Source organism: Gemmatimonadota bacterium (assembly GCA_022560615.1).
In the GTDB taxonomy this organism is placed as follows: Bacteria; Gemmatimonadota; Gemmatimonadetes; order Longimicrobiales; family Gaopeijiaceae; genus UBA1138.
The window spans coordinates 1-45,850 of record JADFSR010000034.1 but is presented as its reverse complement, the minus strand read 5'-3'; the positions used below and the strand labels follow the sequence as shown (position 1 = coordinate 45,850).

General features: G+C 64.6%; 34 protein-coding genes and 1 pseudogene. 15 read left to right on the top strand and 20 right to left on the bottom strand.

What is annotated here, in order from left to right:
• A partial coding sequence (locus tag IIB36_16005; protein MCH7533240.1) for a DUF1549 domain-containing protein occupies positions 1 to 1,394 on the bottom strand: 1,394 nt, incomplete at its 3' end.
• Positions 1,395 to 1,493: 99 nt separating this feature from the next.
• On the opposite strand from IIB36_16005, the gene IIB36_16000 reads away from it, so the two are divergent.
• Positions 1,494 to 3,203, top strand: a complete 1,710-nt coding sequence (locus IIB36_16000; protein ID MCH7533239.1) for a carboxypeptidase regulatory-like domain-containing protein — start codon at positions 1,494 to 1,496, stop codon at positions 3,201 to 3,203.
• A 41-nt stretch (positions 3,204 to 3,244) separates the two neighbouring features.
• On the opposite strand, the gene IIB36_15995 is transcribed toward IIB36_16000, so the two are convergent.
• Complete coding sequence (locus tag IIB36_15995) at positions 3,245 to 5,365, bottom strand: PQQ-binding-like beta-propeller repeat protein (GenBank protein ID MCH7533238.1); 2,121 nt, start codon at positions 5,363 to 5,365, stop codon at positions 3,245 to 3,247.
• A 168-nt stretch (positions 5,366 to 5,533) separates the two neighbouring features.
• Here IIB36_15995 and IIB36_15990 point away from each other — a divergent pair, with 168 nt between their 5' ends.
• Positions 5,534 to 6,409, top strand: a complete 876-nt coding sequence (locus tag IIB36_15990; protein ID MCH7533237.1) for an MBL fold metallo-hydrolase — start codon at positions 5,534 to 5,536, stop codon at positions 6,407 to 6,409.
• A 15-nt stretch (positions 6,410 to 6,424) separates the two neighbouring features.
• Here IIB36_15990 and IIB36_15985 read toward each other — a convergent pair whose 3' ends face one another.
• A complete protein-coding gene (locus IIB36_15985; GenBank protein MCH7533236.1) occupies positions 6,425 to 6,562 on the bottom strand; it encodes a hypothetical protein in 138 nt (45 codons plus the stop codon).
• On the opposite strand from IIB36_15985, the gene IIB36_15980 reads away from it, so the two are divergent.
• Both IIB36_15980 and IIB36_15975 read left to right on the top strand, forming a co-directional pair.
• On the top strand, positions 6,561 to 8,927 hold the full coding sequence (locus IIB36_15980) for a PQQ-dependent sugar dehydrogenase (GenBank protein ID MCH7533235.1): 2,367 nt from the start codon (positions 6,561 to 6,563) through the stop codon (positions 8,925 to 8,927). The genes IIB36_15985 and IIB36_15980 overlap by 2 nt on opposite strands.
• Positions 8,928 to 9,191: 264 nt before the next feature.
• Positions 9,192 to 9,401, top strand: a complete 210-nt coding sequence (locus IIB36_15975; protein ID MCH7533234.1) for a hypothetical protein — start codon at positions 9,192 to 9,194, stop codon at positions 9,399 to 9,401.
• Between the two features lie 199 nt (positions 9,402 to 9,600).
• Here IIB36_15975 and IIB36_15970 read toward each other — a convergent pair whose 3' ends face one another.
• Positions 9,601 to 10,680, bottom strand: a complete 1,080-nt coding sequence (locus tag IIB36_15970) for a hypothetical protein (protein ID MCH7533233.1) — start codon at positions 10,678 to 10,680, stop codon at positions 9,601 to 9,603.
• 106 nt (positions 10,681 to 10,786) lie between these two features.
• Entirely contained in the window at positions 10,787 to 12,727 is a 1,941-nt protein-coding gene (locus tag IIB36_15965) for a S9 family peptidase (GenBank protein ID MCH7533232.1), read from the bottom strand.
• Positions 12,728 to 12,995: 268 nt separating this feature from the next.
• Between IIB36_15965 and IIB36_15960 the strand changes: the two genes are divergently transcribed.
• The 4 genes from IIB36_15960 to IIB36_15945 all read left to right on the top strand — a co-directional run bounded on the left by IIB36_15960 (position 12,996) and on the right by IIB36_15945 (position 20,426).
• Positions 12,996 to 16,121, top strand: a complete 3,126-nt coding sequence (locus IIB36_15960; protein ID MCH7533231.1) for a glycosyl hydrolase — start codon at positions 12,996 to 12,998, stop codon at positions 16,119 to 16,121.
• 209 nt (positions 16,122 to 16,330) lie between these two features.
• The gene (locus IIB36_15955) at positions 16,331 to 17,632 is read left to right on the top strand and encodes a carboxypeptidase regulatory-like domain-containing protein (GenBank protein MCH7533230.1); all 1,302 of its coding nucleotides are present in this window, start codon (positions 16,331 to 16,333) and stop codon (positions 17,630 to 17,632) included.
• A gap of 89 nt (positions 17,633 to 17,721) precedes the next feature.
• A complete protein-coding gene (locus IIB36_15950) occupies positions 17,722 to 19,506 on the top strand; it encodes a hypothetical protein (GenBank protein ID MCH7533229.1) in 1,785 nt (594 codons plus the stop codon).
• Complete coding sequence (locus IIB36_15945; protein ID MCH7533228.1) at positions 19,503 to 20,426, top strand: hypothetical protein; 924 nt, start codon at positions 19,503 to 19,505, stop codon at positions 20,424 to 20,426. Before IIB36_15950 ends, IIB36_15945 begins: the two co-directional genes overlap by 4 nt.
• A 171-nt stretch (positions 20,427 to 20,597) precedes the next feature.
• Here IIB36_15945 and IIB36_15940 read toward each other — a convergent pair whose 3' ends face one another.
• Complete coding sequence (locus IIB36_15940) at positions 20,598 to 21,137, bottom strand: nuclear transport factor 2 family protein (GenBank protein MCH7533227.1); 540 nt, start codon at positions 21,135 to 21,137, stop codon at positions 20,598 to 20,600.
• 195 nt (positions 21,138 to 21,332) lie between these two features.
• Between IIB36_15940 and IIB36_15935 the strand changes: the two genes are divergently transcribed.
• Entirely contained in the window at positions 21,333 to 23,084 is a 1,752-nt protein-coding gene (locus tag IIB36_15935; GenBank protein MCH7533226.1) for an amidohydrolase, read from the top strand.
• A 6-nt stretch (positions 23,085 to 23,090) separates the two neighbouring features.
• Positions 23,091 to 24,438, top strand: a pseudogene (locus IIB36_15930) (MFS transporter).
• Between the two features lie 32 nt (positions 24,439 to 24,470).
• Here IIB36_15930 and IIB36_15925 read toward each other — a convergent pair.
• From IIB36_15925 to IIB36_15895, 7 genes are all read right to left on the bottom strand, one after another.
• Complete coding sequence (locus IIB36_15925) at positions 24,471 to 25,466, bottom strand: hypothetical protein (GenBank protein ID MCH7533225.1); 996 nt, start codon at positions 25,464 to 25,466, stop codon at positions 24,471 to 24,473.
• A 100-nt stretch (positions 25,467 to 25,566) separates the two neighbouring features.
• A complete protein-coding gene (locus tag IIB36_15920) occupies positions 25,567 to 27,480 on the bottom strand; it encodes an ankyrin repeat domain-containing protein (GenBank protein MCH7533224.1) in 1,914 nt (637 codons plus the stop codon).
• Positions 27,477 to 28,925, bottom strand: coding sequence for a DUF1552 domain-containing protein (locus IIB36_15915; protein ID MCH7533223.1), 1,449 nt, complete (start codon positions 28,923 to 28,925; stop codon positions 27,477 to 27,479). Before IIB36_15915 ends, IIB36_15920 begins: the two co-directional genes overlap by 4 nt.
• 4 nt (positions 28,926 to 28,929) lie before the next feature.
• A complete protein-coding gene (locus IIB36_15910; protein ID MCH7533222.1) occupies positions 28,930 to 31,344 on the bottom strand; it encodes a DUF1592 domain-containing protein in 2,415 nt (804 codons plus the stop codon).
• A 135-nt stretch (positions 31,345 to 31,479) separates the two neighbouring features.
• On the bottom strand, positions 31,480 to 32,616 hold the full coding sequence (locus IIB36_15905) for a hypothetical protein (protein MCH7533221.1): 1,137 nt from the start codon (positions 32,614 to 32,616) through the stop codon (positions 31,480 to 31,482).
• Positions 32,617 to 32,725: 109 nt separating this feature from the next.
• Positions 32,726 to 34,207, bottom strand: a complete 1,482-nt coding sequence (locus tag IIB36_15900; GenBank protein ID MCH7533220.1) for a serine hydrolase — start codon at positions 34,205 to 34,207, stop codon at positions 32,726 to 32,728.
• Positions 34,208 to 34,262: 55 nt separating this feature from the next.
• A complete protein-coding gene (locus IIB36_15895; GenBank protein ID MCH7533219.1) occupies positions 34,263 to 35,357 on the bottom strand; it encodes a hypothetical protein in 1,095 nt (364 codons plus the stop codon).
• Positions 35,358 to 35,735: 378 nt separating this feature from the next.
• On the opposite strand from IIB36_15895, the gene IIB36_15890 reads away from it, so the two are divergent.
• On the top strand, positions 35,736 to 35,951 hold the full coding sequence (locus IIB36_15890; protein MCH7533218.1) for a dodecin domain-containing protein: 216 nt from the start codon (positions 35,736 to 35,738) through the stop codon (positions 35,949 to 35,951).
• A gap of 50 nt (positions 35,952 to 36,001) precedes the next feature.
• Here IIB36_15890 and IIB36_15885 read toward each other — a convergent pair whose 3' ends face one another.
• Positions 36,002 to 36,262: a hypothetical protein gene (locus IIB36_15885; GenBank protein MCH7533217.1), complete on the bottom strand. Its 261-nt coding sequence runs from the start codon at positions 36,260 to 36,262 to the stop codon at positions 36,002 to 36,004.
• Positions 36,263 to 36,513: 251 nt separating this feature from the next.
• On the opposite strand from IIB36_15885, the gene IIB36_15880 reads away from it, so the two are divergent.
• The gene (locus IIB36_15880; GenBank protein ID MCH7533216.1) at positions 36,514 to 37,731 is read left to right on the top strand and encodes a PAS domain-containing protein; all 1,218 of its coding nucleotides are present in this window, start codon (positions 36,514 to 36,516) and stop codon (positions 37,729 to 37,731) included.
• A gap of 16 nt (positions 37,732 to 37,747) precedes the next feature.
• Here IIB36_15880 and IIB36_15875 read toward each other — a convergent pair whose 3' ends face one another.
• The 3 genes from IIB36_15875 to IIB36_15865 all read right to left on the bottom strand — a co-directional run bounded on the left by IIB36_15875 (position 37,748) and on the right by IIB36_15865 (position 40,986).
• Entirely contained in the window at positions 37,748 to 38,296 is a 549-nt protein-coding gene (locus tag IIB36_15875; protein ID MCH7533215.1) for a DinB family protein, read from the bottom strand.
• 19 nt (positions 38,297 to 38,315) lie between these two features.
• A complete protein-coding gene (locus IIB36_15870; GenBank protein ID MCH7533214.1) occupies positions 38,316 to 39,404 on the bottom strand; it encodes a hypothetical protein in 1,089 nt (362 codons plus the stop codon).
• Between the two features lie 793 nt (positions 39,405 to 40,197).
• Positions 40,198 to 40,986 carry a protein-L-isoaspartate(D-aspartate) O-methyltransferase gene (locus IIB36_15865; GenBank protein ID MCH7533213.1) on the bottom strand — a complete coding sequence of 263 codons (789 nt, stop codon included), beginning with the start codon at positions 40,984 to 40,986 and terminating at the stop codon, positions 40,198 to 40,200.
• An 848-nt stretch (positions 40,987 to 41,834) separates the two neighbouring features.
• Here IIB36_15865 and IIB36_15860 point away from each other — a divergent pair.
• Complete coding sequence (locus tag IIB36_15860) at positions 41,835 to 42,107, top strand: hypothetical protein (GenBank protein MCH7533212.1); 273 nt, start codon at positions 41,835 to 41,837, stop codon at positions 42,105 to 42,107.
• A gap of 46 nt (positions 42,108 to 42,153) precedes the next feature.
• Here IIB36_15860 and IIB36_15855 read toward each other — a convergent pair whose 3' ends face one another.
• Positions 42,154 to 43,239 (bottom strand): DUF3500 domain-containing protein, encoded by a 1,086-nt coding sequence (locus tag IIB36_15855; GenBank protein MCH7533211.1) that lies wholly within the window; start codon positions 43,237 to 43,239, stop codon positions 42,154 to 42,156.
• Between the two features lie 433 nt (positions 43,240 to 43,672).
• Here IIB36_15855 and IIB36_15850 point away from each other — a divergent pair, with 433 nt between their 5' ends.
• The gene (locus tag IIB36_15850) at positions 43,673 to 44,056 is read left to right on the top strand and encodes an ACT domain-containing protein (GenBank protein ID MCH7533210.1); all 384 of its coding nucleotides are present in this window, start codon (positions 43,673 to 43,675) and stop codon (positions 44,054 to 44,056) included.
• 53 nt (positions 44,057 to 44,109) lie between these two features.
• On the opposite strand, the gene IIB36_15845 is transcribed toward IIB36_15850, so the two are convergent.
• Complete coding sequence (locus tag IIB36_15845) at positions 44,110 to 44,337, bottom strand: hypothetical protein (protein MCH7533209.1); 228 nt, start codon at positions 44,335 to 44,337, stop codon at positions 44,110 to 44,112.
• 378 nt (positions 44,338 to 44,715) lie between these two features.
• Positions 44,716 to 45,114, bottom strand: coding sequence for a DUF1801 domain-containing protein (locus tag IIB36_15840; protein ID MCH7533208.1), 399 nt, complete (start codon positions 45,112 to 45,114; stop codon positions 44,716 to 44,718).
• A gap of 540 nt (positions 45,115 to 45,654) precedes the next feature.
• On the opposite strand from IIB36_15840, the gene IIB36_15835 reads away from it, so the two are divergent.
• A partial coding sequence (locus IIB36_15835) for a transposase (GenBank protein MCH7533207.1) occupies positions 45,655 to 45,850 on the top strand: 196 nt, incomplete at its 3' end.

The following is a 45,850-nucleotide window of genomic DNA, read 5'->3' as shown; positions in this document are numbered from 1 at the left end:
ACCTGGGCACACCCCAGCGAGAGCACCTGTGCGGCGAGCAGCTGCTCACCGGGCGTTCGCTCGGTCTCCGGCTTCAGCACCGCACGCAAGACGTCGGGCGGGAAGTCGCGTTCCAGGCGTTCGAGCCGCAGTCGCTCGCGGTACGGCGCCTCGATCTCAGCGACTTGATCCCTTAGGGCGCGTTGACGGGCATCGATCTCCGCGATGCGCCTCTGGTACGCCTCCGCTTCCTCAGTGGAGACCAGCGGAACCTCGGTCTCGACGTACCCGTAGATCGACGCCATCAGGCGGTAGTAGTCCGTCTGCGGAATCGGATCGAACTTGTGGAAATGGCAGCGCGCGCAGTGAACCGTAAGGCCCAAGATGCCACGGCCGAGGGTGGCGATCACGTCGTCCAGGTACTCGTACCGGCGCTCCGGATTGTCCTTCTCGCGGAAGTTCACGCGGGGACCAGCACGCAGGAAGCCCGTTGCGATCATGGTCTCGTGGGTGGTCTCGTCCAGCTCGTCGCCCGCGACCTGCTCGATGATGAACTGGTCGAAGGGCTTGTCTTGGTTGAACGCGTCGATGACGTAGTCGCGATAGCGCCACGCGTTGGGCCGGTCGACGTCTTGCTCGAAGCCGTCGGAGTCCGCGTAGCGCGCCACGTCGAGCCAGTGTCGACCCCAACGCTCGCCGTAGTGGGGTGAGGCGAGCAGCCGATCGATCAGGCGTTCCCACGCCCCGGGTTCCATATCGGCTAGAAACGCCGCGGTCTCCTCCGGCGTGGGCGGGAGCCCGATCAGGTCGAGATGGGCGCGCCGAAGCAGCGTGAGCCGACCGGCTCGCGGTGCCGCGGTCACGCCGTTCGCCCGGCGCGTCCGCTCGAGAAAGCGATCGACGGGATGTTCAAACGGCAGAACCACCGGGACCGGGCTTTGCACCGGGAGCTTGAACGCCCAGTAATCCCTCGCCCCGGGCGGAAGCTCCGTCTCATCGAGCGCCTCCACCGGGTTGTCCACGGCGGTCGTCGGCCCATCGTCCCAGTGAGCCCCGTCGTCGATCCACGCTCGTACCGCGGCGATCTCCGCCACGGTCAACGAGGGGCCGTCCCTCGGCATCGAGGGTTCATCGAGCCCTGCGACCTTGCGGTAGAGGAGACTCTCCTCGGCGCGCCCCGGCACGATCGCCGCGCCGTGGCTACCTCCCCTCAGCGCGCCCTCGCGCGTACGTAGGTCGAGACCGGAACGCTGCTGGTCCTCACCGTGACAGTCCCAGCAACTCCGCTCCATGATGGGCCGGATGTCGTTGGTGAAGGCGGCGGGATTCTGGGCTTCGGCGCCGGTTGCCAGCACAGCGGCAGCCGCTAAGACCACGGCCGGCATCAGTCCGACGGACGTTGGGAGTGCGCGCATTGCCACCTCGCCTTGATCCCCTTCCCGCGAAACCGGCGATCAGGGGTTCTTCGAGCAAGAATAGGTGGCGTCCTCGCGTTTGGGAACAGGACCGGCACCATGCGGGTCCGTAAAGGCATGAATCGATCCCGCGTGCTGTACGCACTGGCTGCGGCCTTCTCGCTGCTGCCCGCAACCGTGTCGGCCCAAACCGTCGTGGTCCGTGTGCGCGGACCGGGATCGGACCCCGTATTTGGAGCGCTGACGTACCTCGTCGACCCAAGCGGGGCGACGGTCCAGACCGCGCTGACCGATGAGAGGGGGCGAGCACTCTTCATCGGCATTCCGGCGGCAACGTACAGGGTGCGGGTCGAGATGATCGGGATGGCGACCCGCGAGAGCGATCTCTTCGAAGTGGCCGAGGGCATGTCGGTTCCCCAGGACGTGCGGCTCGAGTCCAGCGCGATCCAGCTCGAAGGCATCGAGGTCGAGCTCGATGGCGGGCGCTGCACGCTCCATCCGGAGGAAGAAGGGCTGGCGATCGCCGTCGTCTGGGACGAGGCCCGCAAGGCGCTCAGCGCGGCGGCCTTCACGGATGAGCAGGGCGCGTACCGATACGAGACGATGATCTACAACCGTAGGCTCGATACGGACCACACGATCCTCAGCGAGGAAGAGACACGGCGCGAAGGGTACATGCAGACGCCCTTCGACAGCCGTCCCGCCGAAGACCTGGTCGCTAACGGCTTCGTCCAGGCCGATGGTCGCGACCAGCTCTACTTCGCACCCAACGCGAGCGTGCTGTTATCCGACGCGTTTCTCGATACGCACTGCTTCCGCTTGGCGCGTGACGGCGGCGCGACCGAAGGCCTGATTGGGCTCAGCTTCGAGCCTACAGGCGATAACAAGAGGGTCGCGGACATTGCCGGCACGATGTGGATCGACACTAAGACCTCCGAGCTCCGTTGGCTCGAGTTTCGTTACGAGTACCTCGATCCGGACATCTCGTCGCGCGGCGTCGGTGGCCGAGTGGACTTCAGGCGGATGCCGAACGGCACGTGGATCGTTCCTGAATGGTGGATCCGCATGCCGGTCGTCGCGCAGCGCACGGATTCCCAGGGCAGGCCGCGTCGCTTCGTGACCGGCTTCCATCAGACCGGGGGGCGCGTGTTGGAGGTTCGGGAAGCCGGAGGGCGCAGTCTCGGATCGCGAGTGCAGACCGGAGGCGTCGAAGGCGTCGTGGTGGACAGCCTCGGCATGGTGCGGCGGGGGGTCCGCGTGGGTGTGGTCGGTTCGAACCAGGAGGTCTATACGAACGCGGAAGGCCGGTACAGCATCACCGGCCTCAGCCCAGGTCGCTACCAGGTCCGCTTTATCGATCCGGAGTTGGAGCAATACGGTTTCGTCCCCAATCCGGTCGCCCGCGACATCATCCGAGGCGAGATGACCACGCTCGACCACCATATGCCGGCTGTGGGTGACGTCCTGTTCGAAGCGTGCAGGGGGCAGCCCCGTCCCGAAAACTCGGCGGTGCTGACCGGGCAAGTCCGTGACGCCCGTGCCCGTCCCGTCGCCGGCGCGACAGTGCGTGTCCTGTGGACGGACTATAGCGCCCCCTCGTTGGCCGAGCTCCTCGCCTTCGGCGGCGACGAGTCCGGCTTCGAAACGACCTCCGACGCCGGAGGCTTCTACATGTTCTGCCAGGTCCCCACCGACATGCCTCTTCAGGTCCAGGGCACGCTCGGTGAAGAGCGGTCGGAACGCTACACGGTGCGCATCGGCCTCGACCGGCGCGCCGAGCTGCTAGCCATCGAGATCGTTCGGAACTAGGTCGTCGAAGGAGCCCAACGCCCCTGAGCAGAACCGATCTGTTAGGAGGCCGGGTTGAGGCCCATCACCGCCAGGCCGTCACTGAGCTGGATGACCACGTACTGCCGTCCTTCGTGGACCCAACTCGACATGCCGTACCGGGTCCCACCCGGCAGCTCCACCGCACCGACACGCTCCCCGGTGCGCTTGTCGATCGCGAACAGGTGAGGAGTCCCGTCACTGGTCTGGCCTGAGGCCAAGAGCAGCGTAGGCGTCGCTACCATAACGGAGTGCCCTCTTCGGCCCTGGTTCACCTGAACGCCGGGGACCCCCTGAAGCAGCGGGTGATTCCGGATACGGTCCTGCTGGTCTTCCGGAGCATCGCCGTGGGGGATCACCCAGAGGTACTCACCCGTGTTCAGATCGATCGCGCTGATCCGACCGATGGGCCCCTTCCAGATCGAAAGGCCATCGACGGTCGTAGCGGCACCTCGGCCACCTCCGCCACCTCGGCCGCCTCGGCCGCCACGGCCGAATCCACTGCGGCTCCGAGAGAAGTCGGAGTGGGTAACGCCCGTCTGATTGGGGCCGTCCAACGGGGATTCGACGCCGGGGGACAGGAACACGGACCCGCACCCACTGTGCGAGGTGATGAAGATTACGCCCGCCACCGGATCCGCCACGGGGGGGCCGGTGATGTTCACGCCACCCGTATCCCCGGGACAGATCCGTCCAGGACCCGCTCCCTCCGGATTGCCCACATGCGTCGGTGGGTTGAAGAAGGGTGCGAACATGTTGCCGTTCCGTGCGACCTCCAGCGCCCGCCGTCGGATCTCGGGCGTATAGTCGATGAGCTGCTCTTCGGTCCGTCCCTGCAGATCGAACGGCGCCGGCTTGGTCGGGAACGGCTGGGTGGCCGCCAGCTTCTCGCCCGGCACCAGGGACTGCGGCACCGGCCGCTCCTCGATGGGCCAGATCGGCTCGCCCGTCTCGCGGTTCAGCGCATAGAGGAAGGCCTGCTTCGTGGCCTGGAACAGTCCCTTGATCTCTTCGCCATCGACTGTGACGTCCATCAAGATCGGGGCGGTGGGTGTGTCGTAGTTCCAGATGTCGTGATGGACCAACTGGTAGTGCCATCGCCGTTCGCCGGTCTCGACGTCCAGCGCGATGATGCTCGTGCTGAAGAGGTTGTCACCCGGACGAAAACCGCCGTAAAAGTCCATGGTGGCGCCGTTCGTCGGGATATAGACGAGGCCCAGCTCCGGGTCAGCCGACATCGGCGCCCACGACGACACGTCGCCGGTCCATTCCCACGCGTCGTTCTCCCACGTGTCATGCCCGAACTCGCCCGGACGAGGGATGACGTGGAACTTCCACTTCAAGTCTCCCGTGCGAGCGTCGTACGCCATGATGTCGCCCGGGATCATCTCGACCCGCGTCTGGTTGTACCCCTGCTCGGCCGAGTTCCCGACGATCACCACATCATTGACCACGATGGGCGGCGACGAAGTCGTGATATAGCCGATCTCCAACGGAATGCCCTGGTAGGGATCGTACTCCTGATTCAGGCTCTCCCACGGTTCCCAGCCCTCGATCAGATCCGCGAGCAGGTCCACGCTGCCGGAGGCAGGGAAGCCATCAATCGGCACGCCTTCCCCCCAACCTTCGAGCGGCTGACCGGTCTCGGCGTCCAACGCGTGAAGGAAGAAGCCAGGCGTCGAGATGTACACGACGCCCCTGCCATCGATCTCACCGTACGCGATTCCCTTTCCGTAACCGGCCCGCATGGAGTACTCCCAGCGAGCCGTGTTCGGCTCGGTGAAGCTCCACAGCAGCTCTCCAGTCGCTGGATCGAGGGCGACCACATGTCGACGGTATCCGGTGACCGTGATCAGCTTGCCATCGACATAAGTCGGCGTCGCGCGGGACGTGCTCGAACCGAAGCTCTCCGCCTGCCACTGCCACAGCACTTCGAGATCCTCGAAGTTGGCCGCGTTGATTTCGGTCGCCGGCGTGTAGCGCGTGTGCCACGCGTCCCCGCCGAGGAACGTCCACTGTCCGTCTTCCGTCCCCGGTCCCTGAGCCGCTACCGCCATCGGCGCCGAGATCAGTACGCCGAGCCCGAGTGTAAGCGAGATGAAAGGGGACAGACGCCGAAGCCGCCAGCAATTGTCGTTCGTCATGATCGTCTTCGCTCCCGGGTCCGGCCCGCTTCAGTGAGGGTCACCGCCGCCATCCTGACAGTCCGGGCCGCAGCGCGCAAGTTGCTTGACGGTGCGCGAGTGCGCGGACCGGCTATAGAGTAAGAACACCGCAGAGTAAGAACACCGCACGAACCAGAGAGAGTGATCATGAGACGCACGACGTCTGCCGTCCTCGGGCTCCTAGCCTGCCCCGCGCTGAGTTCGGCCCAGAACTTCGACGACATCCAGATCCGGACAGTGCGGGTCACCGAGTCCATCTACATGCTTCAGGGGAGCGGTGGGAACATCGGGGTCTCGATCGGGGACGACGGCACGTTCATCGTCGACGACCAATTCGCGCCGCTCACCGAGAAGATCACGGCGGCTATAGCTGAGCTGACCGACAACCCTGTCGACTTCGTCATCAACACCCACTGGCACTACGACCACACCGACGGGAACGAGAACTTCGGGAGGGCCGGCGCGATCATCGTGGCTCAAGAAAACAGCCGACGGCGGATGGAGACGGACCAGATCGTGTCTCTGTCCAACCGGCTCCAGGAGGCGTACTCGAAAGAGGGACTGCCCAAGATCACCTTCGGGGAATCCATCCGCTTCCACTACAACGACAACCAGATCGACATCGTCCACTTCGGGCCGGCGCATACGGACGGCGACGCCGTGGTGTTCTTCCGCGATTCGAACGTCATCCACACCGGTGACGTCTTCGTGCGCTACGGCCTGCCGTTCATCGATGGGCCGAACGGGGGAGCGATCAGCGGGATGATCGACGCCCTGTGGGGCATCGCGGGACTGATCGGGGACGATACGACGATTATCCCCGGCCATGGCCAGCTCTCCACGCGCACGGAGCTGCTGGAGTATCGCTCGATGCTCGTCACCATCCGTCAGCGGATCCGCGCCCACATCGCCGAGGGTCTCTCGGTGGATGAGGTCGTCGCCGCGAATCCGGCCCGAGGCTTCGCTGAGCCCGGCGCTGGCACAGAGCGCTGGGTGAGGGCCGCGTACGAGGACCTCCGGTGAGGGTCCCGCTACCCGTCAGACGTCTCCGGCTTTCGCCGCCTGCACCAGATTCTCCGCCGCACGGAAGGCGAGCGCCTGGATCGTCGTGGTGGGGTGATTGCGGCCACCGGTGGTGAGCGCTGTAGATTGCCGGTTCCAGTTGGGAGGAGCCATGAGCCACATTAGCCGAGCGCAGCGTCTGTTGGCGCTCCCACTCGCGCTTACGCTGTCCATTGGGTCCGCGTCCGCCCAGGCACGTGATGGCATCCCGGCGCTACCAGCTCTGGACCGGCAGGTCGTGCTCCGCACTGCCGAGGTACCTCGCATTCGCGTCGTGCCCATCGCGACCGGTCTCTCGCATCCATGGGGGATGGCGTTTCGGGACAACGGCGACATCCTGGTGACCGAACGCGACAAGGGCACGCTGCGCGTGATTCGTGACGGCCGGCTGCTGGAGCGAGCGATCCCCGGTGTGCCGGAAGTATTCTCGCGCAGCCCCCGCGCCGGGCTCATGGACGTCGCCCTTCACCCGGACGACGACCGCGTGGTGTATCTGACGTACACGAAGTCTATCGAGCGCGACGGAACGGATAGCCTGACGGTCGCGCTGGCCCGGGGTCGCCTCGACGCGGGCGTACTGACCGATGTGCGCGACATCTTCGTGGCGAAGGGGTGGGATCTGGGCATCGCGGCGTCCAAACTGCTCTTCGCCCCGGACGGGACGCTGTTCATGAGCGTCGGCGGCTCGTACGTGTTCGCGGAGACTGGGGAATACGCGCAGGACCCGAGCACACATTTCGGCAAGCTCCTGCGGCTGAACGCCGACGGTGAAGCCGCGGACGGTAATCCGTTCCTCGGTGACGCCGACTATTTGCCCGAGATCTATTCCCTGGGGCACCGAAACCAGATGGGCCTGGACTTTCATCCGGAGACCGGAGATCTGTGGGCGACGGAGAACGGACCTCAGGGTGGTGACGAAACCAACATCATCCGGCCGGGCCGTAACTACGGCTGGCCGCTCGCCTCGTACAGCCGTCAGTACAACGGCGCCCGAGTGACGGACACGCCGTGGCTCGTGGAGTTCGAGGAGCCGGAAATCCTTTGGTGGCCGTCGGTCGCGCCGACCGGATTGACCTTCTACACCGGCGAGCACTTCCCGGAGTGGCAGGGCAACCTCTTCGTCGGCTCGATGATGGTCGGGCGGATGCAGCGCACGGGGCACCTGGAACGGATCGTCTTCAACCGACTGGGTGAGGAGGTCAGGCGTGAGTGGTTGCTCACCGAGCTCAAGCAGCGTATCCGAGAAGTGAAACAGGGGCCGGACGGGTACCTCTATCTGCTGACCGACGAGGACGACGGAGCGCTGCTCCGGATCGAGCCGGCGCACGCGATCACCGCCTCCCCGGGCACGCGCTGGGCTGATGGGGCCGGCGATCGGCTGACGGAGCCCCGAGTGCCACCGCTCCCTGAGGCCGAGTGGACCGAGGATCAGCGCGCCGCTTTCGAGCGGCATGAAGCGGACGGCCACTCGATCAACGCGCTGCGCACGCTCGTGCGCGTGCCCGCTTTGGCCGACCGGATCCTTCCGTTCGCGCGCTACCTCGCGCAGGAGACCACGCTGTCTCCGCGCCACCGTGCGATGCTGATTCTGCGCACCGCATGGCTCACCCAGAGCGCCAACCTCTGGGCGACGCACGCGAGTCGAGCGAGCGACTCGAATTTGAGCGCCGAAGAGGTACTGCGCGTGGCGGAGGGGCCTGCCGAAGGCTGGAACGAGTTCGAGGCGCGCCTACTCGGGCTGGCCGACGAGCTCTTCACAAACTCGTCCGTCACCGACGAGACATGGCGGGCGCTCTCGGAGCGGTACGACCTCCACAACCTCATGGACGCCGTCGTGACGGTGACCGAGACCACGTCGCACGCGATCCTCTTCAACACCCTCGGGATCCAGCCCGACGACGACGCGACCGCGCGCATCCCCACCGATGAAGTCGCCTACCTCATCGAAGTCCCGGACCGGGAGCCACCGCTCACGGTGCCTCGAGTCGAGCCTGTGGAGGGCCGAGGGTTACGCGTCACGCGAACCTTCGAGCGGCACCCTGCGATGGCGGAGCACGCCGCGAATTCGGCGTACGTGCTGAATCCGGAGCGGACTCGAATGACCCCGCACGACCGCGAGCTGCTCATCCTCCGCACGGGCTGGAACACACAGGCGGTCTACGAATGGGCGAAGCACGTCGGCAGCGTAGGGCGCGCCCGCGATCATGGGCTGGAGCCGCTCTGGATCGCGCAGGGCAAGGACGCCCTCGGCTGGACCGACTACGAGAGGGCGCTGATCGACGCGGCAAACGAGATGCATCGGGATACGATGATCTCCGACGAGACCTGGGCCAGGCTGTCCGAGCGCTACGACACGCACCAGATGATGAGTGTGGCCGCCACGGTGGGGCGGTATCGCATGGTGTCCATGACGCTCAATGCGCTCGGGGTGCAGCCGCTCGCGGACGACGAGCTGTTTCCGAGACTCGAAGGCTACTGACTCCGAGCGGGTCTCGTTCGACATCTCACGCACCAACGCTGCCCGGCGAAGGGAACGTTCCTCGTTGCGCTCACCATCTTGCGGGCGATGCTTGTCGTATTCACCATCAGAGACGATCTGGTGCGAGTCATCTCTGCCCGTGACATGAGCCGGGGGGGGCGGAGGGTTTATGAGCAAGCGCGCGAAGTCTAGAAAAAGGATCCCCGACTTCAAGTCAGAAGCCGAGGGTTTCGCCTCGCTCCAGTCGAGGTAGTCCACGGAGTCGTGCCCCAGCCAGAACTCTCGCTCCTAACGGTTCTGGCGAATCTTCGTCCGTCCACGTCGACGATTTCGCTGCGTCTGCCGGATTTCATGCTGGCAGAGCTCAAGCTTCTGGCCCACCAGCGCGACGTCCCGTATCAGTCGCTGCTGAAGGTGTTCCTGGCTGAACGCCTGCAGGCCGAGCGTCGGCGTCGGGATCCGGTCGCGGGCTGATCCCCCCGGCTTTCTCGACTCCCGAACGTGCCGCAGAACTCCGCGGTACTGCCTGAGGCGGCGGCCCCGCCCTCGAAGCGGCGAACGACCGTCTGGGGGTCGATCCGGATGCCCGGACCGCTACACCCGACTGGTGCGGTGAGTCGCTGGACCTCGGGCTCGCGATCGACAGGCTGCGGAGGGAGAAGGCAGCTGACCTCTATTCGCGCCCGTCCCGCTCGGCCTCCCTCTCCTCGTAGCGTGCGCCGCTCAAGACGCTCGCAAGCGCGTAGTTACCCTCGTGACATGCGTACTCGTAGACGAGATCGTCGAACTTCTTCAACGGGATCTCGCCTCCCCAGGGTTCGGTGTATGTCGTCGGGTCCTCGATCGTGAACTCGTAGAGGATCGTCTCCGCGTCGACCCGCGTGAAGCGCTCTGTCACCTTCAGATGGTCCGTAGGTCGGATGCCCCGGAACGGATGCCTAGGATTGAAGTTGCTCGTCTCGACCACGAGCGTGTCGCCTTCCCAGTGCCCCCACGAGTCGCCGAACCACGGACGTAGCTGTTCGGGCAGCGGATCGGGCTCACCCAGCCGGATGATGCGCACGTCGTGGACCATTTCAGCCAGGATCATCACGTGATCGGCATTCTGCACGATCGTATAATTGTTGTTGTAGGCGGTGTTGGGCATCATCGGAGGTCCGGCGCTCGAGCCGAACGAAACGACGCACCGTTCCGCTAGGGGTCGAAGCTCCGGGTGGTCGTACTGGCCGAATTGGCTCCTGAAGTCCCTGTATTCCTGTTGGCGCCGCTCACCCTCGGGGGTGAGGGGCGGCCGTCGGCCGTTTGACGGACGGGTCACCAGAGACGTTCGGGGTTCGCCATTGACGATCGCTACCCGCGTGCCCCGATCCCAATAGACCTCGCTGTACTCCTGACCGGACAGTCGAGCTTCATTGCTCTGACCCTGCCTGGCGGTCCTCCCGCATGCGACCGTCCCTGGGCTAGCGGGGCAATCGCCATCCACCCGCTCGATTTCCTCGACTTCTTCCCATGTGAACACCGGTCCCCTACCCTCTCGCCGCTCGAACGGAGTGAGCGTCACGTTCGTCCAGCTCCCCTGCAGGTCCGGATGGCCGTCAGCTGTCCTTGGCACCACATAGTCCCCGCTGGCTGAGACCACCTCTTGCGCCGCGGCGGTCGAAACTACTCCCGGGGCTGCGATCAACACGAGAAGCGCAAGAAGCAGGAAGAAGTGCCCTCGGCCCGGGCGAGCCACCGTAACGCGACTGGTCATTTCGACCTCCATTCGAGAGTGCCCACGGACCTGATCCGTAGGCGATCCAAGCCCCGTGTGCCCAACCATGATAGGGGGGTCATGCGCGATGCGCTAAGAGGGCGGCCTAGCCCTCCAGCAAGCACTCGCGCGTCATCTCCTGCTGCGCGAGTCCGGCATAGAACGAGTTCCACGGGTGGCGAAAGCCGTGTCCTTCGTTCGCGCCCTCCATGTACGCCACGCCGAGGCCGTTGTCCCGTACGCGCTCGACGAGCTGTCGCGACTCGTTGACGGGCACGCGCGGATCGTTGGCTCCCTGGACGACCATGAGCCGGGACGTGATGCGCTCGGCGTTGTTGAGCGGCGAAATCGACTCCAAGAACTCCCGCATTTCCGGGATGCGCTCGTCGCCGTACTCGGCCCGTCTGAGGTCCCGACGGTAATCGGCCGTGTTCTCTAGGAACGTCACGAAGTTGCTGACACCCACGATGTCGATGCCGCAGCGGATTCGCGGGCTGTAGTGTACGAGCGACGCCAGCACCATGTAGCCTCCGTAGGACCCACCGATCACGGCCACCCTACTCTCGTCGAGCTCCGGCTGCTCGCCGATCCAGTCGAGAAGGGCTCCGATGTCCCGTACGGCGTCTTCCCGCAAATACTGATCGTCGAGCGTCGTGAACGTTCGCCCGTAACCGGTGGAGCCGCGCACGTTGGGGGTGATCAGCGTGATCCCGGCCTTTTCTGTAGGGCCCTGCCCCGTCTTGAGTCGGGCTTGGCTTTCCGGTCCACCGTGAATGTTGATGAGTACCGGCCGAGGGCCTTCACCCACTCCCGGATATACGAAGGCGGAGATCAGGCGGGGCTCGCCATCGATCGAGTCGAACGTTGGGTAACGGATGAGACGCGGATCCGGCACGTCACTCTCTGAGCTCTCGCCGCCCGCCCAGAGCGTGAGCTCATGGCTCCGGAGATCGTAGGTATAGCCGCGAACTACCCCGAGCGGGTCGGAGTGGCTGACCAACAGCAGCGGCTGCTCGGCGTGGAGCCTCGCCGAAAACTCGCCCGACGAGAACAGCTCGAGAGAGTGAATCTCCTCCCCGAGCGGATCGCTCGTGTAGTGTCTCGTCCTGCCGTCCTCGTTCACGGCGATCAGGAGCAACTCGCCGTCGCCCGTCTGCTGGACCGAGGAGACGTCCCAAGGGATCTCGTCGGAGAGAATCGCTTCCTCGCCCGTGCGAAGCTCCAGCCGCCTCAAGAGCGCGAATTCGGTCCCCCGATCACTGGTGTAGTACAGCGCGCTCCCGTCTCGACTCCACTGAGGAGAGCCATGCCGCACCGCACCGTCCGCGTCGTCGGTGATTCGCCTTAGAGTACCTGTGCCGATGTCCAACACGTGGAGCTCGTTCTCCAGGCTCGACACGACATGGACGAGCAGGAGCTCATCGGCTGTGCGAGACCAGTCGACAACACCCCACGTCCCCTCGACCTCCAGAATTCGTCGGTCTGACCTTGGGTCGAGCGGGTCTAGGAGGTAGACGTCGAAGTCGGTGCCGTTTCTGCGCGTGCTGCCGTACGCGATCCGAGGGCCATCCGGCTCGAAGGCGCCGAATTGCGCGCGCTCGGATTCGGAGGTGAGGAGAACGGGATCGCCGTCTCCCAGGTCCCAGCGGTACAAGCGATACTGCTCGTCACCGTCGGTATCCCAGCTGAGCACCATGTACTCGCGACCAGGATCGCCGTGGATCCCGGCTACGTTGCGCGGGATCCGCGGGAGGAAGACCGCGTCCCCCGCCGGACGCGACAGCGTGTGGAGCCGGGAATCGAGGATCATGCGGCGGGCCTGCACCAGCAGGCCCGAGCCGTTCGGCATCCAGGCGACGAGGCTCTTCGACTGCCGGGACTTCCAGAGCTGGCCGGCATTGTCCAGGACCGGGCCCCACGCCACACGCCCGACGCTTTCAGCGGTAATCGCCGGCGGTCTCGGCACCCCGATAAACGCCAAAACGAGCACCAGATGGATGGGCAACGTCACCAAGCCTAGTGCGCCCCACTTCATGATCCTCCGCATCGGTCCGGCTCCCCCTCCACGTAGATCACACTGCCTGAGAACCAAGGCCTCGAAGCTGGGCCGTGGTTCAGCCCTCCGACCACTACGGCATCGAAGCCCGATCGTTTCGAGGACGACGAGCGATACGTTTCGGCATGCGGTAGCGCATTCCGGTACTCCTGCCGATCTTGAGAGGCCTCCCGCCCTTGGATGCCATGCACTCGAGGGTTCTGCGGACGATCGCTCACACCGTTTCGCCCCGTGCGGACCCGCTATAGGAGGTGTCACCATGAAGGATATGCTTCGGCCCGGCTCTTGGCTCACGACCCTCGCGGCGATCGCCGTCATGGGTTCGAATGCCGACGCCCAGACCTACCCGGTCGACCTCTACGAGAACCTGCAGTGGGAGAACATCGGCCCGGCGCGGGGTGGTCGCAGCACCGCGGTGGCGGGTAGTGAGGCGCGGCCGCTCGAGTACTACTTCGGGGCCGACGGTGGCGGTCTTTGGAAGACCTCGGACGCGGGAACGTCGTGGAGCCCCGTCACGGACCACCAGATCGGCAGCTCGTCCGTGGGCGCCGTGCAGGTCTGCGAGGCGAACCCGGACGTCGTCTATATCGGCACCGGCGAGACGGAGATCCGTGGCAACATCCAGCAGGGCGACGGTGTGTATCGCTCGGATGACGCAGGTGAGACGTGGACCCACGTCGGCCTCGAGGCTTCCCAGAACTTCTCACGCATCCGCATTCACCCGACCGACTGCAACACGGCGTGGGTCGCCGCGTGGGGACAGCACTCCGCCCCGAATCCCGAGCGAGGCGTCTACAAGACCACCGACGGTGGCGATAGCTGGAGGCTCGTGCTGGCGCGCGACGAACGCACCGGGGCGCAGGACATCAGCCTCGACCCCAACAACCCCGACGTGATGTATGCGGCCCTCTGGGAAGCGTGGCGCAAGTCGTGGGGCATGAGCTCGGGCGGTCCCGGAAGCGGTCTGTTCAAGTCCGTGGACGGTGGTGAGAGCTGGTCCGAACTCACGCGGGCGCCGGGCATGCCCCAAGGCGTGATCGGCAAGATCGGCGTGGCGGTCTCGCCGGCCGACCCGAATCGCGTGTGGGCGCAAATCGAGGCGGCCGAGGGTGGGTTGTTCCGCTCCGACGATGCCGGACTCACCTGGGAGCTCATCAACGCCGACCGGAGCCTTCGCCAACGGGCGTTCTACTACACGCGCGTGTACGCCGATCCGCTGGATCGGGACGTGATGTATGCCCTTAATACTGGCATGTACCGGTCGACCGACGGTGGAGTGACCATGACCAGGATCGAGGTGCCGCACGGCGACAACCACGACCTGTGGATCGCACCCAACGATCGCGACCGTATGATCAACGCGAACGACGGCGGCGGCAACGTCTCGGTCAACGGGGGTGAGACCTGGACGGATCAGGACTTCAAGACCGCGCAGTTCTATCGCGTGACGACCACGAATCACTTCCCCTATCACATCTGCGGCGCCCAGCAGGACAACTCCACGGCGTGCGTGCCGAGTGGTGGTTGGGATCACTTGTACGGCGGGGACGGTGGGGAGCGCTTCCTGTACGACGCGGGGGGTGGCGAGAGCGGCTACATCGCATCGCACCCGGACCGTCCCGAGATCCTGTACGCCGGCTCGCACTCGGGTACGCTCACGCGCAAGAATCAAGCGAACGGACAGTCGCGCGCGATCAACATCTGGCCGGAGAACCCCATGGGGCAGTCTTCGGCGTCGCTGGTCGAACGGGTGCAGTGGACGTTCCCCATCGTGTTCAGCAACCACGACTCGAACGTGCTTTACGTGACGAGCCAGCATGTGTGGAAGACCGAGAACGAGGGGCAGAGCTTCACGCGCATCAGCCCGGACCTCACCAGGGCCGATCCCGAGACGATGATCGAGTCGGGCGGTCCGATCACGAAGGACCAGACCGGCGTCGAGGTCTACGCGACGGTCTTCGCACTGGCGCCCTCGTTCCACGATCCGGACGTGATCTGGGCGGGGTCGGACGACGGGCTCGTGCACGTCACGCGTAACGCGTCTGCGGCCGAGCCGACTTGGACCGACGTCACGCCTCCCGACGCTCCGGACTTCGTACGCATCAACACCATCGAGGCGTCTCCGACGACGCCTGGCAAAGCGTACGTGGCCGGGATCCGCTACCTCGTCGACAACGACCGTGCTCCCTACGTGTGGAGGACCGAGGACTACGGTCGCTCGTGGACCAAGATCGTCGACGGGATCGGCGAGGACGATTTCGTGCGTTCCGTGCGGGAGGACCCACAGACCCCTGGGCTGCTCTTCGCGGGCTCGGAGACCACGGTCTACGTCTCGTGGAACGACGGCCAGACCTGGCAGTCGCTCGCGCAGAATCTGCCCACCGTGCAGGTCGCGGATCTGGTCGTGAAGGGCGACGACATCGTGCTCGGCACGCACGGGCGGTCGTTCTGGGTCATGCGTGACATCACGCCGCTCCGTGAGATGAGCGCGCAGGTCGCCGAGGCCGACATGCACCTCTACGGTCCGGTGGACACGTACAGAGGCGTCGGCAATGGAGTGCAGGTTCGTTACTACCTCAAAGACGACTCGGACGTGACCCTCGAGTTCCTCGACGGGGACGGTACGCTCATCGAGTCGTTCCAGGGCGATGCCACGGTCAGCGACGCCGCGCCACAGCGGGGCCGGCGCCGTTTCGGGGGCGGTGAGCGTTCGAGACCTTCCGGCAAGGCGGGTGCCCACACGTTCATGTGGGATCTGCGCTACCCCGGATACGTCGACTTCGAGGGCATGATCTTCTGGTCCGGTTCCAACCAGGGACCGGTGGTTCTTCCCGACACGTATACGGTGCGCTTATCCGCGAACGGTGACACGCAATCGAGGACTTTCGAGGTCAAGCTGGATCCGAGGAACGAGGCGGTGACCATCGCGCAGCTGTCGGCACAGCTCACGCTGGCGCTCGCGATCCGGGACAAGGTCACCGCAGCCAACGAGGCCGTCATCGACATCCGCGCCATCAAGGGCGAGGTCGACGATCGGCAGGGGCGCACCAACAACACCGAGATCCACGAGCAGGGCGACATGGTCAAGGACAAGCTCGGTGACGTGGAGTCGCAGATCTACCAGGTGAAGAACGAGAGCCGGCAGGATCCTCTCAACTTCCCCATCAAGATCAACAACAAGCTGGCCGCGCTCATGAACGGCGTGTCCCGTGGGGACTTCCCTCCCACCGAGCAGTCGCGTCAGGTATTCGATCGACTGGACGGTTTGCTACAGGAGGAGATGACCCGGCTTCAACTCATCATCGATCAGGATCTCGCGCGCTTGAACGAGCTGCTGCGCGAGGAGGGACTGGAAGCGATCACGATCCGCAGGATCATCAGTTAGCCGTGGAAACGGTGGGCCCCGGTGCCGCGGGGCCCACCGTTTCCACAGGCGTCCGGCCTCGCCCCGTGGGTCGCGCTTCGCGCTCTGAGCACGTAGATATACCAAGAACGATCGGGCTGGCCCGTCAGGACACTCCGTTACGGGCACTGCGGTTACTGTAGCAACCTCGCGGCCGTGGGTATTCGCGGGATCGCGCTGAAGGAGGCGGCATGAAACTCGGTTCCCGGCTTGCAGCTGTACTCGTGAGCCTGCTGCCGTTTCCGGTCGCCTCGCAGGACATTGAGCAGTTATACCAGCCCGCCTGCGACGACGGAGACGTGATCGCCTGCTACGTCTTAGGGCTCATGTACGAGAAGGGAGAAGGCGTCACGCGGAATCCCTCGCGTGCCGCGAATCTCTACCAGCGAGCCTGCGAGGGCGGCGAGCTCATGGGCTGCACGGGTCTCGGCCTCCTGTATGAAGCCGGGATCGGCGTTGCTCAGGATGCCGCACGCGCGGCAGGCCTCTTCCACGTCGCTTGCGAAGGGGGCGAAAAGCTGGGGTGCGACCGGCTCGGGAAAGTGGGGCAGCGGGGGGGAGACGCACCGACCGAGCGGTTCTCCAAATCCGGCCGGGTCGGTGATACGGATTCCGGGGAGGTGCTCAGCGAGGCGATCGTGGAAGTGCTGGCGCTCGGAATTCGGGCGATTTCCGACGCGACAGGTCGGTTCGAGCTCGTCGGCCTCCCGGCCGGCCGGCACCTACTGAGGATCTCGCGCGTTGGCTATGAGCTCTTGAACGGCGTGTTGGAGGTTCCCGGGAACCCGGACTTCATTGTTCTCCTCGACCCTGACGAAGTGGGCGATCGATTCGCGTTGGGGCGAATCGAAGGGCAGGTGACCGAAGATGGAGACCGAGCACTCTCGGACGTGAACATCACGGTGCTGGCCCAGCCGCGCGGGGGTTCGCACAGCAACCAGCAGGGCCGTTTCACTCTGAGGGACTTGGAGCCTGGCCTGGCGGAGATCCGATTCGTGCGCCTGGGCTACGCCCCCCGCACGGCGACACTGATCGTGCAACCCGGCAGAACGGTCGAGCTCTCCGTGACGATGTCCACTCAACCGATCGAGCTCGAGGCGATCCAGGTGACCGTCCGCTCCAGCTACCTCGAGCAGAACGGGTTCTTCCGGAGGGCCAAGGACGGCCTGGGTAACCATTTCACCCCGCAAGAGATCGAGAGGATCGATCCCACGGTGGTATCCGACCTCTTTCGGCGCGTTCCCGGCATCAGGCTACAGTATGGGCTGGCCGGTGAGACCCGAGTCGTCAGCAGGCGGAGCACCAGTCTAACTCTGGGTCCGTGTCCGCTGCCGGTGTACCTGGACGGAATACGGATGGTTGATTGGAATCTCGACCGCGTCTCTCCGCAGGAAGTCGAGGCGATCGAGGTCTACCACGGCGTTTCCACGCCAATCGAGTACACTTCGATGTTCAGCACCTGCGGCGTCGTCCTCATTTGGACTCGGAGGTGAGCGAGCAGGACCACGCGTGCGATTACCGGTGTACCTGACGTCATAGCAGAGTGACCGGACCGTGACTCGCGCCTCCGCCCAGGGACTCCATGCGAACCTCCATTCGACCATTCGACGCTAGGGTCTCCGCGGTCGGGGGAACGGTTCTCGCTCTCCTACTCGGCCCGGCGAGCGTTCTCTCCCAAACCACGCCCGCCGACTCCGCTGAGGTTCTCGAGAACGTGCATGAGCTTCAGCGGGAGTTCGAGCGCTTCCGTGAGAGTCGCATCCCCGTCGAGATGGAGCGGCCCGGGGGGCGCTGCGACGAGCGCATCGGTCGCATCTGCATCTGGTTCGGCGGCGAGGAGGAGGAGGACTTTCCCAGTGAGTTTCGCGAGGTCGGACAGGCACGCGTCGAGTTGATCCGATCCCTGTTCGACGCCTTCGAACAGGTCAGTGACCGCTGGGTTATCGGGCAACTGGTCCACTACCTCGTGGAAAGTCGAAACATGGGGGAGGCACAGCGGGTCGCAACGGAATGCGGGATCCGGGAGACGTGGTGGTGCTCCGCGCTTCTCGGCTACGTCCTCCATGTGTGGACCGAGTACGTCGACGCGGAGGCCGCCTTCCGTGAGGCACTCGCTGCCATGCCGGACGAGGAGCGGCAGGAGTGGACGACGCCCCGCTACATCTTCACTAGAGACGCCGAGGAAGAATTCAACAGCGCTTCCCCGATGGAGCGTGAGCGCCAGTGGGAGCTCTTCTGGCGCCTGTCGGATCCGCTCTTCCTTTTCGAGGGCAACGATCGCCTGACGGACCATTTTGCTCGGTGGGTCGTGGCCAAGAACCGAGAGGACGCGGCCACTCCGTTGGGATTGGAGTGGGAGGAGGACATGGAAGAGACGCTGATCCGCTACGGGAGGAACACCGGGTACAGCCGCACCCACAACCCAGGGAGAGGCTTCGGTGGGCTACAGGACACCCGCCGGATGGTCGGACATCACCATCCGAAGAGCAGGGGATACCTCTTCCCCGAGGACTTCCTGGAGTCGCCCTCGGACATTCCCGCGGAGAGCTGGATCACCGCACCGCGAGAGGCGAGAACGTGGTACGCGCCGCCGTACGCCCCCGAGATGCGCGGATTGGAGACACAGGTCGGCCGCTTCCGGAGAGGCGACCAGATGCTGGTCGTCGGTGCCTACCGGCCCACCGTTCCCGACGTCGACGCCAGCGGACGCGTGCTCTCGGCATGGGGGACCGATGGCGGCCTCGAGGGGCCCGCTCACGCGGCGCTCTTCCTGGTTCCGGAGGACGGAGAGGAGTCCGTCTCCGTCCAGGGCAGCGACCCCGAAGGCGTGCTCACCATCCAGGCATGGCCCAGCCGGTATGTGAGCAGCCTCGAGGTGGTGGACCTGGAAGGGAAGCAGGCGTGGCGCGCACGGCAGGGTGTGGTTCAGCTCCCGTTGACGCCGGGCTTGGTCGACGTATCGGACCTGATGATCCTGAGGGAAGGGACGCCCCTACCGGAATCCCTCGATGAGGCGATACCGGACGTGCGGCCCGGTGTGCGGCTGAGGCCGGGCGAGCGCTTCCCCGTTGTCTGGGAGGTCTACGGGCTTCGCATCCGGGAGCCGGTCCGGGTCACCATCGGGTTCAGCCGGGGTCGTCCGGGCTTCCTTACGCGGGTGGGAGAGTTCCTGGGCGTAATCGAACCGGACGAGCGCGTGGACATCACGTTCGACGAGACGGGCCCCGACCGCGTGCAGACGGTGTTCCGCTCCTTGGAGTTGCAGCTTCCCGATCTGGAGCCGGGCGAGTACACGCTCCACCTGCAACTCGACCTCTTCGGCCGGACGCCGGTGGTGACGAGCCGACCGATCATCGTGGAGGGGTGAAGAGGTTGATGATGCTTCGAGGCCTCGTACCGATCCTCTGCATTCTGGCGGCAACGCCAGCGGGGAACGGCGATACGCCACTCCCTTCTCCCCCAAGGGCTCTTCCGTTCTTCTACGACCTGTACACGTTTCGCAGCGACGGGGGCGGCACCACGGTCGTAGCGGCGGTCGCGGTGCCGGTGAGGAGGCTCCGCGCCGAGAGGATCGACAGACGAGTTCGTTATCGCTTCGACGTGAGGTTCGTGTTGGCCGACACCGCGCGGCTCTCCGTATTCTCCACCATCGACTCCGTGTTCGTCAGCGTGCCGCGTGCGCTGCCCGGGCAGCACCTGCTGCACACCTACGTCGAGGTCGAGGCGCAGCCCTCAGCCACCACGCTACAGCGCCTGATCGTAACCGACGCCGCCAGGCCCGGGAGAGGGCAACTCTATACCACGCCCTTCATCATCCCCGACTACAGCGGCACCGACCTGATGCTCAGCGATATCGCGTTCGGGCTGCCCGACGCGAAGACCGGCTGGTCTCGCCGCGGAGTAACGCTCGCCCTCTTGCCCACAAGTCAGTTCCCTGAAAGCTCCTTCGACGTCTACTACGAGATCTACAATCTCCCCTCGGGCAACCTGTACGAGACCGAGATCTCGATCGAGCCCCTCGACGACCCTGACGGCGAAGACCGAGCAGTCCGCGCGCTCTTCTCCGGTGAGTCGGCAGCCCGGGCGGACGGCTCTCTGGGGGAGCTGCGTCGCGTGGAATCGGCCCTCCCCAAGGGACGCTACCGCTTCACGGTAACCGTCAGAGACATGGTCAGCGGCCGTACCGCGGCGAGCTCGCGCCTTGTTCAGGTCCGCGGATGGAGAAGCGGGACGACGCTGGTCCTTGCCATGCCACGCGGAGTCGGGCGCCGGGGGAACAAAGAGTGATCTCCAGCGAGGAGACAGATCGGTGCGAACTCACCGATTCACCATCGGCTGGGTTTTGGAGCAGGACGGGACTTGACCACCTGGCGACAGCCGCGAAAAGACGTTGCTTGGGGCTATGGGTGTGCCACGTGCGGCGCAACCAATCTGCCCACCGCAAGCGAGGCACGCGAGTCAGCGCACCAGTGGCCAGGGGAACGGCTCCTCCCCCTCCTCCAGATGTAGTTGACCCTCCCGCTGCAAGATAGGCACTCGGCCGTCCAGGTACTCCTTCCACAGGATAATCCTACCGTCCTGCACCCGGCCTATGATCGCGTCGCTGACCACCGTCCGCGTCCCAGAGCCGCGATCCGTCGTCGCGAATTGCCATTCAACAGCGAAATCTTGGCCATCCACCGTGATTTGGTGGACATAGATCCGCGTGTCGGTGTGAGTCTGAGAGAACGAGTCTAATTCCTGCACCCATGTGGCTCGATCCACGCGACGTCGGGGATATGCAAGACGCGCACTCTCATGGAGCACTCCCTTCAGGAGGGTCGTGTCGCCAGTCTCCCAGGCCACCGCGAGCTGATGGACAAGATGCTCCACGGCACTGCGATCGACGCTGCCCTCGCTCTCTCCACCCGGACCACACGCAACCCCGGCCAGGAGTACGCCTAATGCGAGGAGATAGCGACGGTATCGAACCGGATCGTCGCACGGTATCGGACTCACTAGGCATGCCATCCGTCAATTACCACCAGAAGATCCCCCCGTTCCTCATACAGATCGGGACGTAACGTCCGTTTCCGACGGATGGCACGAGCCTCGTCCTACCTTGGGCGCTTACGACTCCCTGGTTGCTGGAGCATCGGCTCTTCCCGCAGGTTCACGGTGAGGTGTTGGACAACTGAGAAGGAGGTGCGGCTCATGTCGAAGCGAGCCACCTGTGCGGGGACCCGCAGCGGCAGGAGATGGAATCACGGATCGCGGGCGAGGTCCCGTCATCTCGGCTTGTGGGGCATCTTGGCTCTGGGCGCCTGCCAATCGGGCCCCGATGCTCGGGCCGACCTAGTGGTGCTGCATGGGAACGTGATCACGGTCGACAGCGCGCGTCCCAGAGCCGAGGCCTTCGCGGTCCTCGGAGACGAGTTCATCGCTGTGGGTTCCACGTCGGAGATCCGCCGCTGGGTGGGTGAATCTACGACGGTGATCGACGCTGAAGGACGCACCATCACTCCTGGGTTCATCGATGCGCACATGCATCCCCGGCCCACCTATCCGGAGTCGTCTCCCCTCGCTACGGTGGACCTTCGCCCGGCCAGCGTCGCCTCGATGGCCGAGCTGATCGATGCGCTCTCGGCCAAAGCAGCGCTGGTTCCGGAGGGTCAGTGGATTCGGGGCATCCGCTACGAGGACACGAAGCTCGGCCGACACCCCACTCGAGCGGATCTGGATCAGGCCTCTACCAGACACCCCATCTACCTCACGCACTCGAGTGGTCACCTCGGGGTTGCGAACTCTTTCGTACTGAGGGCCGCCGGGATCACCCGGGACACGCCGGACCCTCCCGGAGGAGCGTTCGATCGAGCGGACGATGGGACACCGAACGGCGTCTGTCGTGAGGTCGCCTGCCGCGTCCTCCGCCAGGCAGCGCCCGAGACTCCTATCACGAGGCAGGACGAAGTGGAGGGGATCCAGCGGACGCTCCGGCAGTTCGCGAAGACCGGGATCACGACGGTCGTCGACGCGGGGGGGACCCCCGAGAAACTGGGTCTGTTCCGGGCGGCGGTGGGTCCGGGATCCCCCGTTCGCGTGGTCATGATGGTCCTCAGTGAGTACCTCGATGAATTCCGGGCCGGAGGACTCGGCACGGGATTCGGGGATTCGTGGGTCAAGGTTGGGCCCATCAAGGCGCATCACGGCAATTCCCTGTCGGGGAGAACCGCCTGGCTCTTCGAGCCCTACGACATGATCAATCCGGCCACGGGTAAGCGAGACTACTACGGGATCCCGCCCGATCAGACCCAGAGCGAGTTGGATTCCCTGATCTTCACGATCCACGAGGCGGGATTCCAGGTGGGTGTCCACTCGAACGGTGACCGGGAGATCACGATGCTCCTCGAGGCGTTCGAGAAGGCTCTCGTCAGGCTGCCCAGGCCGGACCACCGGCACCGAATCGAGCATTCAAGCGTGGTAAGTCCCGCCATTCTCCAGAAGGTGAGGGAGCTCGAGCTCGTCCTCGTTCTCCACTCCTATGTCTACGAGCACGGCGACAAGATGGAGGCGTTCGGGGCCGATCGATGGGGCATGATGCACCCCAACCGGTCGGCGCTGGACATGGGCATCCCTGTAGCCGGCAATTCGGACTACGGGGTCAGCGCCGCGATTCCGATGCTTCGCATTCAGAGCATGGTGACGCGCACGAGCGCGGAGGGGAAGGTCTACGGCCCCGAGCAGAGGATATCGCCCGAAGAGGCGATCCGGGTGTGGACGATGGGAAGCGCCTTTTCGGTGTTCGAGGAAGACATCAAGGGATCGATCGAGGCAGGGAAGTTGGCCGACTTCGTGATCCTGTCGAGCGACCCGACCGCGGTCCCCGCCGACGAGATCAAGGATATCACGGTCCACATGACCGTCGTCGGTGGCAGGATCGTGTATGAGAGCAGCCAGGGGAGCTAAGAGAGCATAGCTGCGATAAAGACGGACCCCGTCTACGAGCGCTGGCGCTGGCGGATCTTCGGCATCACCTGGCTCGCCTACGCCGGGTTTTACCTTACGCGCAAGGGATTCTCGGTGGCCAAGCTCGGGCTTCTGGAGGATCCGGCGGTCGGGCTCTCGCCGGTTCATGGCGAGCAACATCGACGTCGCCTACAGCGTCGCGTACGGTCTGGGCCAGTTCCTGTGGGGCATGTCCGCCGACCGATTCGGCCCCCGGCGAGTGGTGCTCGGAGGGATGCTCGCGTCGACCGCTATCGCGGTGGCCATGGGGCTTTCCTCCACGGTCGTTCTCCTCGGCATCTTCTTCTTCGTTCAAGGTCTTTGCCAATCCACCGGGTGGGCACCCCTGACCAAGAACATGGCGTACTGGTTCTCGTCCAAGGAGAGGGGCCGGGTGATGGGCTTTTGGTGCACGAGCTACGCCTTCGGCGGGATGGTCGCATCCCCGTTCGCCGGGTACGTCGCCTACTCGGTCTTCGACGATTGGCGTTGGGCGTTCTTTTCGGGCGCCGCCGTCCTCCTCCTGATTTCGATTCCCTTCTACTTCCTCCAGCGCGATCGACCGCGAGATGTCGGGCTCGAAGAGATCGAGGAGTACCGCGGCGAGCCGATGGCCGTAGTCGATGCCCGCGACGCGCCCGATGAGGAGAAGGAGGGATCCTGGAACCTCATCGGGAAAGTGTTCCGCAGTCCTCCTGTACTGGTCATGGCGCTGGTCTATTTTCTATTGAAGCCCGCACGGTACGCGATCCTCTTCTGGGGTCCCGTCATCGCGAGTGAGCGACTCGCGTCCGACAGCTTCGCCCTCGCAGCCGCGATTCCCGCGGCATTCGAGGTGGCCGGTCTCGTGGCACCGATCGCCCTCGGTTTCGTTTCCGACAAGCTCTTCCAAGCGCGCCGGTTTCCGGCTTGCGTGCTCAGCCTTCTCCTCCTGTCGATCGTCCTTCTCTTCTTCGGACCGCTGACGAGCTCAGGCAGCACCGGGGGGATGCTTGTCGCATTCTTCTTGATCGGTTTTTTCCTGTACGGTCCGGACTCGATGCTGAGCGCGACGGCCGCCATCGATTTCGGGACCAAGAGGGGTGCAGGAAGCGCGGCTGGCTTCATCAACGGGTGGGGCTCGTTCGGACAGATCCTGGGCGTGGCCCTCCCAGGCTATCTCATGGCTTGGTTCCCAGGCACCGACACCACCGTCATTCTCTTCTACGGCTTCTCCGTCGCCGCTCTCGTCGCTGGCCTGCTGCTCATCCCGTTGTGGAACCGGGTGCCTCCCACGGGGAGGGCGCTGAAGACTCACGACTCGAGGCCAGGCTGAGTGGCCCCGAGGTAACGCTGTGCGTCCTGACCCTACCGCGCTATGTGCTTCCGCAGCATACGAGGACCGACCTCCGCACCGTAGACGTTGCCGTCATTGTCCACCGCGACGCCCTCGGCAGCGCTCGTTCCGGCGTTGCTCGGGTCGGTCTCCGGATCGGGGATAAACGCGATGACATAGCCGGTGTCGAGGTCCATCACGCGGATGCCGCGCCTGAATCCCGGGTTGCGCGTGAAGCTGGATTCCGAGTCTGCCACGTAGAGCTTGTTATTGTGAATCGTGATGCCGCTGGCCCGCCCCATGTTGTAGAAGTCGCGAACGAAGGTGCCATCCTGCTCGAACACCTGGATCCGCCGGTTGCTGCGGTCTCCCACGTAGAGGAGGCCGTCGTCATCCATCGCGAGTGCGTGCGGCGTCCTGAACTCCCCACGCTCAGCGCCCGTCTCGCCCCACTCCATGAGATACGTGCCGTCACTCGAGTACTTGACGATCCGGTTGTTTCCGTTCGCGGGGTGCCCGTCGGCCACGAAGATGTCTCCGTTGGGCGCAACCAACACGTCGTTGGGCTGGTCGAGCGTGGTCTGGGTCCGCCCAGCCACCCCGGCCGTGCCCAGGCGCAGCAAGACCTCTCCCTCCGGGCTGAACTTGATCACCTGATGGCCCCGGCCGCGCTCCTCGTTCCCCCGAGCATCCGCCACCCAGATGTTGCCGTCGTCGTCCACGTCGATCCCATGGGGCCACTCGAACATTCCGGCTCCGAACTGCTTGAGGATGCGACCCCTCTTATCGAACTGGAAGACGACGTCCAGGTCGTCGTGACCGACACAGGTGTTCTCTCCGCAGCGGTCGACAGCCCAGATCGTCTCGCCGTCCGGGGATACCTCCACGAGACTGGTCGAACCCCAATCTCGGCCGTCGGGAAGCGGCGCCCAGACCCCGGGCACCGTCCGATATGGGTTGGGCGCACTGTTCTGCGCGTCCAACGCGACCGCGGTCGCGCCAACTCCGGCGCCGACGAAAAGAAACATCAGACCGACTCGACTCGCATACGACATGGAAACACCTCTCTCGACGGATGGAACTGCGACAGTGCCAATAGACATCAGCATTCGGGGTTCCAAAGTGGCTCTACCTGCCGCTTCCGGGCTTGCGGGACCCCAACTCACTTCCCCAGGTCACGCCGGCGCCCGGACAGAAGTCTCCGGTGTCCAAGAAGTGCGTGTGCAGGCACTCCAACGTCGAGCCCAGGCTCCGCAGCAGCGTCACCGTCTCCGGGTACGCCACCCGCGTGAAGAAGCCAGCGCGACCTCCGCGAGCCATGTCGGCCGTGGACTGACCGAGGCGGGTGATCGCCCCGACGTCCGCGCCCTGCGCCATCAGGTAACGGATCATCTCGTCATCCCCCCGGGACGCCGCGTAGTGCAGTGGCGTGTAACCCCACGAGTCCCTGAGGTCGACGTCGGCGCCGTGCTCCTCGATCAGGTACATCAAGGCCGACATGAACTGGTCGGGCACGCTACGGACGCTGAAGGCGCCGAGCCCGAGCCATCCCCCTCCCGCGGCGATATGCACGGGATACGCGCTCGGCACTCCCTCAGGAATCGACGGCAGCCCCGAGTCTTCCTGTTGGCGCCCATCCTGCTGCCGGCGCTCTCTCATCCCAATGGCCGGCCATGACGTAGGGATGTTCGGGTCCGCGCCGTACGCGGCGAGGAGCTTCATGGCCGTGAGGTCCTGGGCGAATGTGGCGCGCCAAAACGGTGTCGCGCCCTGCAGATCGATCCCCAGCTTGGTGAGACCGTATTCCCAGTACCACAGGTGGGTGTTCAGTCGCACGTTCGGATCGGCGCCCGCCTCCAGGAGGGCACGCAACACGTCCAGGTGCTCCGCCTGCTGATTGTCGTGCGCCCGCGGCTGGGGGTAGTTCGACTTCGGTGCCCACTGTGTCTGGAGCACCGCGAAGAGCGGCGTAGACCCATCGGTTGAGGCGGCCAAGTCGGGATCCGCACCGCGCTCGACGAGCAGCAGCGCCAAGTCGAACTGGCCGTTGAGCGTGGCCATCAGGAGGGAGCTCGTTCGGTCGCCACCGCTCACCTGGTCGATGTTGGCGCCGCCATCGAGCAACATGCGCGCCGACTCGACGTGGCCCTCTCGAGCCGCATGCAGTAGCGCCGTCATGCCGCCCGTCTTCCCGACGAGCGTCTCCCGGTACGGAGGACGCGCGACGTCGGGTCCGCCCGGGTAATCCGGCCTGTAGTTCACGAGCTCGCTCGCGTCGAACTTCCCCACGGGATCGTCGGCCAGAAGGAACTCCCGTTGAGCGCGGATCACCGCCTGCACCTGAGCCGGACTCGGCTCCCAATCGGCGGCCTTTTCCTCGCTGTCACGCAGGGACGCGACCATCTGCCGGAACCGACGGTTGGCCTCGCGATCGATCGCGACGCTCCGGAGCACATCGATGACTTCGGTGGTGATCGCTGGATCCGCGCCGCGGCTCAGGAGCTCCCCGACGGCCGCCCAGCGGTCGTAGGCCGCGGCGAACATCAGCGGCGTCTGTCCCGACGAGGCCTCCCGCGCATTCACCGCCGCGCCGTGCTCCAGCAGCGTCGCGACAGCCTTCTCGCCACCGACGGCGGCGGCCGCTAGGTGAAGGGGCGTGACCCCGGTGTTGGTGGTGGTGACGTTCACGTCGGCGCCGGCCTCGACCAGCGCCATCACTACGCGCCCGTGTCCGCCGCGACCGGCGAGGTGCAATGGGGTGTACCGACCGATGCGGGTCTCGGCGTTCAGCTCAGCGCCGGCCGAGATCAGCAGCTTCGTGATCTCGACGTGGCCGCGCTCCGCCGCCGCGTGCAGCGCGGTCAGGCCGTCCCCTTGGGCCTCGGTGACGTCGACACCGCTCTCGAGCAACGACCTGACCACCTCCACCTCACCCCGACGCGCTGCGTCCACCAGCGGTGTGTCGAGGGGAAGCGCCGCGCCCGAGAGCAAGGCCACCACGAAGACGGCGCCGATCACCCCCTGCAGCCGTCGCACGCTCATGCGCCCCTATCCCTGGAAACGCTGCCGGCCCCGGCAGCGCTCACGGCGCCGCGCGGAAACGTCAAGGAGAACTCGCCGGTGCTGTCGCCGAAGCCGTGCATGTCATCGTGCCCGATGCCGTGCATCAGGCTTACGAAGACGTTCGCCATCGGCGTGCCCTCCGGGGCCCTCAGGTGGAGGTTGCCTTCCAGGGCGCCGTTCGCGTGGCCCATCAGGATGAGCGGGCATCGGCGGTGGTTGTGGAGGTTGGGATCACCCATCGGCGAGCCCCAAACGATCGCTGTCTTGTCCAGCAGGGAGGAGTCACCCTCCATCGTGTTCTTCATCCTCTCCAGGAAGTAGCCGACCTGACTCAGGCGGTACGTGTTGATCAGGTTGTAGTCCATGATGTCGGCCGCGACGTTGCCGTGGTGCGACGCTCCGTGGATCGACTTGGTAGTTCCGCTGTCCGGGAACGTCCTGTTCGACTGATCGAAGCCGGTCTTGAACGTGATCACGCGGGTCAGGTCCGTCTGCAACGCGAGCACCTGGAGGTCGAACATCAGCCTCATGTGCTCCTCCCACGAGTCCGGGACGCCCGACGGAGCCTCCGGCATCTCCCGCACTTCGCCACTGGTGTTACGCGCCTCGACGAGCTGGATCCTCCGCTCGATCTCGCGGATGTGCCCCAGATACTCGTCCATGGCCAGGCGGTCCACTGCGCCCAGAGTCATGCGCAACCTCGCGACTTCGGTCGCGATCCAGTCGATCACGCTCCGATCCGTCCGGCGCCTGGCCGCGCGGTCTTCGGGGGTATCCCCCGCGCCGAAGAGCCGCTCGAATACCGCCCGCGGCTCGCGGATAGCCGGGAGCGGCTGCGTGGGCGACGCCCACGCGAGCGACGTGGTGTACGCGCAGTGGTAGTTGTAGGCGCACCCGCCACCGCGGTCGATCGGCTCCGTGCACAGCTCGAGTGACGGCAGCGCGGTGTCGAGTCCGAAGCGCCGCGCGTGCAGCTGATCGAGCGACGTCCCGAGGTAGAGATCCGAGCCCTGGGTTTGCTTGGGATGGGCCTGCGTCAGGAACACCGCCGTGGAGCGGTCGTGGTCACCGCCGATCTCCGCAGCCCGATACGGCTCCGCCATGCGGCAATCTGTGTTACTGACGATGGTCAGGTACTCCCGGTACTGCTCCAGAGGCGCCAACTGGCTCGTCGGCGAGAACTCGAAGTCTCGGCCCAGCTTCGCCGGAGCGAAGAGGTTCCGAGCATCTCCCCAGTCGCTGCCGCCGGCGCACCCCATCGACTCTTCGATGCAGACGAGCCGAGTGTTGGCGGGCGCTGCTAGGCTGTCACGCCACGAGCGCCCGGCGGGGACCATCGCGTCCAGGAACGGCAACGCGACCGTCGCACCCATGCCACGGACGAACGTCCTCCGAGAAACGTGCTTACCTGTGATGAATTGCATTGCTCTACATCCCCTTCTCGGCGTCGGTGGTCACCTGCGATCGCCTCATCTGGAACGGATCACTTCTCACGACGCCCAGGATGAAGGACGACATTCGATAGTCGTCCGCCTCCGCATCTCTCACGATCGCCCGGATCGCCGGCTGGTCGTAGTACTCCACCCGCCGGCCCATGGCGTACGCCAGCAGGTTGGTGGCGAAGTTGCGCACGAGCGGGATCGGACGCCCGAGCAGGACCTCGGTGAGCTCGCTCAGCTTGCTCACGGGAGTGCCGTCGTAATACGTGCCTCGTGTATCGAGCGGCATCATGTTCTCGCGCTGCCGCCACCGGCCTGTCACGTCGAAGTTGTCGAGTGCCAAGCCGATGGGGTCCATCAAGCGGTGGCACGAGTTACACGTCGGGTCGGCTCGGTGCCGCTCCATGCGCTCGCGGGTGGTCAGACGACGCCCGTCCGCTACGCTTTCCGTCTGATCGAAGGCCGGGACGTTGGGCGGCGGCGGCGGCGGCGGCGTTCCCATGAGTACCTCCATCACCCACTTTCCGCGAAGCACGGGAGAGGTTCGGTCGGACATGGAGGTAAGCAGCAGCACGCTGCCGTGGCCCAACACACCCCGGCGGGCGTCGTCCGGGTAGGGCACCCGTCTGAACTCGTTGCCGGACACCCCCGGGATGCCGTAGTGCCGAGCCAGACGCTCGTTCATGAAGCTGTAGTCCGCGTCGATGAGCTCGAGGAAGCTCAGGTTCTCGCGAACGAGGTGGCCGAAGAAGAGCTCCGTCTCCCGCACCATATCAGCGCGGAGCTGGCCGGTGAAGTCCGGATAGAAGAAAGGCTCGGGCTGATTCTTCGCCGCGTCTTGTAGTCGCAGCCACTGATGCGCGAAGCGGGTGGCGAGCGCCTCCGCCCGGGGGTCTGCCAACATGCGCCCGACCTGCTGTTCCAGAACTCCGGGGTCCAGGAGTCGCCCCTCGGCCGCGAGCCCCAGCAGCTCCTCGTCCGGTCCCGTGGCCCAAAGGAAGAAGGACACGCGGGTTGCCAGGTCGAGATCGCGCAGGCGATAGCTCTCGCCCTCTCCGATGTCCGCCGGTTCCCGTTCCAGGCGGAAGAGAAACGAAGGACTCGCCAGGATCGCCTGAAGCGCGGTTCGGACCCCGATCTCGAATCCCCCTTCCGCGGCGCCGCGATCGAAGAACGACATCGGACCTGCGATATCCGCGGCGGTGACCGGTCGCCTGTACGCTTCGCGCAGGAGACGCGCCACGATCGATTCGGCGCAGGGACGCTCCTCAGCGGACGTCGTGGGCATGCATGTGAAGACCTCACGGCGACTCGGCGTCTCGGAGACCACCCCTGTGGCACGGACCGGCCCCGTGATCATGAGGTCGGCGAGGTGAGGCAGCGCAGTGATCCCGTAGTTGGCCCAAGCCTGCGAGTCTTCGCCCCCGACGAACGACCAATCGAAGGGACTCAGCCGATCCTCGTAGGGCCCATCGATCTTACGGACGAACGCCGCCACTACCCGGTGCTGACCCGCAGCGACGACGATCGGCTCCGTCCGGATCGGAACGCTCCTGCCACCGTTGTGCTCGAGGGCCAGCAGCGCCACGCCTTCGCCGTCGATCGAAAGATCGATATCCTCGAAGGACGTGCCCCTGCCGAAGAGCGTCTCCACCTGGAATACGTACGAGCCGTCGGCCGGGAAGTCGTGCGTGACGACGATTCCGCCACGCGTCCCGTAGGGGGCGCCTTCGAGCTGGTCCCACGCGTGCTGCGAGACCTCGATCGGACTCGTGTACTTCGTCGAGGACGAGACGGCGTCCGGAACGCCGACAGCCAGACGGCTGATCTCCGTGGCCGCCCTCATGTATGCCTCGAGCAGCGTAGGCGAGAGCCCCTGTGCGGCAGACAGGTTGTCGAAGCTGCCCAGGTAGGTGTCTGGGGGAAGCCAGCGGCCGGCGTCCACGTCGAGCGCCAGCAGGTCACGGATCACGCGTTGGTACTCGGCCCGGTTGAGTCTCTGGAACCGTCGCCCGCCGGGATTGGAATCGGTCAGGGCCGCTTCGTCGATGACCGCCTCGAGCGTCTCCACGAGTGTCCGGAGCGTGTCGCCCGCCGGCCGCCGGGCCCCGGGCGGCGGCATCATCCCGGCGCGGAGCTTCAGGATCATCTTCTCAGCGGTTTCGGCCCGCGCGTCAGCACCCTCGACCACGAATGTCTCCAGCGTCAGGTTCCCCGCCAGCCTGCGCTCATTGTGGCAGCGGACGCAATACTGCTGGATCACCTCGGTGGGCGTTCGGGGGGGGGCATCGGGAAGCAAGGACACGGTTCCTGCTTCGAGCCAGGGCGTGCCGGTCCCGGCGGGGTGGCTCCCCGCCGCAAGCCATACCCCCAACAAGGCGGCACCAGCAGCGATTGTCTTCATGCTTCATCCCCGGAGGATGCAGGCTTCAGGCGCAGCCGTACCATCCCCGCCGCATGATGGAACTCAGATGAGCAATGTAGGAGGCGGGGTGGCGGACGGCCACACAGTTCGTCGCTCGGGCCGGGCGCGAGTCACCTAGTTCGCGAGCACAAGCGACCTGCCGATGAGCTTGCTTGGATCGGCATCCGGCCTCGGAACGAACTTGTCCAACCATCCGCCGTCCCAGCTGGCGATATAGACGTTGCCGTCCTGGTCCACGTCGAGCTGGTGCGGACGCGACAAGCCACCCGCAAAGCCACCCCTCGTCCCTCCGAATGCGCCCCAGTAGTACTGGAGCACGCCGTCGCGGCTGTACTTGAGAATCCGGTTCAGTCTCGCGGAGATCACCCAGACCCCGTCGTTCTCATCGATGAAGACGCCCACGGGATCAGACACGTCGGGCCATTCCTCGATGAACTCACCGTCCTCCGTAAAGATCTGGATGCGGTTGTTCGTGCGGTCGCCGACGTAGACGCGGCGATCCCGGTCCACGGCGAGGCCGTGCACCAGGTCGAACTGTCCAGGGCCGCTCCCGAGCTCGCCCCACTCCATCAGGTACTCGCCGTCCGCATTGTACTTGATGATACGGGAGTTCCAGTAACCGTCGCCGACCAAGAAGCTGCCATCCGGGAGGAAGGCGAGCACCGCCGGGTCGCCGTACGTGAACGGACCCGGGTTCGGATTTGCCCGTGCCTCTGCCCGGGTCGTCGGGTGGTCGGGGTCGACGAGCCGCATCACCAACTCGCTTCCGTCATTGGTGAACTTGAGGATCTGCATGTTGACCCCCTTGCCGCCACCTCGCTCGACGACCCAAACGTGGCGCTCCGGATCGTAAGGGCTGATGTAGACCTGGTGGGGTTTGTTGAAGATCGAGTCCCACTGCGTCCAGTTCTCAATGATGTTTCCGTTCCGATCGACGACCACCAGGTAGTTCGTGCTCCCCTCCCGCTCCCGCCCCTGCGCGTCCCGGTCCCCCCACACCGCCACGATGATCCGGTTGGGGTTGTCGACTGCGACGCCCGACACCTGCCCCCAGCTCCACGGCCCTGCGTGGTCTGGCGCCGGCTTCCACCAGTTTTCCACGGCCTCGTATTCTCCGGTCCGATCGTCCCCACCCTTCTCGATCGCTCCTTGCGATCCCGATTGCGGCGCAGCCTGGTTCTCGATTACGCAAGCCGGAAGCGCCGCCAACAAAGCGAGGGCGAAGGCTACGCCCATGCGCGCCAGTTTCATGATGCCTCCTCTCTCGCTGGTTCGCGATTCTGTGCTGCGAGCAATGTGCCCGCCGCGCGCGCAGTGCGCGACCCTCACGCTCGCCCGCCACGACTGAAGACCGCTAGTGCTAGTTCCAGCTCCAGGTCGGGTCCACGGCCTTCACGGCCAGGCCAAGCGCCTCGAACTCCCGGGTCCTTCGGTCCCGAGCCAGGTTGCCGCCGGCGCGGTGGCTCATCACCACGATGACCAGGTCGCGCGACGGGATGATATAGGTGCGCTGGTCGCCCGCGCCCGCCGCGTTGTAGGTGTCGGGCGGCAGAGTGGGGATGCGGCGTCCCCGTCCCGTCTCGTCCGCCGTGTTGAGCCAGAAGAGGCCGCCATAGACGGGCTCGGCCCAGGCCGGGGCGGGAGTCTGGACGAAATCCACGAAGTCCTCGGGTAGCAGCCGCTCTCCGTTCCACATTCCGCGCTGGACGTAGAGAAGCCCGAGCCGCGCCCAATCGCGCGCGGTGCCGTAGTTGTAGCCGGTCAAGATGAAGTTGCCGTAGATGTCGGTCTCCATCACGAAGCGGCGGATCCCGATCTTGTCGAAGACCTCGCGTTGGGGCCACGTCAGATACTCCTCACCGAGCTCGTTCTCGACGGTGCGGCGAACGATGTATCCCAGTGTCCACGGATCGGAGTTCCGGTATCGTCCGACCGTGTTGGGCGGATGCTCGGCATCGCGGCTGGCCGAAAACCGGAAGACGTCGATCGGGGCGGAGTATCCGAGTCCGTGATCCGCTTGCCCGGGGATGTAGGACGCAGCCATCTGCTCGGGCGTCGATCCGCCGCCGCTGAACCTCAGCCCACTCGACATGCGAAGGAGATCGGCGATCCGGATCTCGGCGCGAGGGTCGTCGGGGGAGTGTTGCCACTCCGGCACCGGCGCGCGCTGCCACAGGTCCAGACGACCCTTCTGGATCAGGCGGCCGATGAAGGTGGCCGTCATGCTCTTCCCCATCGACCAGCTCTCGAGCTGCATGTCCGCGTGGGCGCCCGAGCCGTACTCCTCCTTCACGATCCGACCTCGATGGACGACGATGAACGCTGCCCGGCGGTCCAGATCGTTCGAGAAAAAGGTGCGCGCGGCCTGGTCGAGGAGGGCTGCATCGACATCCGGCGGCAGCGGCGTGTCGGGCAGCTCGTCACCCATCGGCCACGGCGTCGACGCCGCGTCGGGCAGGGTGCTCACGACCCTCCGCGGCGTGAAGAGCGGCTTGTCCGTCTCCGGCCGCAGAATCACGCAGCCCTGGTCGCCGAAGTGACGCGCGCTGGCCGAAACGCCGTCTCGAGAGGCCATGACGATCCGGCGCTCGTCGTCGATCGCGAAGTCGAGGCGACCGCTCTCGTATCCCTCCACCAGCTCTTCGCCCAGCAGGACGCTGTTGTACAGCGCTTCGTGCCGCTCCCGCTCGGAGACCCAAATACCGGAGCAGTAGCGCTTGGCGGGCCCGGCCAGGGAGAGGCGCGCAACGGCCGAGGAGGAGGATTGCGCGACAGTGAGCTCGGGGCCTACGGTGGAAAAGGCGACGAGCGTAATCAGGATGCGTGTGACGGAGCCCCTCACGGTGCCCTCCTCGGTGTCAGGTGGATCGAGATGATTCCCAACCGCGCCCCCCGCTTCAGGGATCGATGTAGTTGACGTAGCGCTTCACTGCCCGCGGTCCAACCTCGGCGCTATAGATCACGCCATCGACGTCCGCGACCACACCTTCACCGCCGCTGCTAGCTGAGAGTGGCCCATCGTTCGCATCGGCCGGGTCGGGAATGAACGCCGTCACCTCGCCGGTCCGGGCGCTGCCGATGCGAATCCCGCGCTTCCACTCACCGCGACCTCGAAGACGATTCGACTCGGAATCGACTCCATACAGGATGTCGTTCTGGTCGATATAGATCCCGCTCAACCGGCTGAACTGATACCACTCGTCGATGAAGTTCCCATCCTGGTCAAAGATCTGGATCCGACTGTTGCCGCGGTCGGCCACGAACAGCCGCCCCTGCGAGTCCATGGCCAGCCCGTGCGGCGCGTTGAACTGACCCGGCCCCGATCCTTGCTCCCCCCACGCCATGATGAAGGTACCGTCGGGCGCGAACTTGACGATCCGGGCGTTGCTGTTCCCACCATGACCATCGGCAACGAAGATGTCTCCGTTGGGAGCCGTGATCACGTCAGACGGCATATTGAAGTGGCGCTCGTCGTTCCCGGTCTCTCCGGGCACGCCAAGTCGCAGGAGGATCTCACCGTCCGGACTGAATTTGATGACCTGATGCCCTTTGCTGACAGCTCCACCCACCCCCAGTACGAACGGAGCGTCTGTCACCCAGACGTTACCATCCCGGTCCACGTGGAAACCGTGGGGAAGCGCGAACAGGCCACCGCCGAAGCTCCTGACCAGGATGCCGTCGGGGTTGAACTTGAGGACGACCGGCAGCTCTGAGTCAGCACAGCTTCTCGGTGAATAGTTCCGATTGAGGGAGTCGGACCCACAACGTTCGGCGACCCAGATCGACTTGCCGTCCGGGTCGACGTCGATAGAACTCGTCGCCCCCCAATGTCGACCGATCGGCATCTTGGCCCAGCCATCGATCGACTGGTAGGGATTCGGTAGGTCATTCGTCGGTTCGGACCCCGCCTGCGCCGTCGCCGAGCCGCCGGTGATCGCGAGAGCGACGACAGCCACAGTCAGCCCGAACAGTGTTCGGATTGGACATGTCATCATCGTATCCCTCCTCTTTTCCAGAGCACGGGCCTGAGACGCCACCACATAGATTCGTACGGCTTTGGCAGCCTTACCGGTACCGCACGATACGGGGGCTATGTACTACGCGCCACGCGGTCTCTCGGCGGGACCGGCAGAGCAGCTAGGCCGCATTCCTCATGTCCACTCTGCTCGTGACGCCCACGACTGAGATGATGCGCGAGCATGAGGAATTCGAGGTGGAGGCGGATCGGGTCGGGGAGTAGCTCTCGGCTTGCGTCTCGGGGTGCCCAGCGTCATCGTGACGGATGGATGGCTCATTCGGTGGATTCGGCATGTGGGAGATGCTCTTCATCTTCCTACGTGTCGGCCACACGGCCGGGGAGGAGAAAAAAGATGGCTGAAAGCGTGTACAAAGTGATCGAGCTAGTAGGAACCTCTACTGAATCGTGGGAGAAGGCTGCGGCAGCAGCCGTCCAGCGTGCCTCCGAGTCGCTGCGGGACCTGCGTGTGGCGGAGGTCTCGGAGCTGGACATGGTGCTCAAGGACGGTGCCGTTCAGAGCTACCGCGCGAAGGTCAAGGTCTCCTTCAAGTTCGAAGCCGACGACTGAGAACACCCCGCCACAGATCTATCTGGCAGCGCCTTCCCTCTCGCTCAAGGTCAGCGAGTGTCCGAAGGCTCGTCCTTCTCAGGCTCTACTCTCGGGGCCTCCAGCAGCTTTTCGGTGAAGTCGACCCGTTCGTTCAACCTTGCCATCTCATCCTCGACCGAGAAGAGCTGATCACGGACGGCGTCCAACTGCTGGGAGATCTTGCCCAGCTCCGAGCGATCTTCCCGTCCGCCCTCGATCTGCCTGATGCGATTCCACATCGATCCGAGAACCGCGATCAGGACCAGCAAGAAGAGCATTGCAATACCCATGGCCTTCTCCTAATGCGCGCCCTTGGGTGGCACGGCTACAACCGTATCGCGGTCCGACGGATCCACACCCGGCAGGGAAGAACGGTAACGGCGCAGAGCCAGACCGTCAGGTCGCTACGCAAGACCGAGGAGAGTCCGGGGGCGAAGCTTGCGTTCCCTTGGAAAAAATGCAGAATCCTGGCCAGGACGTTCTTCAACGCTGCCGAAAAGCTTCGACCAGAGGCACGATCGAGGGGCACGGGCACGATGTCATGACTGCTTCCGAGGGCGGAAAGAACCAGGAGGGGAACCCTTCCGCGTCCACACACGGAAGCTCCGAGGGGGAGCGGTCGAAGCAGAGGCTCTCGGGGGAGACCATCCGCTGGCGTGCCCAGCTCCGGGCCGTTATCGACTCGATCCCCGACCTCATCTCAGTGAAGAACCGGGATGGCGTCTATTGGCTCTGCAACAGAGCGTTCTCGAGGTACGTCGGGGTGGAGCCCCGCCTGGTGGTGGGCAGGACCGATGCGGAGCTCTTCGATGAAGAAGAGGCGCGCCGGCGGAGCGAGCTCGACCGCGAGGTGCTCGACGGCCAGGAGACGCTGCGGAGCGAGTCCTGGAAGGAGTCCGCGGATGGCGGAAGAGCGCTCTTCGACACACTCGGGGCGCCGTTCTACAGCCTTGAGGGCGAGCTGCTCGGCCTCATCGCCATCAGCAGGGACATCACCGAGCGGCATCGCTTCGAGGAGGAGCTGCGCCGGGCCCGCGACGAGCTCAGCGAGCAGTACGAGCAACTCAAGGAGCTGGAAGCGCTCAGGGATTCCCTGACGCACATGATCGTGCACGACCTACGCAACCCGGTCACCGGCATCATCGCGTGGCTCAAGATGGCCCAGGAGACGGATCCCGATGCCCCCGCTGAGGAGAGCGAGCGCTACGTCGCCCGGGCGCTTTGGAACGCCTCCATGCTTGCCCAGATGATCAACGGGGTCCTCGACGTGAGTAAGATGGAAGCGGGGGACATGGAACTCGACATCCGAGTCCACGACATCGCGGAGACCTCGCGGGCCGCGCTCGATTCTCTCGGGGGCCTGATTCCCGATCGTGACGTAGAAGTGGAGTCCGACGAAGAGGTCCGGGCAGCCTACGACGAGCCGCTCGTCACCCGTGTGATCGCCAACCTGGTCGCGAACGCGCTCTGGTTCACGCCCCATGACGGGTCGGTGAGGGTGGTTGTGCGAAAGGGAGAGGATGGATTCGCGCGCGTGGAGGTGCGGGATACCGGCGAGGGGATTCCGGCGGAGTATCACGAGAAAATCTTCGAAAAGTTCGGTCGCGTCGGGCAGGACGCCCGACAAGTACGACTCCCGACCGGACTCGGCCTCGCGTTCTGCAAGATGGTGCTGGACGCCCACGGCGGGTCCATCGGCGTCATGAGCCAGGTGGAGAAGGGCAGCACGTTCTGGTTCGAGCTCCCCGACGGTTCTTGAGCCAAGCAGATGCTTGTCAAGCCGCACCTGCAGCACCACGGTCCGACCTCGCCTTCAGCACGTCCCGGATGATCTTCTGATGGTGGTTGTCGTGGATCACCGCGAACTGCAGCCACTGTGCCGCGTTGAGGTTGCCGAACGCGATGTGATTTCGTGTGGCGCTCGACGCCTGTAACTGCGCGAGGGAACCCTCTAGCCCCTGCACCCTCTCTCTGATTCCGCGAAGCTTCGCCGCCAGCTCCGCGGCGCTCGTCCCCTTGGGCAGGGTGCGCTCGGGAGCTTTACCCCGACCTCTCGGAAACGCACCGACGAGCAGGACGATCCGTCCGGCCAGGCTGGGGCCACCGCCTGTGTCGAGCTCGGGATCCCCGTCGCGGGCTCGCGCGATCCAACTCACGATTCCCCCACTGGCGATCGAGAGATGCTCCAGGTGGTCCTTCACGCTCCACTTGGAGACCGCCGGCGCTGATGCCTCGCACAAGGCCGGATCGGATGCCTGCTCGATCTCGAGGTCCAAGCTCGCCAGTAGTGCGGCGTGGGCTCGGCGGAGCTTCCTTCTGGTCACGTGCCGCGTAAGCTGTAATCTATCGGCGCCCGAGTCCAAACTCGTTGCCCACGGCCACAACTTTGCCGTCGCGGAAATGAACTTCGATGAATTTCGAGCCGCTCACCGGGTTGCCGTTTTCGTCCCTCAGCGTGGCGACGAGCTTTTTCGTTTCTGCATCGAAGACGTCGGGTGTATGAGTCCATGCGTAACGGCCATCCAGGCTGAAAGTCACCCACCCATGACCGCCTTGGGATAGCTCGACCTCCCCCGTCAGGACCGGAGGCATCTGCGTGGCGTCGAAAATGAACAGCTTCCGGCTTTCTTGGTCGCTGATCCACAGTTCCGTTTCATCGGGCGTGAGAGCGACTCCGTGCGTACGATGGAGAATCGGTTCATCTCCCACGAGCACGTGATGCAGCACCCTCTCCTGCTCGAGGTCGACAACGTCGAAGCCGACATGACTGCCGAGGCTCACATAGGCGATGCGGTTCGCGGCGTCCACGGTGAACGGGAATACGCCTTGTCCCCCGGATTCGCCCACGGGCTCGATTTGGTGAACTACGCTCTCATTCTCCGTATCGAGGACCGTTAGCATCATGCTTGTCCCGAGATAGAGAAACCGGCCGTCGACACTCACGAGGCTATTGTGTGCTTGACTCCCGACGCGGACGTGTTTGATGAGCTCGCCGTTGTCCGCGTTGAGGACCAGAACACCGCTCTCCTCGCCGGAAATCCACCATCCGGTAGGAACGTAGACCTTCTTGCCATCCATCGTGATCGACGATCGATCACTGCCCAACGCATAGGTCTGTTCCCAAGTGATCTGGTCCGTTTCCAGATCGAAGGCTCCTATCCGGGGATTCTGGGTGGAGAAGTAGGCGCTGTGGGTCTCGAGGTTCGCGGCGAAACCTCGAAGGCCTTCCTCAAAGACGGGGATATCGATCCGGCGCACGAACTTGTGGCCGTCATCGATATCGAAGATCAGAATGCCGGCACCGTCAGCGCGGCCCTGTGTCTGGGCCGCGTCGGGCGTGCTGAGGTACAGATAGCGCTTCGTCTCGGACTGGTCGCAAGCGAGCGCGGCGGTCGAGAGAAGAATCGTGGTGACCGAAAGTAGGATACGCATGGGGGGGGAATGTATTCCCGCCATTTCAAGGCGTCAAAACTACTGACGGAGCCGTCCCAGGCCGGGCGCGTCTCAGTTTCGTGCCGAAGAGCACGTAGTATACGATTGACCTCTCGGATGTCGTAGGCCTCTGACCGGGTGAGCCGAGCCATGCATGAAGAGCAACATCCGAAGCTATCGACTGCGGGAAAAAAGAGCTGTTCTCGATTCTGGATCGTTTCAAGTCAGCGATCGTCTCTCCCGAAAGCCTGCGGTCTCGATACTCCCACGTCCCCTCCAGAAGGCTGACACCGCGCAAGCGGGAAGTGCACGGGCCGGGACATGAAAACGTCCCATCAGGGGCTTGGCATCACCACCGAGGAATATGACGTCCTCATGGTGCACTGTGTTGCGAGCCTCGAGGCATGTGGCGTCAGGGAGGCGGAGAAGACCGACGTCTGCGGCTTTATGAACAGCCTCAGCCCATACCCGATGGCGCACCGAAAACAACGACCCGTGGACCTGGGGCGTATCCACGTTCGAGGTCGGTGAGGCGGTGGGCCGATACGCGATTCGCTCCGGTGGCCATTCGTGGGCGGATTTCGATGCCTACGACGCCGGGTTTGGTCCGGAAGGGCTCGTCCATTGGAACGCCACGGTCGCCATGCCGCCTTCGCCGAGCTCGCGCTCGATGCGGTAGCGGCCCTCTAGGGCGGCGTTCAGGCGAGTGATGGGGTCGGACATGGGGATGCCCTCAGGTCAAGAGGCGCCACTACCGAACCTCTCCAAGGTACTGGTCGACAACCGCGCGCGTCTAATCCCGCTCGTTCCGGCGCAACGGAACGAACCGGACCGGAATGATGTCACGTATCTCGACCTCACCTCCGGGCAGCTTCTCAACCACTTTCAAGATCTGGAAGGAAGACAGGTCACCCACGGGGATGATCATCCGAGCGCCAGGCTTCAACTGTTCGACCAGTGGCTCGGGGATGTGCTCGGCCCCCGCCGTGACAAGGATCCCGTCGAACGGGCTCTGTTCAGGCCATCCGAGGTACCCGTCACCGGCACGGACAAACACGTTCGAAACTCCGAGTCTCTCGAGTCGCTCGGCCGCTGAGCGCGCCAGCTCCGGAATGATCTCAATACTGTAGACCTCCGAGACCAATTCAGCCGCAACGGCTGCCTGGTATCCGGAACCCGTTCCGATCTCCAGCAAGCGGTCGTCCGGTTCCGGCTGGAGGAGTTCGGTCATCAGGGCGACGATATAGGGCTGTGAGATCGTCTGATCGAGCCCGATCGGGAGCGGTCTATCACTGTAGGCGCGGGCTTGATACTCGGCAGGAACGTACTCGTGGCGGGGGACCCGCTGCATCGCCTCGAGAACCCGGGGGTCAGTGACTCCGCGCGCCTCGATCTGTTCTTCTACCATCTGGTGCCGCGCTCGCTCGAAGTCCATTTGCTGGCGTGACAGGGTGGACGCATTGGCCTGAGCCGGCGGCGCCGGACCACACGACGCGTTCAGAGCAACCGCGACGGCAAGAAGCAGTTTCCTCCCCACCTTGCATTCGTGCCTCTGGTCATCCGGCCGGTAGACGGTCGCCATGCCGCTTTCGCCTAGCTCACGCTCCACGGGGTAGCGGCCCTCCAGGGCTGCGTTCAGGCGGGTGATGGCATCGCGCATCGAGAAGTCTTCGGCATGTGAGGATCAGACCACGTCAACATCCGGTGCGGGGCACGGGGGGCGCAAGCAGCACCCCGTCAGACGTCTGGGTACACACGCCCCACGATCCCCGCGAGACCATGCCGAAATGGCGCTCTATGTGCCTGCAGGAGCGCGGCTTGATGAGACCTCGAACGTCAGGTGACCGACTTCAGTCGCCGAGTCTCCGGTCGAGTGATTCGAGGCCACTGATGACCTCGTTGAATCCCGATTTCATCGCTCCGAGAACGGCCAGCAGGAGTACCACGATCGTTATCTGAACGAATAGGAATACCAACTCCATATAGAGCTCCCGGATTCTAAGGGGGGCCGACCGGTGATCGAGCCAGCAAGCATCGGGGCGACCGAGCCAGGGCCGGGCCCGTTGGTCTTCACGATAGTGCCTCACTGACGAATCAGCGACGCGTACCTGAGGGCCCGTGCGGGAGAGCGGCGTGATGCGTTATATGGAGCACCGATCCACAGGGGAGTCACAGGGCTCGTCTTCGTCCCGCCGCCGGTCCGCGAGGTCCCCAGCGCTGCCGGAACCGGTTGGCGGCCGCCCGGCGAATGGGAGGGCCATGCCCGAAGCACGCTACCTCGAAATCGTACCGACACAGGTGGCGCAGGCTCATTACGGGATCTCATGCCCATCGTCTACCAGCTCGTCGGTTGTCGCAGGAGCTACGGCTGTTGGCTTTGGCGCGATGGTCTGACGATACAGAACTGCGTTGAGGACTCCCGGCGAGGGAATGAGCCGTCGCATCCACGGCATCGGTGATCCGGTCAGCACTACCGGGAACGCCAGTATCCACAAGAGTCAGACCGTCAGAGTCGGAGTCGAGGAGGAATGCGTTGACGCCCGGCAAGCGTATCCGATACCGGGCTGGATCGGCTGGACGCTCATCGTGGTTGGCTGTTCTGGGCTGAAGCCCAGTCACTTGCAGATTCAGCTTCTCGTTCTCGGTGCGCCGTCTCAGGCGAGCCGCGCAGACGACCTAACCCGCCGCAGGCTCACGACTTGACGCTAAGGCGGAGTTTTGGAACAGGACGGGGTCCAGATATGGGGTCTCATCGCGCTCCTCCCCGAGATCCCGCCGGGAGACGGTCGTTCTGATGGTGCTCCGCTTCCTCGTAATGCCGGCGGAGCAGATCGTCTCCGAAGTCGTTCTGGGGGTCCCGCCACACCGAATGCACGTGGTTGGCTCCACCCTGCACGTTGTCGTACTCGATCAGCACGGTAGGTCCGTGGATGCGGTAGTAGTGACCCTCGCCGCGCTCCGTGCTCCCCGCCCACGCGAAGTGGAGGTTCTCGAGTCCGGCATCGTGGATCCGCTGCATCTCCACGACGGCGACGTCGGCGTTGGCGTTGTTCAGGTATTCCTCGATGACATGCATCAGCGCATGACTCTGTGCATCGTTCATCTCTGAGGCGGGCAGCCCTTCGAAGCGATCCAGTTCCACCGTCCGCGCGTTCCCCGTGACGATGTCCCGGGGAGCTTCCGCCTCGATGATCACGGTCCGGAGTTGGGCGTCGGTGAGGAGGGCCATGAGCTCGCGGGCCAGATCCTCCTCGGCTCCCAGGAGGCGTCGCCCGGCGTTCGGACCCTCCCCGACCACGTGCGGATTCGAACCCAGGAATGCCGGAGTCACAGACGGAGTAGCCCCTCCGGCCGAGGTGAAGTTCATCGAGATGTGGTGTCCCTCGAAGCGCCACGCCCAGGCGCCATCCTCGGAGGGGGCGCCGAAGATGTTGAAGTAGTAGTCCTCGGGATCACGTCGATCCGGCCGGCCCTCGATCTGGCCGAGGATCCCTTCGAGCTGCATGACCCCGGTCGCCTTCAAGTAGCCCTGCGAACTGAGAACGCTCTGCAGGAGCCCGTGGGCGGCGGTGCGCTGCTCCGGGTTCATGTCCTTGAGCCGGACACCGTAGCGCTCGCGAGGTACGAAATGCCAATCGAAGCGTTGCTCGGCGTCCAGCTCCCACGTGCCCCGATCGCGCTCGGCACTACCGAGGGTTCCGACGTACGCTTCGGCCGCCGCGGCCATGCGGCCGCCTGTGTCGGCGGGTGGGGGCTCAGGGGCTCGGACCATTGACGCGGCCACAAGGATGGCGGTCAGGAAGGCCGCCCCGAGGATGATCAGGATGCCGCGCATGAGTGTCCTCCCGCTTCCGACGTGGAACGGCGACGGTACCAAGGCGGCAAACATGCGGCCAGCGAGCCGGCCGCGACAGAGGGCCGAGCACCCTCCGCACGGTGTTCATTGGAGTCATGACACTCCTCCACCTCACTCCTGACGAACTCGGGCTACGCGGTGATCGAGGTGCCCGAGGGGTGACCTCCACGGCATGATTCGCTCGGCACAGACGAGAGCAACGATTGCCTCGCTCGCCACGCGTTCCTCGCCCAGGGCCTTTCGGCTGGAGTCGGCCCCTCTGGACCTACCTGATTCCCGCGGTGCCGCTCACGTGCCTGTGGGATGGCTGCTGCCCAAAAAAAAGGCACCTTGCCACGCTTCGGATATACGTGAAGAATCAGGCTCGAGGGGATGAGGGGCGTGGCTTCCGCTGTCTCACAGGAGAGGACCAATGAAGGACTGCTCGATCCAACTGACGCATCACCCCGGCGATCTCGCCCGGGTGGCCGAGGCGCTCGCGCGATTCGGTGCCAACATCAGGGCACTCGCAGTGGTCAGTGTCGGCGGCCACGCGATCGCGCGCATCATCCCCGACGATATCGAAATAGCACGCCACGCGTTCCAGGCCGCGAACATCCGTTTCGAGGAGAGCGAAGTGCACACCGTGCTACTCGAGAACAGCCCGGGCGAGCTCGCTGCCGTCACGAACCGACTCGGCGATGCGGGGATCAACCTCGAGGCACTCTACGTCACCGGGATCACGGACGACCTCATCGAGATCGCCATCGTCTGCGACAACCCCAAGAAGGCCAAGAAGGTGCTGGAGGAGTTCTGAGCCGGGCCGGCCGGCCAGCTCTCGCTCCGCGCAGAGCGCTACTGGCTCGGGTCCTACCCGTGCTCCGCGAAAACTCCATTCGCGGAGCCCAGCGCCCCCATACGTATGACTACGTCGTACTCGTACGTACGCTGGGCGGAGTGTCCCCGAAGGGGCCGGACCCGTTGACGTTTCTCGCTGATCTTGGCGTAATCCAGACGCCCGAGATCCGGGACTCCGGCGTTGGAGAGGGCGTAGTACCTGTTGTTGCCGTCGATGAAGAGGACCGCGCGATCAGCCATCGGATGGTTCCCGGGAAAAAAGAACCCCGGCGTGTGGCCGAAGCCAGACACCGGGGGGATAAAACCCGGCTCCCCGTGGGGCTCCAGGTTTTACAAAACTCGGTACTGCGACCCGCATGGTCAATGTTTCTATGGGTCGCGCGGGGCACCTAGGCGGCGTGTACGGCCACATGAGCCGAAGCGCGAAGCGCGTAGGAAACGAGCTGAGGCGAGAGCGTGAGTCTGGCGTTAGCCGACGTTCCTCCCTGCCCGCCTAGGATCGCCGCCCTTCGAGGACTCGTCGCGTGGTTGGCGTCTCCACTGCGCGAGCGCGCCGCCGGCCAATCGCTTCTTCGACTCGCTCAAGAAAAGGCCACTTCTCCGGATCGCCACCACGATCTAGGCCGGCTCAAGGCGGCCCTTCATGTCAGTGTAGGCGGTATCAATAAGTGCTTTGAGGGCCTTAGCATCGATGTCACGGTCCGGCCTGAGCTTCACATGCCGCATATACTTGCCAGTGCCTTCCAACAAGCCCGCCGGATCCGCAAGCTCAGCGCCACGAAAAAACCCGACATTGACGTGCGCTGCGAATGCGTTGGCGTATGCGAATGCCGCGTCACCTACACATGCGGTCGGATGGCCGTCATGCAGTAGTTCTCGAACATCGTCTCCACACTCGCGCATGACCTCAAACCAGTAGTGCGCGATAGCCCCCAAGCCACCCGCATGTTCCTCCATCCAGGCATCGATGGCCGGATCGCGTTTGACCGAACTGGGGAGCAGAAAGAGTCGATTCATTGCTGTTCACTTCAGACGCGGCGCCACGAAACCAAGACCAACGTTGAAGACATCAGCGCCGCATAGCGAACTATTGATTTGCCGCGAGCAGGTCGGTCACGAACGCGGCGCTCGGACGCTGACTCGCGGCATATGTTGCGGAGAACATGCGCCTAGGCATGGATAGCGGCTAGTTGGTTCGCAACTCACACTCGGCACGCCTCCAGGAATTTCGGCTAACGACGCTTATAGGGCGTTTCCCTTCCTCACGATGAAGACCGCCTGCCGACGTCCCAATGAGCCAAGCTTTTTTACCTTGACGAAGACCGGCGTTGGTGCATGGCTCCGGGTTCCGCCACATGATGGTGGTGATAGGCCCCCGACCCGGAGTCCTCACCGATGAAGTATCCGAAGCGCAGCCAGTACAAGTACGCGGAGTCTCGATATCGGGTGCGGAATTGTGAAGTGCATCTGGCGGATTGAGACAAACGGGTAGGGAAATAGGTTTGCGGTTCCGCTCTGGGAGAGCATGATGTTGGAGGGCTCGACCGAGGAGGAGCCATGAAGAAGAGACGACGGAGTTTCACAGCGCGGCAGCGCGTACAGATCGTGCTGGAGGGTCTGCAAGGCGATACGACGGTGGCGGATGTGTGCCGTCGCCATCAGATCAGCTCGACGATGTACTACCGCTGGCGGGACCAGCTGTACGAGCGAGCGGATCGTTTGTTCGAGAAAGAGGGTCGAGGCGAGGAGCGGA

What these genes read in the sequence shown, in the direction of transcription:
- IIB36_15965 (MCH7533232.1), bottom strand. Translation starts at nt 12,727, where the DNA reads ATGCGGAGGATCATGAAGTGGGGCGCACTAGGCTTGGTGACGTTGCCC.
- IIB36_15855 (MCH7533211.1), bottom strand. Translation starts at nt 43,239, where the DNA reads ATGCGCGGCATCCTGATCATCCTCGGGGCGGCCTTCCTGACCGCCATC.
- IIB36_15980 (MCH7533235.1), top strand. Translation starts at nt 6,561, where the DNA reads ATGAGCCACATTAGCCGAGCGCAGCGTCTGTTGGCGCTCCCACTCGCG.
- IIB36_15995 (MCH7533238.1), bottom strand. Translation starts at nt 5,365, where the DNA reads ATGACGAACGACAATTGCTGGCGGCTTCGGCGTCTGTCCCCTTTCATC.
- IIB36_15935 (MCH7533226.1), top strand. Translation starts at nt 21,333, where the DNA reads ATGTCGAAGCGAGCCACCTGTGCGGGGACCCGCAGCGGCAGGAGATGG.
- IIB36_15915 (MCH7533223.1), bottom strand. Translation starts at nt 28,925, where the DNA reads ATGCAATTCATCACAGGTAAGCACGTTTCTCGGAGGACGTTCGTCCGT.
- IIB36_15925 (MCH7533225.1), bottom strand. Translation starts at nt 25,466, where the DNA reads ATGTTTCTTTTCGTCGGCGCCGGAGTTGGCGCGACCGCGGTCGCGTTG.
- IIB36_15860 (MCH7533212.1), top strand. Translation starts at nt 41,835, where the DNA reads ATGAGCCGTCGCATCCACGGCATCGGTGATCCGGTCAGCACTACCGGG.
- IIB36_15845 (MCH7533209.1), bottom strand. Translation starts at nt 44,337, where the DNA reads ATGGCTGATCGCGCGGTCCTCTTCATCGACGGCAACAACAGGTACTAC.
- IIB36_15890 (MCH7533218.1), top strand. Translation starts at nt 35,736, where the DNA reads ATGGCTGAAAGCGTGTACAAAGTGATCGAGCTAGTAGGAACCTCTACT.
- IIB36_16000 (MCH7533239.1), top strand. Translation starts at nt 1,494, where the DNA reads ATGCGGGTCCGTAAAGGCATGAATCGATCCCGCGTGCTGTACGCACTG.
- IIB36_15840 (MCH7533208.1), bottom strand. Translation starts at nt 45,114, where the DNA reads ATGAATCGACTCTTTCTGCTCCCCAGTTCGGTCAAACGCGATCCGGCC.
- IIB36_15895 (MCH7533219.1), bottom strand. Translation starts at nt 35,357, where the DNA reads ATGACATGTCCAATCCGAACACTGTTCGGGCTGACTGTGGCTGTCGTC.
- IIB36_15920 (MCH7533224.1), bottom strand. Translation starts at nt 27,480, where the DNA reads ATGAGCGTGCGACGGCTGCAGGGGGTGATCGGCGCCGTCTTCGTGGTG.
- IIB36_15950 (MCH7533229.1), top strand. Translation starts at nt 17,722, where the DNA reads ATGCGAACCTCCATTCGACCATTCGACGCTAGGGTCTCCGCGGTCGGG.
- IIB36_15870 (MCH7533214.1), bottom strand. Translation starts at nt 39,404, where the DNA reads ATGCGTATCCTACTTTCGGTCACCACGATTCTTCTCTCGACCGCCGCG.
- IIB36_15955 (MCH7533230.1), top strand. Translation starts at nt 16,331, where the DNA reads ATGAAACTCGGTTCCCGGCTTGCAGCTGTACTCGTGAGCCTGCTGCCG.
- IIB36_15990 (MCH7533237.1), top strand. Translation starts at nt 5,534, where the DNA reads ATGAGACGCACGACGTCTGCCGTCCTCGGGCTCCTAGCCTGCCCCGCG.
- IIB36_15905 (MCH7533221.1), bottom strand. Translation starts at nt 32,616, where the DNA reads ATGAAACTGGCGCGCATGGGCGTAGCCTTCGCCCTCGCTTTGTTGGCG.
- IIB36_15985 (MCH7533236.1), bottom strand. Translation starts at nt 6,562, where the DNA reads ATGGCTCCTCCCAACTGGAACCGGCAATCTACAGCGCTCACCACCGGT.
- IIB36_15960 (MCH7533231.1), top strand. Translation starts at nt 12,996, where the DNA reads ATGAAGGATATGCTTCGGCCCGGCTCTTGGCTCACGACCCTCGCGGCG.
- IIB36_15880 (MCH7533216.1), top strand. Translation starts at nt 36,514, where the DNA reads ATGACTGCTTCCGAGGGCGGAAAGAACCAGGAGGGGAACCCTTCCGCG.
- IIB36_15910 (MCH7533222.1), bottom strand. Translation starts at nt 31,344, where the DNA reads ATGAAGACAATCGCTGCTGGTGCCGCCTTGTTGGGGGTATGGCTTGCG.
- IIB36_15970 (MCH7533233.1), bottom strand. Translation starts at nt 10,680, where the DNA reads ATGACCAGTCGCGTTACGGTGGCTCGCCCGGGCCGAGGGCACTTCTTC.
- IIB36_15850 (MCH7533210.1), top strand. Translation starts at nt 43,673, where the DNA reads ATGAAGGACTGCTCGATCCAACTGACGCATCACCCCGGCGATCTCGCC.
- IIB36_15885 (MCH7533217.1), bottom strand. Translation starts at nt 36,262, where the DNA reads ATGGGTATTGCAATGCTCTTCTTGCTGGTCCTGATCGCGGTTCTCGGA.
- IIB36_15865 (MCH7533213.1), bottom strand. Translation starts at nt 40,986, where the DNA reads ATGGCGACCGTCTACCGGCCGGATGACCAGAGGCACGAATGCAAGGTG.